Source organism: Alistipes sp. An31A (assembly GCF_002159425.1).
GTDB classification, from domain to species: domain Bacteria; phylum Bacteroidota; class Bacteroidia; order Bacteroidales; family Rikenellaceae; genus Alistipes; species Alistipes excrementigallinarum.
Map to the genome: position 1 here is coordinate 115,068 of NZ_NFIO01000004.1, position 56,605 is coordinate 171,672.

The 56,605-nt window shown below is 61.3% G+C and carries 52 protein-coding genes and 1 pseudogene (2 of these 53 only partly in view); 28 read left to right on the top strand and 25 right to left on the bottom strand.

Translation table 11 applies throughout. From position 1 onward, the window contains the following. Positions 1-350: the 3' portion of an outer membrane beta-barrel protein gene (locus B5F90_RS05535; RefSeq protein WP_087361809.1), read on the top strand. It extends 2,596 nt beyond the left edge of the window; only the last 350 of its 2,946 coding nucleotides appear in the window; its start codon lies beyond the left edge, outside the window; its stop codon occupies positions 348-350. A gap of 82 nt (positions 351-432) precedes the next feature. Here B5F90_RS05535 and B5F90_RS05540 read toward each other — a convergent pair whose 3' ends face one another. From B5F90_RS05540 to B5F90_RS05555, 4 genes are all read right to left on the bottom strand, one after another. Next, entirely contained in the window at positions 433-1,530 is a 1,098-nt protein-coding gene (locus tag B5F90_RS05540) for a CapA family protein (RefSeq protein ID WP_204229530.1), read from the bottom strand. 141 nt (positions 1,531-1,671) lie between these two features. Then, the gene (locus tag B5F90_RS05545; RefSeq protein ID WP_143256110.1) at positions 1,672-3,018 is read right to left on the bottom strand and encodes a DcaP family trimeric outer membrane transporter; all 1,347 of its coding nucleotides are present in this window, start codon (positions 3,016-3,018) and stop codon (positions 1,672-1,674) included. After that, a complete protein-coding gene (locus B5F90_RS05550; RefSeq protein WP_087361811.1) occupies positions 3,015-3,323 on the bottom strand; it encodes a DUF4491 family protein in 309 nt (102 codons plus the stop codon). The genes B5F90_RS05545 and B5F90_RS05550 overlap by 4 nt, the downstream gene beginning before the upstream one ends. Before the next feature lie 130 nt (positions 3,324-3,453). Continuing rightward, the gene (locus B5F90_RS05555; protein ID WP_087361812.1) at positions 3,454-4,788 is read right to left on the bottom strand and encodes a DcaP family trimeric outer membrane transporter; all 1,335 of its coding nucleotides are present in this window, start codon (positions 4,786-4,788) and stop codon (positions 3,454-3,456) included. Between the two features lie 324 nt (positions 4,789-5,112). Here B5F90_RS05555 and B5F90_RS05560 point away from each other — a divergent pair, with 324 nt between their 5' ends. The 11 genes from B5F90_RS05560 (at position 5,113) to B5F90_RS05610 (ending at position 18,768) form a co-directional block, all read left to right on the top strand. Next, positions 5,113-6,276: a metallophosphoesterase gene (locus B5F90_RS05560; RefSeq protein WP_087361813.1), complete on the top strand. Its 1,164-nt coding sequence runs from the start codon at positions 5,113-5,115 to the stop codon at positions 6,274-6,276. Continuing rightward, on the top strand, positions 6,273-7,358 hold the full coding sequence (locus B5F90_RS05565; RefSeq protein ID WP_087361814.1) for a dihydrofolate reductase family protein: 1,086 nt from the start codon (positions 6,273-6,275) through the stop codon (positions 7,356-7,358). Before B5F90_RS05560 ends, B5F90_RS05565 begins: the two co-directional genes overlap by 4 nt. Before the next feature lie 137 nt (positions 7,359-7,495). After that, positions 7,496-8,950 carry a TolC family protein gene (locus B5F90_RS05570; protein ID WP_087361815.1) on the top strand — a complete coding sequence of 485 codons (1,455 nt, stop codon included), beginning with the start codon at positions 7,496-7,498 and terminating at the stop codon, positions 8,948-8,950. Positions 8,951-8,962: 12 nt separating this feature from the next. Continuing rightward, positions 8,963-9,949: an efflux RND transporter periplasmic adaptor subunit gene (locus tag B5F90_RS05575; RefSeq protein WP_087361816.1), complete on the top strand. Its 987-nt coding sequence runs from the start codon at positions 8,963-8,965 to the stop codon at positions 9,947-9,949. Positions 9,950-9,951: 2 nt separating this feature from the next. Beyond that, positions 9,952-11,130, top strand: coding sequence for an ABC transporter permease (locus tag B5F90_RS05580; RefSeq protein ID WP_087361817.1), 1,179 nt, complete (start codon positions 9,952-9,954; stop codon positions 11,128-11,130). A gap of 1 nt (position 11,131) precedes the next feature. Beyond that, complete coding sequence (locus B5F90_RS05585; RefSeq protein WP_087361818.1) at positions 11,132-12,388, top strand: ABC transporter permease; 1,257 nt, start codon at positions 11,132-11,134, stop codon at positions 12,386-12,388. A 260-nt stretch (positions 12,389-12,648) separates the two neighbouring features. After that, positions 12,649-13,224, top strand: a complete 576-nt coding sequence (rbr, locus tag B5F90_RS05590; protein ID WP_087361819.1) for a rubrerythrin — start codon at positions 12,649-12,651, stop codon at positions 13,222-13,224. 425 nt (positions 13,225-13,649) lie between these two features. After that, on the top strand, positions 13,650-15,326 hold the full coding sequence (gene ettA / locus B5F90_RS05595) for an energy-dependent translational throttle protein EttA (RefSeq protein WP_087361820.1): 1,677 nt from the start codon (positions 13,650-13,652) through the stop codon (positions 15,324-15,326). 69 nt (positions 15,327-15,395) lie between these two features. Further along, positions 15,396-16,736, top strand: a complete 1,341-nt coding sequence (gene hisS, locus B5F90_RS05600) for a histidine--tRNA ligase (protein WP_087361821.1) — start codon at positions 15,396-15,398, stop codon at positions 16,734-16,736. Positions 16,737-16,750: 14 nt separating this feature from the next. After that, positions 16,751-18,355: a S41 family peptidase gene (locus B5F90_RS05605; RefSeq protein WP_239307749.1), complete on the top strand. Its 1,605-nt coding sequence runs from the start codon at positions 16,751-16,753 to the stop codon at positions 18,353-18,355. A gap of 80 nt (positions 18,356-18,435) precedes the next feature. After that, positions 18,436-18,768 (top strand): DUF3276 family protein, encoded by a 333-nt coding sequence (locus tag B5F90_RS05610; RefSeq protein WP_087361822.1) that lies wholly within the window; start codon positions 18,436-18,438, stop codon positions 18,766-18,768. A 918-nt stretch (positions 18,769-19,686) separates the two neighbouring features. Here the strand turns inward: B5F90_RS05610 and B5F90_RS05615 are convergent. Together B5F90_RS05615 and B5F90_RS05620 are read right to left on the bottom strand one after the other, a co-directional pair. Further along, entirely contained in the window at positions 19,687-20,868 is a 1,182-nt protein-coding gene (locus B5F90_RS05615) for an MFS transporter (RefSeq protein WP_087361876.1), read from the bottom strand. Between the two features lie 15 nt (positions 20,869-20,883). After that, the gene (locus B5F90_RS05620; protein ID WP_021928755.1) at positions 20,884-21,210 is read right to left on the bottom strand and encodes a multidrug efflux SMR transporter; all 327 of its coding nucleotides are present in this window, start codon (positions 21,208-21,210) and stop codon (positions 20,884-20,886) included. 160 nt (positions 21,211-21,370) lie between these two features. Here B5F90_RS05620 and B5F90_RS05625 point away from each other — a divergent pair, with 160 nt between their 5' ends. Further along, positions 21,371-21,934 (top strand): Crp/Fnr family transcriptional regulator, encoded by a 564-nt coding sequence (locus B5F90_RS05625; RefSeq protein ID WP_087361823.1) that lies wholly within the window; start codon positions 21,371-21,373, stop codon positions 21,932-21,934. Here B5F90_RS05625 and B5F90_RS11125 read toward each other — a convergent pair. Continuing rightward, the gene (locus B5F90_RS11125; protein WP_087361824.1) at positions 21,884-22,288 is read right to left on the bottom strand and encodes a hypothetical protein; all 405 of its coding nucleotides are present in this window, start codon (positions 22,286-22,288) and stop codon (positions 21,884-21,886) included. The two genes, B5F90_RS05625 and B5F90_RS11125, sit on opposite strands and share 51 nt — an antisense overlap. Continuing rightward, a pseudogene (locus tag B5F90_RS05635) lies at positions 22,285-23,513 on the bottom strand (tyrosine-type recombinase/integrase). Before B5F90_RS05635 ends, B5F90_RS11125 begins: the two are co-directional and overlap by 4 nt. Positions 23,514-23,804: 291 nt before the next feature. Between B5F90_RS05635 and B5F90_RS05640 the strand changes: the two are divergent. The 3 genes from B5F90_RS05640 (at position 23,805) to B5F90_RS05650 (ending at position 26,380) form a co-directional block, all read left to right on the top strand. Next, positions 23,805-24,752, top strand: coding sequence for a DUF368 domain-containing protein (locus B5F90_RS05640; protein WP_087361877.1), 948 nt, complete (start codon positions 23,805-23,807; stop codon positions 24,750-24,752). Between the two features lie 4 nt (positions 24,753-24,756). Next, the gene (locus B5F90_RS05645) at positions 24,757-25,494 is read left to right on the top strand and encodes a shikimate dehydrogenase (protein ID WP_087361825.1); all 738 of its coding nucleotides are present in this window, start codon (positions 24,757-24,759) and stop codon (positions 25,492-25,494) included. Between the two features lie 124 nt (positions 25,495-25,618). Beyond that, positions 25,619-26,380 (top strand): energy transducer TonB, encoded by a 762-nt coding sequence (locus tag B5F90_RS05650; protein ID WP_087361826.1) that lies wholly within the window; start codon positions 25,619-25,621, stop codon positions 26,378-26,380. A gap of 198 nt (positions 26,381-26,578) precedes the next feature. On the opposite strand, the gene B5F90_RS05655 is transcribed toward B5F90_RS05650, so the two are convergent. Beyond that, positions 26,579-26,788, bottom strand: a complete 210-nt coding sequence (locus tag B5F90_RS05655) for a DUF2007 domain-containing protein (RefSeq protein WP_087361827.1) — start codon at positions 26,786-26,788, stop codon at positions 26,579-26,581. 131 nt (positions 26,789-26,919) lie between these two features. On the opposite strand from B5F90_RS05655, the gene dnaE reads away from it, so the two are divergent. From dnaE to B5F90_RS05675, 4 genes are all read left to right on the top strand, one after another. Continuing rightward, positions 26,920-30,741, top strand: a complete 3,822-nt coding sequence (dnaE, locus tag B5F90_RS05660) for a DNA polymerase III subunit alpha (RefSeq protein ID WP_087361828.1) — start codon at positions 26,920-26,922, stop codon at positions 30,739-30,741. Between the two features lie 31 nt (positions 30,742-30,772). Continuing rightward, entirely contained in the window at positions 30,773-31,087 is a 315-nt protein-coding gene (gene trxA, locus B5F90_RS05665; RefSeq protein ID WP_087361829.1) for a thioredoxin, read from the top strand. Between the two features lie 3 nt (positions 31,088-31,090). Beyond that, positions 31,091-32,092 (top strand): aldose 1-epimerase, encoded by a 1,002-nt coding sequence (locus B5F90_RS05670; RefSeq protein WP_087361830.1) that lies wholly within the window; start codon positions 31,091-31,093, stop codon positions 32,090-32,092. Between the two features lie 205 nt (positions 32,093-32,297). Continuing rightward, complete coding sequence (locus B5F90_RS05675; RefSeq protein WP_087361878.1) at positions 32,298-33,272, top strand: DMT family transporter; 975 nt, start codon at positions 32,298-32,300, stop codon at positions 33,270-33,272. Positions 33,273-33,369: 97 nt separating this feature from the next. Here the strand turns inward: B5F90_RS05675 and B5F90_RS05680 are convergent, their stop codons facing one another. Continuing rightward, positions 33,370-33,897 (bottom strand): nitroreductase family protein, encoded by a 528-nt coding sequence (locus B5F90_RS05680; RefSeq protein ID WP_087361831.1) that lies wholly within the window; start codon positions 33,895-33,897, stop codon positions 33,370-33,372. A gap of 171 nt (positions 33,898-34,068) precedes the next feature. On the opposite strand from B5F90_RS05680, the gene htpG reads away from it, so the two are divergent. Beyond that, complete coding sequence (gene htpG, locus B5F90_RS05685; RefSeq protein WP_087361832.1) at positions 34,069-36,129, top strand: molecular chaperone HtpG; 2,061 nt, start codon at positions 34,069-34,071, stop codon at positions 36,127-36,129. A gap of 89 nt (positions 36,130-36,218) precedes the next feature. Here the strand turns inward: htpG and B5F90_RS05690 are convergent, their stop codons facing one another. The 7 genes from B5F90_RS05690 to B5F90_RS05720 form a co-directional block, all read right to left on the bottom strand. Then, a complete protein-coding gene (locus B5F90_RS05690) occupies positions 36,219-36,632 on the bottom strand; it encodes a thioesterase family protein (RefSeq protein ID WP_087361833.1) in 414 nt (137 codons plus the stop codon). 57 nt (positions 36,633-36,689) lie between these two features. Beyond that, positions 36,690-37,268, bottom strand: a complete 579-nt coding sequence (locus B5F90_RS05695; RefSeq protein WP_087361834.1) for an FAD synthetase family protein — start codon at positions 37,266-37,268, stop codon at positions 36,690-36,692. Between the two features lie 8 nt (positions 37,269-37,276). Continuing rightward, entirely contained in the window at positions 37,277-37,930 is a 654-nt protein-coding gene (locus B5F90_RS05700) for a redox-sensing transcriptional repressor Rex (protein WP_087361835.1), read from the bottom strand. Positions 37,931-37,934: 4 nt separating this feature from the next. Then, on the bottom strand, positions 37,935-39,755 hold the full coding sequence (locus B5F90_RS05705; protein ID WP_087361879.1) for a LysM peptidoglycan-binding domain-containing protein: 1,821 nt from the start codon (positions 39,753-39,755) through the stop codon (positions 37,935-37,937). An 8-nt stretch (positions 39,756-39,763) separates the two neighbouring features. After that, on the bottom strand, positions 39,764-40,531 hold the full coding sequence (locus B5F90_RS05710) for a 3'-5' exonuclease (protein ID WP_087361836.1): 768 nt from the start codon (positions 40,529-40,531) through the stop codon (positions 39,764-39,766). Positions 40,532-40,542: 11 nt separating this feature from the next. Beyond that, positions 40,543-41,667 carry a DNA polymerase III subunit beta gene (gene dnaN / locus B5F90_RS05715; protein WP_087361837.1) on the bottom strand — a complete coding sequence of 375 codons (1,125 nt, stop codon included), beginning with the start codon at positions 41,665-41,667 and terminating at the stop codon, positions 40,543-40,545. Positions 41,668-41,758: 91 nt separating this feature from the next. Further along, on the bottom strand, positions 41,759-42,637 hold the full coding sequence (locus B5F90_RS05720; protein WP_087361838.1) for a nucleoside phosphorylase: 879 nt from the start codon (positions 42,635-42,637) through the stop codon (positions 41,759-41,761). A gap of 125 nt (positions 42,638-42,762) precedes the next feature. Between B5F90_RS05720 and glmM the strand changes: the two genes are divergently transcribed. The 4 genes from glmM to B5F90_RS05740 are packed head-to-tail and all read left to right on the top strand — an operon-like array spanning position 42,763 to position 46,779. Further along, positions 42,763-44,151: a phosphoglucosamine mutase gene (gene glmM, locus B5F90_RS05725; protein WP_087361839.1), complete on the top strand. Its 1,389-nt coding sequence runs from the start codon at positions 42,763-42,765 to the stop codon at positions 44,149-44,151. A 15-nt stretch (positions 44,152-44,166) separates the two neighbouring features. Further along, positions 44,167-44,613, top strand: a complete 447-nt coding sequence (locus tag B5F90_RS05730; protein WP_087361840.1) for a copper resistance protein NlpE — start codon at positions 44,167-44,169, stop codon at positions 44,611-44,613. Positions 44,614-44,622: 9 nt separating this feature from the next. Next, entirely contained in the window at positions 44,623-45,990 is a 1,368-nt protein-coding gene (locus tag B5F90_RS05735) for a dipeptidase (RefSeq protein WP_087361841.1), read from the top strand. Between the two features lie 6 nt (positions 45,991-45,996). Continuing rightward, positions 45,997-46,779 carry an inositol monophosphatase family protein gene (locus B5F90_RS05740; protein WP_087361842.1) on the top strand — a complete coding sequence of 261 codons (783 nt, stop codon included), beginning with the start codon at positions 45,997-45,999 and terminating at the stop codon, positions 46,777-46,779. 121 nt (positions 46,780-46,900) lie between these two features. Here B5F90_RS05740 and B5F90_RS05745 read toward each other — a convergent pair whose 3' ends face one another. Both B5F90_RS05745 and glyA read right to left on the bottom strand, forming a co-directional pair. After that, positions 46,901-47,584: a DUF2461 domain-containing protein gene (locus B5F90_RS05745; RefSeq protein ID WP_087361843.1), complete on the bottom strand. Its 684-nt coding sequence runs from the start codon at positions 47,582-47,584 to the stop codon at positions 46,901-46,903. A gap of 1 nt (position 47,585) precedes the next feature. Further along, positions 47,586-48,866: a serine hydroxymethyltransferase gene (gene glyA / locus B5F90_RS05750; protein ID WP_087361844.1), complete on the bottom strand. Its 1,281-nt coding sequence runs from the start codon at positions 48,864-48,866 to the stop codon at positions 47,586-47,588. A 327-nt stretch (positions 48,867-49,193) separates the two neighbouring features. Between glyA and fabG the strand changes: the two genes are divergently transcribed. Together fabG and B5F90_RS05760 are read left to right on the top strand one after the other, a co-directional pair. Further along, positions 49,194-49,940: a 3-oxoacyl-[acyl-carrier-protein] reductase gene (fabG, locus tag B5F90_RS05755; RefSeq protein ID WP_087361845.1), complete on the top strand. Its 747-nt coding sequence runs from the start codon at positions 49,194-49,196 to the stop codon at positions 49,938-49,940. 282 nt (positions 49,941-50,222) lie between these two features. Beyond that, complete coding sequence (locus B5F90_RS05760; RefSeq protein ID WP_087361846.1) at positions 50,223-50,399, top strand: histone H1; 177 nt, start codon at positions 50,223-50,225, stop codon at positions 50,397-50,399. Between the two features lie 127 nt (positions 50,400-50,526). On the opposite strand, the gene B5F90_RS05765 is transcribed toward B5F90_RS05760, so the two are convergent. The 3 genes from B5F90_RS05765 to B5F90_RS05775 all read right to left on the bottom strand — a co-directional run bounded on the left by B5F90_RS05765 (position 50,527) and on the right by B5F90_RS05775 (position 54,097). After that, entirely contained in the window at positions 50,527-52,254 is a 1,728-nt protein-coding gene (locus tag B5F90_RS05765; RefSeq protein WP_087361847.1) for a lipid A phosphoethanolamine transferase, read from the bottom strand. Between the two features lie 12 nt (positions 52,255-52,266). Then, positions 52,267-53,481 carry a hypothetical protein gene (locus tag B5F90_RS05770; RefSeq protein WP_087361880.1) on the bottom strand — a complete coding sequence of 405 codons (1,215 nt, stop codon included), beginning with the start codon at positions 53,479-53,481 and terminating at the stop codon, positions 52,267-52,269. Between the two features lie 97 nt (positions 53,482-53,578). Further along, entirely contained in the window at positions 53,579-54,097 is a 519-nt protein-coding gene (locus B5F90_RS05775) for a hypothetical protein (RefSeq protein ID WP_087361848.1), read from the bottom strand. A gap of 234 nt (positions 54,098-54,331) precedes the next feature. Here B5F90_RS05775 and B5F90_RS05780 point away from each other — a divergent pair, with 234 nt between their 5' ends. Beyond that, the gene (locus B5F90_RS05780; RefSeq protein ID WP_087361849.1) at positions 54,332-54,835 is read left to right on the top strand and encodes a low molecular weight protein-tyrosine-phosphatase; all 504 of its coding nucleotides are present in this window, start codon (positions 54,332-54,334) and stop codon (positions 54,833-54,835) included. On the opposite strand, the gene B5F90_RS05785 is transcribed toward B5F90_RS05780, so the two are convergent. From B5F90_RS05785 to B5F90_RS05795, 3 genes are all read right to left on the bottom strand, one after another. Next, the gene (locus B5F90_RS05785) at positions 54,805-55,689 is read right to left on the bottom strand and encodes a PorV/PorQ family protein (RefSeq protein ID WP_239307750.1); all 885 of its coding nucleotides are present in this window, start codon (positions 55,687-55,689) and stop codon (positions 54,805-54,807) included. The genes B5F90_RS05780 and B5F90_RS05785 overlap by 31 nt on opposite strands. Before the next feature lie 193 nt (positions 55,690-55,882). Further along, positions 55,883-56,323, bottom strand: coding sequence for a peptidylprolyl isomerase (locus B5F90_RS05790; RefSeq protein ID WP_087361851.1), 441 nt, complete (start codon positions 56,321-56,323; stop codon positions 55,883-55,885). A 90-nt stretch (positions 56,324-56,413) separates the two neighbouring features. Next, on the bottom strand, positions 56,414-56,605 hold the end of the coding sequence (locus B5F90_RS05795; protein ID WP_087361852.1) for an LrgB family protein. The gene runs 504 nt beyond the window's last position; the window shows 192 of its 696 coding nt (coding positions 505-696); its start codon lies off the right edge, out of view — the gene reads right to left on this strand; its stop codon occupies positions 56,414-56,416.

Below are 56,605 nucleotides of genomic sequence, written 5' to 3' on the forward strand. Positions count from 1 at the left end.
CGGTCTCCTATACGCAGTACCTCGGTTTCACGAACGACTACAACGACTCGTTCCTGCTCTGCAACGCCTACATCGGCAAGAAGGTCTTCCGCAACCAGCGCGGCGAGATAAGCTTCGGTGTGAACGACATCTTCAACCAGAACAAGGCCTTCGTCCGTACGGTGGGCTCGGGCTGGACGCAGAACGCCACCAACAGCGTCATCGGGCGCTACTTCATGGTGCAGTTCACCTACAACCTGCGTCGCTTCGGCAAGAAGGGCTCGCGCAACATCCAGGATTACGAGGGTGTCGAGCAGCCGCGCCGCCGCGGTCCGGGCATGATGCCCCCTTCCCCGCCGGGATTCCATTGACGGCCGGGGCGCGCACCTGAAAAGAACGGGCGGGAAAGGTTTGTGAACCTTTCCCGCCCGTCGTTTGTTGTCCGTGGGGCGGTTACTCGCCGAGCGTGCGGCGCGTGTCCTCCATGAACCGCTCGTATTGCGCCCGGACGGCGGGTGCCATCGGGAGCGTGTCGCCCACCTCGGGCGGCACAATCCGGTAGCCGGGGTGCAGCACCCAGACGGGAACGGGCCTTGCCGTGTAGCTCATGCGGCCCGAGGGGCGGCGCGTTGCCGTCACCTCGGCCATCAGCCCGCCGTCGGAGTAGCGCCAGCGCTGGTTCGAGACGAAGTTGCCCAGCGAGTAGAAGACGGCGTGGAGCGAATCGGCCCGGAAGGGCTGCACCACGTGGGGGTGGCTCCCGATGATGATGTTGGCGCCGTGGCGGCGCAGCAGGTCGGCCAGGTGGCGCTGCGAGCCGTTCTCGCGCCGTTCGTACTCCACGCCCCAGTGGATGCAGACAATCGTGCAGTCGACCGAGTCGCGGCGCACGCGTTCGAGGTCGCGCACCATGAGGACCGAGTCGATGCGGTTGACGATAACCCCCTTGGGAACGGGATTCCCGTTGGTCGAATAGGTGTAGTTGAGCAGGGCGAAGCGGATGCCGCGCCGCTCGAAGAGGAGCGGGTTGCGCGCCACGAAGTCGATGCTGTCGGCGAAGACCCCCGTATGGCGGATGCCGCAGCGCTCCAGCTCGCGGGCCGTACGGCGGATGCCCCTTTCACCGGCGTCGCAGCAGTGGTTGTTGGCCAGCACGGCCATGTCGACCCCCGCGTCGCGCAGCGCATCGGCCATCGAGGCCGGCGTGCGGAAGCAGGGATAGCCCGAGAAGGGGGGGTCGGGAGAGAGCGTCGTCTCGAGGTTGACAATCACGGCGTCGGCCTCGGCGAAGCGGGGCTTGAGGTAGGAGAAGACGGGACGGAAGTCGTATTGTCCGTCGGCCGTGCGGGCGGCGGTGAGCTGCGGCGTGTGGGCCATCACGTCGCCGGCAAAGAGCAGACGCACGCGGACGGGACGGGCCTCGGACAATGCCGCCGCGTCGGCCTCCGCTCCGTTCTGAGTCGGCGTTGCGCATCCGGCCAGCACCGCCGTGCAGCAGAGTGCGGCTGTCCAGTGGCGGAGCCCCGCAAGGCGCCGCACGCGGGGATGCATCCGGATGTCGGTCGCAGTCCGGGTGCTGTTGTCCCGGGCCGGGTGCGGCGCTTCGGTATGGCGCGTCCCGGTCTGTTGCCGTGCAGCGAGGCGCGGCCTTGCGGTCGGAAAAATATGCAGCGGGTGTTTCATGGATGAGGGTCAGAAGTTGTATTGGACCTGCAGGCTTACCCGGTTGGCCGCCCCTGCGGCTCCGTCCATGTTCCGGCGTGTGCCGTGGAGGTATTCGGCGGCAACGCGGCAGAGCGGCGTCAGCGTGCAGAAGATGTTGCAGAAGATGTACTGCCCCTGCCGGTATCGGTCGGCCGGGAGGGGGCCGTTCTCATGCTCGACGCGGACGGTCGAGTAGCCGCCCGTGACGGCGAGGCGCTTCGAAAGGTCGGCCTGCAGGGCTGCCTGTCCGCCCCACATGGGGATGGTCCGCATGCGGTCGGGATTTGAGGGGGCGGGGGCGAAGTCGAGCCCCGAACCAATCAGGTCGAGGATGTAGGGGGTGATGCCGCGGCCGTAGACGCCGTTGAAGAAGAGGCGCAGGGGGCGTCCCATGCGGATGGTGCCGCTCAGCTGGGCGCCCCACCCCGGCAGCGAGGTGTTGCGGCCCGTGCGCAGGTTGTGCAGGTAGAGGTTGCGGACGATGCCCGTGGCGCGGATGTGGCTGCTGCGGTCCGGGCCCCAGGCATAGAGCAGGTAGAACGGGAAGTCGGGCATGCGCTGTGGAATCGGGGCGAAGATGTCGTTGTAGGTGCCGCTCACCCGCGGAAGTTCGCACGCCAGGCCGAAGCGCATGTGGTTGCGGGCGAAGTCGACCTCGTAGCGGAGCACCGTCGCGAAGTCGAAGTTGTAGGCGTTGGGGCACTGGAAGTCGATGGTCGTCGGGGCGGCCTGCAGGTCGCAGAAGGTCGTCACGTCGCGTCCCAGCGTGAAGCCCAGTGCCGAGACGTGGGCCGTGCGGATGCGGGGCGTGTAGCTGCCCGGCGCGCCGCCGCGGAAGTCGGCGTCGATGGTAATCGTCACGGGGCCCAGCTTCGGGGAGCGTGCCACGGCCTTCATGATGATGTGCGACGTGGAGGCATCCATCGAGATTTTCTGGCGGGTGGCGTAGTTGCCCGGAACGGGGATTTCATAGGGAATGAAGTCGATACTGTTGACCACGCCCTTGAAGTCGTAGCTGCCGCGCACGATGAGCGAACCGCCGAACGAAAAGGTGAAGCGTTGGTTGGGCGACGTATAGCTCACGAGGGCCTTTTCGGCCTGCTGGAATCCGGCATGCTGCGTCTCCGTATAGTCGGCAAGGGGCTCCTCGGCCGGCGGAGCTGTCCAGTGTAGCTGTGTTGTATCCGTTCGGCCGGGCGGCATATCCCGTACGGCGGAAGTCTCCTCCGCATGCGGCATTTCACCCATGGAGGGCCGCTCCGGCGACGGAGGAGCTCCGTAGCCGGTCAGCACCGCTGCACAGCAGAGTGCCGAGGTCCACATGCGGAGTCTCATGAGCGTCGGCGTTTCGGGTTTTCGGGAAACCAGCCGCGGGCAACCCGCTTGCGCTGCTCGAACAGCTCGCCGATGCTCCAGAGCGAGGAGGCGCCCCAGACGGCCAGCAGCGTCGACCAGAGGATGTGGCGGATGGCGATGGAGGCGGCAATGGCGGCGAGGCCCATCACGAGGAAGACCCACCAGCAGCGCGTGCCGAAGTGGTATTCGCCCTTGATGACCAGCGGATGGAAGAGTCCGATGATGAGGAAGGTCGCGATGCCGATGACGAGCCCCGTGAGGTTGTAGTGCGAAAGAAATTCCATAGGCTGAAACGGACGCACCGTATGGGGCGCGCTGTGTCAAAGATACGATAAAACCCCGAACCGAACAAGCAAAGCGGCGGAGAACTCCCGCAGGAGTCTCCGCCGCACGGTTCCGCAGTCGGACGGAACCTTAGAAGTTGTACTGTACCAGCAGGTTCATCCGGTTGGCCGTTCCTTCGATGCCGTCCATGTTCTCGCGCGAACCGCGGAGGTATTCGGCAGCGATGCGGCAGCGCGGCGTCAGTGCGTAGAAGATGTTGCCGAAGATGTACTGTCCCTGACGGTACTCGTTGGCCGAGATGTAGCCGTTCTCCTTCTCGACGTGGACGGTCGAGTAGCCGCCCGTGACGAAGAGTCGCTTCGAGAGGTTAATCTGCAGCGCGGCCTGCCAGCCCCACATGGGCATTGTCTGCATCTTGGCGGGGTTCTCGGGGTCGGGTGCAAAGTCGAGGCCCGAGCCGGTCAGGTCCTGTATGTAGGGGGTGATGCCCTCGCCGTAGACGCCGTTGAAGAAGAGGCGGAACGGACGGCCCATGCGGATGGTACCGCTCAGCTGGGCGCCCCAGCCCAGACGCGAGGTGTTGTTGCCCGTGCGCAGGTTGTGCATGTAGAGGTTGCGGATGACGCCCGTGGCACGGATGTGGCTGCTGCGGTCGGCGCCCCAGGCGTACTGCAGGTACATCGGGAAGTCGGGCATGCGCTGCGGAATCGGGGCGAAGTAGTCGTTGTAGGTGCCGCTCACGTTCGGAAGCTCGCACGCCACGCCGAAGCGCATGTGGTCGCGGGCGAAGTCAACCTCGTAGCGGGCCACCGTGGCGAAGTTGAAGTTGTAGGCGTTGGGACCCTGAAAGTCGATGGTCGTCGGGGCGGCCTGCAGGTCGCAGAAGGTCGTCACGTCGCGGCCCAGCGTGAAGCCCAGCGCCGAAACGTAGGCCGAACGCAGACGGGGCGTGTAGCTGCCCGGCGCGCCGCCGCGGAAGTCGGCGTCGATGAAGATGACCACGCGTCCGAGGGCTCCCGAATGGGCGATGGCCTTCATGAAGAGGCGCGACGTGGAGGCGTCCATCGAGATTTTCTGGCGGGTGTCGTAGTTGCCCGGAACGGGGATGTCGTAGGGTACGAAGTCGGTGTTGTCGACCACACCCTTGAAGTCATAGCTGCCGCGTAGGGCAATCGAGCCGCCGAGCGAGAAGGAGAAGCGGTTGTTGCGCGTCGTGAAGACGAACTGCGGCTTCTCGGCCTGCTGGAATCCGGTGCGGTGGGTCTCCATGTAGTCGTTGATGGCGTTGTCGACGGCCGCCTGGTTCATGGCCGCGAGCCTCTGCGCCGCGCCGCAGCACTCGTAGACGGTGTCCACCTCGCGTGCCGAGACCAGATAGACCGTCGGTGCGTACTTCTCGCTGCGGGCATTGCCGCGGTAGCGTTGCGCCGTCGCAGAGGTTGCGAGCAGCAAGGTTGCAATCAAAAGTTGGAAAGTTTTTTTCATAAGCCGAATAGATTAAAAAAGATGTTTACTTGTTCAACATGGCTGTTTCGGAGTGCAATCCGTTCATTTACCGCGGAATCAAGCAAGGAGTATGCCAAAAGCCGCCGAAAGACGCTGCGATGGCCCCTGTCCGGGTGCTGGCCGACGCAGGGGGCGTTGGAGCGTAATCGGAGTATAATCGGAACGGAATCGGGAGCGGGGCGGAAAACCGGGCCGCGCATTTGTGCCGGCCCGCTCCTTTTCGTATCTTTGCAGCGTATCGTCCTCCGAACCCGACGGAGGCTGCAATCTTTATAAATAGGTATGCTGATAACCGTAACCTTTCTGCTGACGCTCGGCACGATTGCCGCCGATATCTTCGTGTGGCTCCGGCGTGTGCGGCGCAGCGGCTCCGCCCTGCGCCGGCGGCTCTTTGCCGCGTGGTGCATCCTTTCAGACCTGCTTCCCTTTGCCATTGCCGTCGTCAACTGGACGAGCAGCGACAATACCACCCCGGTGATGTCCTTTTCGATGTGGTGCTTCTGGCTCTACCTGCTGCTGGTGCTGCCGCGTCTGCTCTACTACGTATTCCGCCTCTGCCGGCTGCCCCGCGTGGGTGCGGTTGCGGGCGTGGCGCTTGCGGCAGCACTCGTATGGGGCGCCACCTACGGACGCACCAAGCTGGTCGTCAACCGGGTGACGGTGCGGTCGGAGCGGCTGCCGGCATCGTTCGACGGCTTCCGCGTGGCGCAGTTCTCCGACGTGCATGTGGGGTCGATGGTGCATCCCGAACGGGAACTACGCCGATTGGTGGCGGCACTCAACGCCCTGCAGCCCGATGTGGTGCTCTTCTGCGGCGATTTGGTCAACATCCGCTTCTCGGAGCTGACCGACAGCGTGCGGAGAATCCTCTCCGGGCTGAAGGCCCCCTGCGGCGTCTACTCCGTCACGGGCAACCACGACGTGGGGGTCTACATCCGCGACACGCTCTCGCTGCCGGCGGCCGAGAATCTGCGCCGTCTGGTGGCGGCCCAGCGCTCCATGGGCTGGCACGTGCTCGAGGATACGACGGCCTACCTCGTCCGCGGAGGGGACAGCATCGCCCTGACGGGCATCTCGTTCGACAGGGAGTTGCAGGAGTTCCGCCACTCGTTCCACCTCCCGACGCTCGACCTCTCGGATGCCTACCGCGGCGTTCCCGATTCGCTCTTCGACATCACGCTGAGCCATCTGCCCCAGCTCTGGCCCAACATCACGGCGCTCGGCCGCGGCGATTTGACCCTCTCGGGCCATGTCCACAGCATGCAGCTCCAGCTGCACCTCTTCGGCCGCCGCTATTCGCCCGCGCAGTGGCTCTACGACCGCTGGAGCGGCCGCTACGACTGCCCGGGCAGCACGCTCTACATCAACGACGGCATCGGCTATGTCGGGTACCCGATGCGTCTGGGTGCCTATCCCGAAATCACCCTCTTCACCCTCACGCGATGAACATCTACGCATCTGCTGCCGTCACGGCCGACGGCTATATGGACGACGCCTCGCCAGAGCGTCTCATCATCTCGACGCCGGAGGACTTCATGGAGGTGCAGCGCCTCCGTGCCGCCTGCGACGCCATTCTGGTCGGCGCCGAGACCCTGCGCCGCGACAACCCGTCGCTGCTCGTGCGCGACGAGTCGCTGCGCGCCCGGCGCCGCGCCGAGGGCCGTCCGGAGGATATCGACAAGGTGACCTTCACCGCCTCGGGGCGGTTAGACCCCTCGATGAACTTCTTCACGCAGGGCGCCGGCCGCAAGTTCGTCTTCTCCACGCGGCCGCTGCCCCAACTGGCCGGGGTGGCCGAGGTCGTCGTCCCGGAGGAGCCGCTCACGGCGCAGCTGCTCGTCACCGAGCTTGAGAAGCGCGGCATCGAGCGGCTCCTTGTCGAGGGCGGTCCCCGCACGCTGCGCCTCTTCGCCCGTGCGGGGCTGATTGACACGCTGCGGCTGGCTGTCAACCGCAGCATGCGGCTCGGCGTGGAGGCCGACGCGCCCCGTCTCTGCTTCGACGAGGGGTATCTCGACGTGCCGCACACCGATGCGATGCTGGACGACCGGATGGAAATCCGGACGTGGCGGTTCCATCCCAACACGCGCGAGGAGGACCTCTGCCTGCTGCGCCGGGCCATCGAGCTGAGCCTCCAGTCGCCCCCCAGTCCCACCTCGTACCGGGTCGGGGCCGTGGTCCGCACCGCGCGGGGCGAACTCTTCACGGGTTATACCCACGAAACATCGCCGACGCACCACGCCGAGCAGGAGGCTGTCGCCAAGGCGCTGGCGGCGGGCGCCGAACTGCGCGGGGCGGCCATGTACTCTTCGATGGAGCCCTGCTCGCGCCGCAGCAGCGAGCCCGAGAGCTGCTCGGCCATGATGCTGCGGCTGGGCTTTGCGCGGGCGGTCTTCGCCCTCTACGAGCCCGACCGCTTCGTCTGCTGCCGCGGCGCGCTCAATCTGCGCGAAGGGGGTGTCGACGTGCGCGCCTACCCTTCGCTTGGCGGCGAGGTGCTTGCTGTCAATGCCCATCTTTTCCATTGAATGTCGCGGCCGGTCCCCGAGGGTTGGAAAAACGGGCCTCTTTATGCACCCTTTATACCTAATATTGGTCTAAATAACCTCTTTGGCGGACAACTTTGCGGAAATACGTTTATATTTGCCGCAAAAGTTGTTTCGTCATGAAAATCGCACCCCGGATTTTAGCTGCCGCTCTGCTCCTGTCGGGCCTTTCGGCCTACGGGCAGCAGGCCAAGCAGACGCTTTCGTTCGACGAGGCGCTCGCTGCGGCTCTTCAGAATAACCCGGCGCTCGAGGCGGCCGTCTACGAGGAGAAGGCCGCCATGCAGGAGCGCCGCGCGGCCATCGGTCTGCGCATGCCCCAAATCAACCTCTCGGGCGCCTATGCCTATCTGGGCAAGGACATCGGACTGGACCTCAACGACAAGAAGGGAGCCCTGAAGGGGGCTGCAGAGACCATCCTCGGCAGTGGCGTGGTGCCGCCCGAGATGATACCCACCATCAGCGGACTCATCAACCCCCTGTTCAGTGCCGACTGGAAGCTGACGCTGCAGGACCGCAGCCTGGGATTCATCGGCGGCGAGGTGACCCTCCCGCTCTATCTGGGTGGCAAAATCAATACGGCCAACCGCGCGGCCCGCATCAACGAACAGACGGCCGTCGAGCAGAGCAACCAGACGCGCAACGCGCTGGTTTCGGAGCTCGTCGAGCGCTACTTCGGTCTGACGCTGGCGCGGCAGGTGGTCGAGGTGCGGCAGCAGGTGGTCGACGGCGTAAGGCGCCATCTGGAGGATGCCGAGGCGCTCGAGAAGAGCGGCATGATTGCCCACAGCGAGCTGCTCTACGTGCAGTTCAAGATGACCGAAGCGGAACGCGAATTGCAGAATGCGCGGCTGCAGGCCGAGACGGTTGCCTCGGCGCTCAACAACACGCTGGGCGAGGAGACCGCATGCCAGCCCGTGACCTCGATGTTTATCCTCGACGAACTGGAGGGGGTCGCCTACTACCAGGACCTGGCCCGGAAGTACAGCCCGCTGCTCAACCAGGTGTCGCTCAAGCGGAAGCTGGCCGAGGAGGGGGTGAAGCTCCAGCGTTCGGCCTTCCTGCCGCAGGTGGCGGCCATGGGCGGCGCCATGTTCTACAACTACCAGGTCTCGGGGCTCGTGCCGCGCTGGGCCGTGGGCGTGGGGGTCAACTTCAAGCTCTTCGACGGTCTGAACCGCGAATACAAGTACTCCGCCGCGCGCCATACGGCCCGCCGCGTCGGGGCGCTCGAGCAGAAGGCCGGGCAGGATATCGCCGTGCTGGTCGAGAAGCTCTACAACCAGATGGAGAACTACCGCAACCAGATGGCCTCCATCGACGCCTCGCTGGACTTCGCCTCGGAGTACCTCAAGGTGCAGAACGCCGCCTTCCTGGCCGGAATGGCCTCCTCGTCGGAGCTCATCGACGCCGAACTCAACCTCGCGAAGGTGCGCACCGAGCGGCTGCAGGCTGCCTACAACTACGACCTGATGCTGGCCCGGCTGCTTGAGGCGGCGGGCGTCAGCGACGAGTTCGCGAGCTACATCCGCCGTCCGGATGCCCGTCAGGTGCTCTTCGTCCGTGAAAAATAAAAGCCATACGATATGAAGAAGAATTACGTCATCGGAATCATTGCCGCCGCCGTGGTCATCATCGCCTCGGTGCTGCTCATCAGCTGGTACATCACCCGCAAGACCCCCACGCTGATTCAGGGTACGGTCGAGTGCACCACCTACAAGGCCTCGTCGAAGGTCCCGGGAAGGATTGTCGACATGCTGGTCGAGGAGGGTGACTCGGTGGCCCTCGGACAGCTGCTCTATACCCTCTCGACGCCCGAACTCGACGCCAAGCTGCGTCAGGCCGAGGCGGTCCGCAGTGCCGCTTCGGCAATGGACCAGGCGGCCATTGCCGGTGCGCGCGTGCAGCAGATTGAGGCCGCGATGAACATGTGGCAGAAGGCTCAGGCCGGGCTGGAACTGGCCCGCAAGACCTACGAGCGGGTGAAGGGCCTCTACGAGCAGGGCGTCCTCCCGGCCCAGAAGCTCGACGAGGCGACGGCCAACTTCCACGCCATGGAGGCGACGGCACAGGCCGCCAAGGCGCAGTACGACATGGCGGCCGACGGTGCCCGCAAGGAGGAGAAGGAGGCTGCGGCGGCCCGCGTCCGTCAGGCCGAGGGGGCCGTGAGCGAGGTGGAGTCCTACATCAGCGACGCGATGGTCTATTCGCCCGTTGCGGGCGAGGTCTCGACGATTGTCGCCGAGCAGGGCGAGCTGGTCGGAAGCGGCTACCCCGTGGTGGCGATTCTCGACATGAGCGACATGTGGGTCACCTTCAACATCCGCGAAACGCTGCTGCCCCGCATCCGGATGGGGACGCGCATGCAGGGCTACGTTCCGGCGCTCGACCGCACGCTGACCTTCCGCGTGAGCTACATCGCCCCGCAGGCCGACTTCGCGACCTGGGCAGCAACGCGTACGCAGGGCGGCTTCGACATCCGCACCTTCGCCATCGAGGCCCGTCCCGAGGGGGAGACCTCAGGGCTGCGTCCCGGCATGAGCGTTCTGGTCGACTGGGATAAAATCGAGTAGTCATGCCGTCGCTGCTGCACCATACGGCCGCCGTGCTGCGGCGCGAGCTGGGAAGAATCGCCCGTCAGCCCATGTATGTGGTGCTGATGCTGCTTCTGCCCGTGCTCTCCTTCTCGTTCTTTGCGCTGCTCTTCGAAAAGGGGGTGGCGCACGACATCCCCATCGCCGTATTCGACGAGGACGGAACGACGCTCTCGCGCAAAATCGTCGACATGATTGACGCGACGCCGACGGCGCTGGTGGCCTACGAGGTGCAGGACATGCCGCAGGCCGAGCGGCTCATGCGCGAGGGGCGCATCATGGCCATCGTGCAAGTGCCCGACTTCTTCGAGAAGAACATCCTGAGCAACCGCCAGACCCACGTCGAGGCCTACATCACGGGTACGAACATCACGGTCAACGGCCTGCTCGCACGCGACATCCAGACCGCCGTGACCACCTTCTCGGCCGGCATCCAGCTCCAGCTGCTCACCAAGCAGGGGCTGACCGACCGCCAGGCCATGGCGCAGCTGATGCCCGTACGCTTCAGCAAGCACGTGCTCTTCAACCCCTACACGAACTACGGCTACTACCTCTCGCCGAGCTTCATGCCGATGATGCTGCTCATCTTCGTCATCATGACGACCATCTTCGCCGTGGGCACGGAGCTCAAGCGCGGCACGGCCGGCGAGTGGTTCGTGACGGGCGGAGACTCCGTTGCGGCGTCGGTGGCGGGCAAACTGCTTCCCATCACGGTGGTCATGTTCCTGGTGGCGTTGGCCATGCTGTGCATCATCTTCAAGGTGGTGGGCGTGCCGCTCAACGGCTCGCTGTGGGTCATCCTGCTCGCCACGCTGCTCTTCATCGTCAGCTATCAGGCTATCGGGCTCTTCATCGTCGCGCTGCTGAGCAACCTGCGCCTCTCGCTCTCCATCGGCGGCGGATACTCGGTGCTGGCCTTCACCTTCTCGGGACTGACCTTCCCCGTGATGGCCATGTGGCCGGCGATGCAGTACCTCAGCCGCCTGTTCCCGTTCACCTACTATACCGACATCTTCGTCGACCAGATGCTGCGGGGCGCCCCCGTCGTCTGCTCGCTGCCCGACCTGGGCTACATGTCGCTCTTTATTCTGTTACCGTTCCTCTGCCGCCGGCGTCTGCGCCGCATCTGCACGGAGGAGAAATTCTGGGGGAGACTCTGACATGACGCGCCTTTCACGACAAATACGCTCCTATTGGCACCAGTTGCTCATCGTCATGCGCAACGAGTACCGCACCATCTTTACCGATGCGGGCGTGCTGCTCATTCTGGTGCTGGCCATCTTCATCTATGCGACGCTCTACTCGAGCGCCTATGGTGCGCAGGTGCTGCGCAACGTCCCGATTGGCGTGGTTGACGAGTGCCGCACGCCGACGAGCCGCAGCCTGATTGACCTCTTCAACGCGGGTCCGAACACCTATGTGGCCTACGAACCCACCGACATGGAGGCTGCGCGGCGCCTCTTCTTCGACCGCAAAATTTACGGCATCGTCTACATCCCCTCCGACTACGAGCGGCATCTGCTCGGGGGCGAGCAGGCCAACGTGGCGATATACGTCGATGCCAGCTACTTCCTGATGTACCGCCAGGTCTTCCAGGAGGTGGTCACCTCCATCGGCGCCACGGGGGCGATGGTCGAGTTCCAGCGGCTGGTGGCCAAGGGGGCTAACATCCCGCAGGCGCAGGCCACCACGCAGCCCGTGATTTACGAGTCGCACAACCTCTTCAACCCCTATCTGGGCTACGGCACCTTCGTCATGCCGGCCATCATCATGGTGATTATCCAGCAGACGCTGCTCATCGGCATCGGCATGATTGGCGGCACGTGGCGCGAGTTCGGCCTCTACACGAAGCTCTGCCCCGAGGGGCGCTGCCGGCTCTCGACCCTGCCGGTCGTCATGGGCAAGGGGCTGGTCTACGCCAGCATCTACGCCGTGACGTCGCTCTACATCCTCGGACTGCACTATCGGCTGTTCCACTACCCGATGAACGGTGCGACGGGAACCCTCGTGCTCTTCATGGCAGCCTACCTGGCGGCCTGCATCGCCATGGGCATCGCCGTCTCGACCCTCTTCCGCTACCGCGAAAATTCGCTGCTGCTGTTGCTCTGGACCTCAATCCCCTTCCTCATGCTGAGCGGCGTTTCGTACCCCGCCGAGGCGATTCCCGGGTGGCTGCTCGACTTCGGGCGGATTCTCCCCTCGACGCACGGCGTCAATGGCTTCATCCGCATCCAGAGCATGGGGGCTTCGCTTGCGGAGGTGCTGCCCGAAATCAAGATGCTCTGCATCCTCACGCTGCTCTACGGCGGTCTGGCCTGCATCAGCACCCATCTGGTCATCGGACGCGAATGGCGCATGCAGCAGAAGCGGCGGAGCGATGCCGAAGAGCCCTGTTCGTGCGACGGCAGCGGTAGGTGATGCGGTCCGGCGGAGGGAGGCTGCTTCCGTTCGGAAGGCCGGGACGGGCGCGACGGTCGACTCTCTCCTCTTCGGCTGGCTGGGACGGACGAGGCTGCCTGGCGGTTTAGTTAGATGGTTTAGATGGCTTCCGATAGCTTCGGACCGCACTATAAGTCCGACAAATAACGCTATCGGAAAAAACGATGGAATTTTTGTTGGAAGGATGCGGAATTTGCATACCTTTGCCTCAGACGAAAACCTCATTAAACAATACAACCATGAAAAGCATCAAGGGAACCAAGACCGAGCAGAATCTGCTCAAGGCATTTGCCGGCGAAAGCCAGGCCCGCAACCGCTACGTATTCTTTGCAAGCGTGGCCAAGAAGGAGGGCTACGAACAGATTGCAGGCGTCTTCACTGAGACGGCCGAGCAGGAGAAGGAGCATGCAAAGCGTTTCTTCAAATTCCTCGAGGGCGGCGAGGTGACCATCACCGCCTCCTACCCTGCCGGAAAAATCGGCACCACGCAGGAGAATCTGCTGGCTGCGGCCAAGGGCGAGAACGAGGAGTGGGACGTGCTCTACCCCGAGTTTGCCCGCGTGGCCGACGAGGAGGGCTTCCCCGAAATCGCCACGGCGTTCCGCATGATTGCAACTGTCGAGGCCGAGCATGAGAAGCGCTACCTGAAGCTGCTGAGCCGCCTGACCGACGGCAACTTCTTCAAGCGTGACGGCGAAATCTGGTGGCAGTGCCGCAACTGCGGTTATGTCTGCAAGGCTTCGGAGGCTCCGCAAATCTGCCCCTCCTGCAAGCATCCGCAGGCCTACTTCGAGCCCAAGAAGGAGAACTATTAGTCGGTTTGCCGCCGCGGCCGGGCCGTGACGGATAACCTGCAAACCATTGCCCCGATGCCTCGAGCATCGGGGCGATTTCGTTGTGTTGGACGCGCGGGCGGAGGCGAGCGTGAGCTGTGGCCGGATGGATGGGCAGGAAGGACCGACAGAGAGCGGGCGGCGGACAGAAATTGCAGACGATTTCTACTGCCCGTGCGGCGGTGCGCGGGCGGAGGCATTCGGCGGTGAGAATATGCCGGCGGAAGGGGTTTGCCCGGTGGATTCAGGGCCCCGTCTGGGCGCTCCCATGGCCCGTTTCGTGGGCGGAGCAGAGCGGGCAGGCGCCTCCGAGTGTTAAAATTATCGGCTTCGGCGCGGCGGAGGCGGATTCTCGGCGAAAAATTCGTATCTTTGTCGAATCATGCGAAACAAGTAAAACCCCAAATATGGCAGACGAAAAAATCATCTTCTCGATGGTGGGTGTGAGTAAGACCTTCACCAACCAGAAAAAAGTGCTGAACAACATCTACCTCTCCTTCTTCTACGGAGCCAAAATCGGCATCATCGGTCTGAACGGCGCCGGAAAGTCGACCCTCATGAAGATTATTGCCGGCATCGACAAGAACTTCCAGGGCGAGGTGGTCTTTTCGCCCGGCTATACGGTGGGCTATTTGGAGCAGGAGCCCAAGCTCGACGATACGAAGACCGTCCGCGAGGTGGTCGAAGAGGGGTGCGCCGCCACGGTAGCCCTGCTCAAGGAGTACGAGGATATTAACATGAAGCTCTGCGAGCCGATGGACGACGACGCGATGGCGCGCCTCATCGAGCGCCAGGGCGAGCTCTACGAGCAGATTGACCACGTGAACGGCTGGGAGTTGGACAGCGTGCTCGAGCGTGCGATGGACGCCCTGCGCTGCCCCGACCCCGACCAGTCGGTCAAGGTGCTTTCGGGCGGTGAGCGGCGCCGCGTGGCGCTGTGCCGTCTGCTGCTGCAGCAGCCCGACGTGCTGCTGCTTGACGAGCCGACGAACCACCTCGACGCCGAGTCGATTGACTGGCTCGAGCAGCACCTCCAGCAGTACAAGGGTACGGTCATCGCCGTGACGCACGACCGTTACTTCCTGGACAACGTGGCCGGTTGGATTCTGGAGCTCGACCGCGGCGAGGGCATCCCCTGGAAGGGCAACTACTCGGGCTGGCTTGAGCAGAAGACCAAGCGTCTGGAGATGGAGGAGAAGCAGGAGTCGAAGCGCCGCAAGACGCTCGAACGCGAGCTGGAGTGGGTGCGCATGTCGCCCGCCGGCCGCCACGCCAAGTCGAAGGCCCGACTGTCGGCCTACGACAAGATGCTCAACGAGGATGCCAAGCAGAAGGAGGAGAAGCTCGAAATCTTCATCCCCAACGGTCCGCGTCTGGGCGACGTGGTCATCGAGGCGCACGATGTCTCGAAGGCCTTCGGCGACCGCGTGCTCTACGAGCATCTGAACTTCTCGCTGCCGCCCGCCGGCATCGTCGGCGTCATCGGCCCCAACGGTACGGGCAAGACGACCCTCTTCCGGATGATTATGGGGCTCGAGCAGCCCACGTCGGGAACCTTCCGCGTCGGGCCGACGGTCAAGCTGGCCTACGTAGACCAGCAGCACAAGTCGATTGACCCCGAGAAGACGGTCTACGAGGTCATCTCGCAGAACAGCGACCTCATCACGCTGGGCAACCGCCAGGTCAACGCCCGCGCCTACGTGGCCCGCTTCAACTTCACGGGTGCCGACCAGGAGAAGAAGTGCGGCATGCTCTCGGGCGGTGAGCGCAACCGGCTCCATCTGGCCATCGCCCTCAAGGAGCAGGGCAACGTGCTGCTGCTCGACGAGCCGACGAACGACATCGACGTCAACACGCTCCGCGCGCTGGAGGAGGGCCTCGAGAACTTCGCCGGCTGCGCCGTGGTCATCTCGCACGACCGCTGGTTCCTCGACCGCATCGCTACCCACATCCTCTCGTTCGAGGGCGACTCGAAGGTGGTCTTCTACGAGGGCTCCTACAGCGAGTACGAGGCGTGGAAGCGTGCCCAGGGCGGCGATACGACGCCCCACCGCGTGAAGTACAAGAAACTGATTGAAAACTGACGGAGCGCCTCGCGTTGCCGCGAGCGCCTCTCCGTTTGAACCAGAGACAGAATTCAACAAGATACGGTTATGCAGAAACCTTCGATTCCCAAGGGTACGCGCGACTTCTCCCCCGCGGAGATGATGCGCCGCCAGTATATTTTCGACACCATCCGGGGCGTCTTCCGCCTCTTCGGCTTTGCGCCACTCGAGACGCCCGCCATGGAGAACCTCTCCACGCTGCTGGGCAAGTACGGCGACGAGGGAGACAAGCTCCTCTTCAAGATTCTCAATTCGGGCGACTACGCCGCCGGACTTTCCGACGACGAGGTGCGCCAGGCCTCGCGCATCTGCGAGAAGGGGCTGCGCTACGACCTCACGGTCCCCTTCGCCCGCTACGTCGTGCAGCACCGCGACGAGCTGTCGTTCCCCTTCCGCCGCTACCAGATGCAGCCCGTATGGCGGGCCGACCGTCCGCAGAAGGGTCGCTACCGCGAGTTTTACCAGTGCGACGTCGACGTCATCGGCACCCGCTCGCTGCTGTGCGAGGTGGAGCTGGTCGAGATTGTCGAGCGGGTCTTCCGCGCACTGGGCATCCGTGTGGTGCTCAAGATGAACAACCGCAAGATTCTCTACGGCATTGCCGAGGCCATCGGCCATGCCGACAAGATGATGGACATCACGGTGGCCATCGACAAGCTGGAGAAAATCGGGCTGGAGCAGGTCAAGGCCGAGCTGCTCGAGCGCGGTCTTACGGAGGAGGCCGTGGCACGGCTTCAACCGATTCTCGAGCTGAGCGGAGATAATGCTCAGAAGCTCGCATCGTTGCGCGAGGTGCTCTCGGCATCTGAGACCGGTCTCAAGGGCATCGAGGAGATGGAGACCATCTTCGGCCATGTGGCCAGCCTGGGGCTGGAGCTGCCCGTTGAGCTGGACCTCTCGCTGGCGCGCGGTCTGAACTACTATACGGGGGCCATCTTCGAGGTCAAGGCGCTCGATTTCGCCATCGGCTCGATTTGCGGAGGCGGCCGCTACGACGACCTGACGGGCATCTTCGGCATGCCCAACACCTCGGGTGTCGGCATCTCGTTCGGTGCCGACCGCATCTACGACGTCATGACGGGGCTCAACCTCTTTCCCGAAGGGGTCGGCTGCTCGACGCGCGTGCTCTTCGTCAATCTGGGCGAGGCCGAGCAGGCCGCGTCGCTCGGTCTGCTCCGCACGCTGCGCGATGCGGGCATCGCCGCCGAGATTTACCCCGAGGCTGCCAAGATGAAGAAGCAGATGGAGCATGCCAACCGCCGTGCGATTCCCTACGTGGCGATTGTCGGCAGCGATGAGCTTGCACGCCGCGAGGTGACGCTCAAGGATATGCGCTCGGGCGAGCAGAGCTCGGTGCCCTTCGGTGAACTGGTTTCGCACATCCACTGAAACGCAGGGAACGGATGATGAGCCGCGCGGTCGCATGTCGCTTTGTGCTGCTGTTGCTTGCAGCCTTGTGGGGGCTTGTGTCGTCGGCGCAGGCCCAGGCCCAGGGGGATGCCGTTGTGCAGCAGCAGAAGCTCAACCGGGTCTACCAGCTGCTCGAGCGGCTCTACGTCGATGACGTGGAGATGGCTCCGCTGGTCGAGAGCGCCATTACGGCCATGCTCGAGGAGCTTGACCCCCACTCTGCCTACCTCGGCGCCGAGGAGATGAAGGGGGTGCAGGCGAGCTTCGATGGCGAGTTCAGCGGCATCGGCGTGGAGTTTTCGCTGTTGCGCGATACGATTGTCGTGGCCAACACCATTGCGGGCGGTCCGGCCGAACAGGTCGGCGTGCTGCCCAACGACCGCATCGTCCGCATTGATACGCTCGATGCCGTGGGGATGCGCATGGGCGATGTCCCCCGCTACCTGCGCGGTGAGCGTGGTACGAAGGTCGGAATCGACGTGATGCGCCACGGCGTGGCCGGGCAGCTGCACTTCGTCATCACGCGCGACCGCATTCCGCTCAACACGGTCGATGCCGCCTACATGCCGGCCGAAGGCATCGGCTACATCAAAATCAACCGCTTCGGGCGGACGACCATGACGGAGTTTCTGGAGGCCTTCCACGGCTTCGACCGCTGCGAGGGGCTGATTGTCGACCTGCGCGGCAACGGCGGCGGCCTGCTCGAGCAGGCCATCCTGCTGGCGGAGTTTCTGCTCCCCCGCGGTTCGACGATTGTCTCGACCGAGGGGCGCGCCGTCACTCCGACGAGCTTCGAGGCGCGCGGCGGCGAGAAGTTCCGCGGGAATCTGGTGGTGCTCATCGACGAGTCGTCGGCCTCGGCCAGCGAGATTGTCTCGGGTGCGGTGCAGGACTGGGACCGCGGCGTGATTGTCGGCCGGCCGAGCTTCGGCAAGGGGCTCGTGCAGCGGCAGATTCCGTTGGGTGACGGCTCGACGGTCCGTATCACCATCGCGCGCTACCACACCCCCTCGGGTCGCGTCATCCAGCGCCCCTATGAGAACGGCAAGCGGCGCGAGTACTACCTCGACCATCTGCGGCGCTACGACGACCGGGTGCGCGACTCGCTCGACGCCGGGGCTCCGCTCTATGAGACGCTCCGGAGCCATCGCACGGTGCGGGGCGGCGGAGGCATCACTCCCGACGTGATTGTTGCCGAGGATACGACGGGCGTGACGAACTACTATGCCGAGCTGGTGCGCCGCGGTGTGGTGAACGAATTCGTGCTCTCCAGTCTGGATGCCCGCCGGGCGGAACTTGAACGCCTCTACCCCGATTTCGAGACCTTTGCGGCGCAGTTCGAGCCCGACGAGGCGATGCTCGACGAGCTGGTGACGCTCGGCTGCGGGCGCGGTGTACCCTACGACGATGCTCAATACATTGAATCGAAGTCGTTTATCCGGCTCCACCTCAAGGCGCTCCTCGGACAGCGTCTCTACGGCGTGGGGGCTTTCTACCGCGTGATGAACGAGGGACGGCCTGGAAGTTACTCGCGGGCGCTCGAGATTTTGAGCGATTGGGAGACGCAGGGCCGCTTGTTGCTCGATATCAGAAATTAAGCACTCTTTTTTTTTGCATAGTTGTCGTTTTTGTATACCTTTGTGGGCGAAATCAATCCCTCGTATAAGGTATATAGGTTATGACATCTCAAACCTCGTTTCGCAAAGAGAATGAAGACTTTGGCGAACAAATCATGACGAAGGCCGTGAAGGCGGGTCGTCGTACTTATTTTTTTGATGTGCGTGCCACACGCGGTGACGATTATTTCCTGACCATCACCGAGAGCCGCAAGAAGAGCAATCCCGACGGGACGGTGGTCTTCGACCGCCACAAGATTTTCCTCTACAAGGAGGATTTTGTCAAATTCAGCGACGGTCTTGCCGAAGTGATTGCCTTTATCCGCAAGGCCAAGCCCGAGTTCTTCGAACAGCAGGAGCGCGCCGAAGAAGAGCGGGTAGCGGCAGAGTTGTAACGCGGCGGCGGTTTGTAAATCCTTTGGGACGGGGTGCGTGGCGTACCCGGGAAACGCAGCAGAGAACAGGAGAGCGAGCGTGGAGTGGATGGAGAACGGACGATGAGAGGGAGAAAGAGGATGAAGGGATGATGGAGGAAGAGATGATGAGAGGTGCGAGGTGAAGAAGGAGCGATGAATGGCAGAGAGATGAAGGAGAGAGGGGACGGATGAAGGATGAAGACGGGAGCGTGAGGCGTGAGATGGAGGATAAGCGAGGATGCAGAGAGAGAATGCAGAGAAGAGTGAGGAAAAGCGAGAAGGTGCAGCGAGGAAGAGAGAGTGAGAGGAAGAGGAGGTGAGAAGTGGAAGTGAGAAGAGGAAGTGAGTGAGGATGCTGTTCCCAAATAAGGATTTGTCAAATCGTATGCGGTTGCCCATGGGCAGCCGTTTGTCGTATATGGCCGGTCCGGTTGTGCGGTGAGTGGTAGCCGGCCCGGTCTGTCTGCTGTATTAAGGCCCGGTCTGTCTGCTGTATTAAGGCCCGGTCTGTATGCTGTATTACGGTCCGGTCTGTCTGCTGTATTAAGGCCCGGACTGCCTGCTGCGGTACGGGCCGGACGGGCAGCCGGTGGCGGATAACAGGGCGGGTGCGGTCTCGGAAGGCGGCAACTCGCTCGATTATATTGCGCAGACAGCTCCTCCACAAGGGGCATAATCCCGAATTTTGATTAAATCTGTATAAGGAATATACCTCTTTGAAATCAAGAGAGTTAGAAGAATTACCTCGTTTTCGGGTAATGAGTTGGTAACCGTTCTAATTGCCGTGGTCTGCATCGCTTTGCTTGTTCAAGTAACTCTTCGGATGCAAAGGTACAAAAAATATTCAGGCTGAAAGAATCATCCCAAATATTCTTTCAGCCTGTTTTGTATCCACCATTATGTTGTTTGAGGCTTGAAATAATTAATAAGCAAGGAAGCCACAGTAAAAGCGATTCCCGTCCAAGCCACGCCTGCCCATCCATAATGTTGCCAGGACAGACCGGAAACGAAAGTGCCCGCAGAACCGCCCAGAAAGTAGATGGTCATATAAACGGTATTGACACGATTGATGGCAGATGCGTCAAGGGCGACTACGCTGGTCTGATTCGACAAATGGATGCATTGCATACCGGCATCAATCAACAGGATGGCAACTATCATCCACAGGTAGCTGTCATTCCCTAAAAATGCCAGCAGCCATGCAGCCAATACCACACATCCTCCGGCAATAGAAAAGAACCTTGCACCGTACTTTTGGATATAGCCGCTGATGAATACGACCGTGGATGCACCTGCCAGTCCGCACAAACCGAGTGCCCCGATAATGTCGTCACTTGCAAAGAAAGGTTCCTGTTTCATCCGGAAAGCAAGGCAACTCCACAGGGCGAAGAACGAGCCATAAGCCAATGCCGCCCTCAGCGACGCGATACGCAAGTACGGGTATTTGGCAAGCAGACGCAACAAGGATTTCATCAGCCCTGCATAACTTTCTTGAGAGCGGGCAGACAGCACGGGCAGCATCTTGTAAATCATCAGAAAACATCCGAGCATAAACACGCAAGCCACGAAATAGACGGAACGCCATCCCCACATATCAGCCAGGAAACCACTTAACACCCGTGAGCCAAGAATGCCTATGAGCAGACAGGACTGTATAATCCCCACGTTGCGTACCTTGTGTGCTGGTGCTGAATGGAAAGACACCAACGGGATGAAGAACTGCGGCATAACCGAAGATGCTCCGGCAAGCAAGGATGCGCCCCACACCCAGTAGATGTTCGGGGCAAGGGATATGGCAAGCAAGGCGCACGCAGAAACGATATAATTGGTCAATATCAGCTGCTTTCGTGAAACCAAATCACCCAGTGGGATGACAAATACAAGTCCGGTCACATAGCCTATCTGGGTCAATGTCGCTACCATGCTGGCAGAAAAGTCATTTACCGCGAAGTCTTTTGCCATGCTGCCCAACAAAGGCTGGTTGTAGTAACAGTTGGCGACGGAAAGTCCGGTAGCGGCTGCCATCAAAGCCAGCAGAGGTGCCGGAATGCCGTGGTTTTCTCTCAATTCATATTTCATCATTTATTCCTCCTTTCAGTATGACACAACTTTCAATCCAATCAAGGAGGCAATGAGCGTGAACAGGAAGAAAAGCCGTATGGGAGTGGCCGGCTCTTTGAAAACGAATATCCCAATCAAGACCGTGCCGACCGCTCCGATACCCGTCCAAATGGCGTATGCCGTGCCCAAAGGCAACGTCTGAACCGCTTTGGCAAGTAATGCCATACTCAATACCGTGGAAGCCAAGAAACCGCTTCCCCACAGATAAAAACCAATACCTGATGCCTCTCTCGTTTTTCCCAAGCAGAATGTAAGGCTTACCTCAAACAATCCTGCCAAAAATAAAATTATCCAATTCATACCTATGATTTATTAAATTCGGACGCAAAAGTAAGCAAGTAATCCCTAACAGCTTTTTACATTTGGCAAAAACCGATTTTGCATTTGACAAAAAGCAACCGCTCATTCTCGTTTCTATGTGCTATTTTATAATTTTGCACACCGAATACAACAATGCGCTATGGATATAAAGGAAATCATCAATCAAAGATATGCTATGCCGGACACGTCTTTGGACAAGTTGCGGCAATGTTTGACGGAAGTTTCGTATACCAAAGGATTCCGCGTGCTGGAAAGCGGCAAGGTGGAGAAGAACATCTTTTTCATCAAGGAAGGCATTGTCCGCGCCTATACCTCGGTGGACGGGAAGGAAATTACCTTTTGGTTTGGCAAGGAAGGGGCGACCCTTGTTTCCATGAAAGGCTATGTGAATGACGAACCGGGATATGAAACAATGGAGCTGATGGAAGACTCGATATTATATGTATTGGAAAGGAAAGAACTGAAAGAGTTATTCTTGAAGGATTTGCACATAGCCAATTGGGGACGGCGTTATGCGGAAATGGAACTGCTTGCTGCCGAGGAACGGCTGATTTCCATGTTGTCAGCCGTCGCCTCGGAACGGTATCACGAGTTGTTGGAGAAAGAGCCTGATTTGTTACAGCGGTTGCCGTTAGGAAGTATCGCCACCTATTTAGGCATCACACAGGCAAGTTTGAGTAGGATTCGGGCACAAATAAAATGACGTTTCACCTAACGAAAGCCAAAGCATTTGTCTGTCTTTTCGCAAGCACAGCCTTTCCAGCAAGACATTACGCACTCTTGCGGCATTGGATGTGTTGATACGGAAAGCCAGTGCCATTACCATTGGCAGCGCATACACTTCCAAATAATAACCGTTTGGCAGCCTGATGCGCCTTTCCACTTCGCAAGATTGCAACACTCCGCTCCTATACACGGCTCGGACAGCGGCACGGAGTGTCGGGGCGATTACATCAAACAGCGTTACCAACTCCATTTCGCTCATCCACACATTGGCTATATCGGACGGTACGGCAACCCTGCCGCTTCCGTCCATCGTGATTGTTGCCCGTTTCATATCCCTGCCACCTTGATGTTACCGAATGACTTGCTCAACTTGTCGCCCAGCATCGTGAGGTCGTTATCCAGCTTCTCCACGGTTATCTTCGCATAGATTTGGGTCGTTTCGATGTTCGTATGTCCCAAAATGCGGCTTACGCTCTCTATCGGCATACCCTTGCAGAGAGCCAGGGTTGCGAATCCATGACGTGAGCAATGGAAGCTGATGTCCTTATTCACGCCGCATTCCCGTATCATCTTCTTCAACGGTTTGCAGATTGACCAATAGTTCAGATTGGGGAATACCAAGTCGTTTTCTTGGAACGGTCGGTAACGCTCGATTATCTGCAAGGGGATGTCCAGCAGCTTTACTTGGAAAGATACGCCCGTCTTGTGACGCTTGGAGATAATCCATTTCTCGCCGTTCACCTCCACGATTCGGTCGTTGGTCAGTTCCTTGATGTCCACGAAAGAGAGGGCGGTGAAACTCGCAAACACGAACAGGTCACGGATATATGCCAGTTTCGGGTCTGAGAACTCGTGCGTCATCACCGCCTTCAACTCATCCTCCGTCAGAAACTCACGCTCCTTGACATTCGGGCTGATGTGGAATTGCGCAAACGGGTTTCTCGGTATCAGTCCGTTGAAGTGCGCACGCATCACCACGCCTTTCAGCCACATGCACTTCTCCCATATCGTGCCGTTGCGTAATCCCGCTTCCGTGGCGAGATAGACCGCAAACTCCTTGATGAAGTCGGGCGTAAGTTCCAGCATCGACATGTCGCTGCGCTTGTAGAACGACTTGATGAATGCCGCCACATAGTTCCTGCCACTACCCTTGACTGATAGGTCGCCAACTTCCTGTCCTTGCCGACACGCTTCTTGAACACCTCGTTCTCACGGTCGAAGGCTTTGAGCAGCGTTTCATACTCGCCGCCTATGCCCTGATAGGCGTTGCGTACCATCTCTGCCGTCACAAACGCCTCACGGTCGGAAATGCGCTGGTAGTGCTTGATGATTTGCGCCTTGATGTTGTCGAGCGCAAGGTTCGTCTCTCTCGCTTCCACGCTCTTGCCTTTGGCACGGTTGCCCTTTGCATCCCAAAGCTCCTTTGCGATGCTCCGCTTGCAACTGAACTGCGCCACCGTCCCGTTGATTGTAACCCGTCCCATGATGGGGACAATTCCGTTCTTCTCCTTGCTGCCGTTCGCATAGAACAGCACGCGAAATGTACTCCTTGTCATACTCGTTCTTTTTTGAGTGCAAAACTATAAATCAACGAGTTAAACCTTGACAAGCAAACCTATGCAGAACGGCACAAACGGGACGGAGAGTGTTAAATCTGCATTTCTGACGGGTAACGATTAGGAAACCGTTCTCTTTCTCCAATCCGCTTTGAAACGCTATTCAGCCCTCTATCCAACTTCCGCGATTTTCTCCTAACTACTTAATTCACAGATTACATTGCGTTAATCTGCCGAATTTTGGAGGTTTTTCCATAGATTTTGATTAACTTTGCGCAAATTCTGCTGACGATGAAATTTCATCAATACCTTATTCTGACCCTCAAGGGGTGTGCCATGGGAATGGCCGATGTCGTTCCCGGTGTCTCGGGCGGAACCATCGCCTTCATCTCGGGCATCTACGAGGAGCTCATCGACTCCATCAAGAGCATCAACATGCAGGCGCTCAAGCTGCTCTTCACCTTCCGCCTGGCCGAATTCTGGCGCCACATCAACGGCCGCTTCCTCTGCGCCGTGCTGCTGGGCATCGCCATCTCCATCTTCTCGCTCGCGCGGCTGATGACCTATCTGCTCACGCACCACACCATCGCCATCTGGTCCTTCTTCTTCGGACTGATTGTCGCCTCGGCGCTGCTGGTCGCCCAGCAGGTGGGCAAGTGGAACGTGCAGAACGTGCTGTCGATGCTCGTCGGCGTCGTCGTGGCGTGGTGGATTACGATTGCTTCGCCCACGGAGACGCCCGATACGTGGTGGTTCATCCTCCTCTCGGGTGCGATTGCCATCTGCGCGATGATTCTGCCCGGCATCTCGGGCGCCTTCATCCTGCTGCTGCTCGGCAAGTACCAGTTCATCATGCAGGCGGTCGGCGACCTGAACATCCCCGTGCTGCTGACCTTCGCCGTCGGCGCCGTTGCGGGCATCATCAGCTTCTCGCACCTGCTCTCGTGGCTGCTCAAGCACTGGCACGACATCACGGTGACGCTGCTCATGGGCTTCATGCTCGGGTCGCTCAACAAGGTGTGGCCCTGGAAGGAGGTGACCGAGATGTATGTCGACAGCCACGGCGAGCTGCAGCCGCTCGTCGAGCGCAACGTCCTGCCGGGCCGCTTCGAGGCGCTCACGCAGCTCGATGCCCAGGTGGCAGAGGCCGTCGTGCTCTGCATCGTGGGATTTCTGCTTATCTATGCCATCGAACTGGCGGGCCGCATCATCATGAAGCGGCAGGGAAAGGAGGAGTAGCCCCATGCGACGCTTCGGACTGGTCGGGCGTACCCTCGCCCACTCCTTTTCGGCAGCCTATTTCGCGGAAAAGTTCCGCCGCGAGGGGCTCGACGACTGCTCCTATGCGCTTTACGAACTTCCGTCGGTCGACGGGGTGCGCGATTTGCTGGAGCGCGAGCCGGAGCTTTGCGGCTTCAACGTGACGATTCCCTACAAACGGTCTATCCTCCCGCTGCTCGACGAGCTCAGCTTCGAGGCGCAGTGCATCGGAGCGGTCAACTGCGTGAAGCGCACGGCCGGGGGTCGGCTCTGCGGCTACAACACCGACGTGGAGGGGATATATGCCTCGCTGACGCAGCTGCTTGACGGCGAGCTGCCCGACGAGGCGCTCGTGCTGGGTACGGGCGGGGCGTCGCAGGCCGTACAGTATGCGCTTGCGCAGTGGGGAATACCCTACCGTCTGGTGTCGCGCGATGCGGCGCGGGGTGATTATACGTATGATAATCTTCCGTGTGAGGTGGTCGAGCGTTCGCACTTGATAATCAATGCAACGCCTGTAGGCACCTACCCTGCCGTCAACGAGGCTCCGCGCATCCCCTACGGCTATGTAACGCCGGCGCACCGCCTCTTCGACCTGGTCTACAATCCCCCGCTCACGCAGTTTCTCGATTACGGCCGCCAGCGCGGGGCACGGACGCTCAACGGCGAGCTGATGCTCCACGTGCAGGCCGAAGCCTCGTGGCGCATCTGGAACGAGTAGACGTGGTCGGGCCCGGCCCGCGGCCGGGGTGAACGATAATAATGATGTAGCGGGTGCAAACGATGACGCCGGTGCGGCCCGAGACCGGGCAAATGCGGAGAACGAATCAAACCATCACAGGTATATGAACCTGAAAATTCGGATTTCGATTCTGGCGGCGCTGCTCCTTTCGGGCGGTGTCGCGACGGCGCAGCAGACTGAAGCGTCTGCTCCCGAACAGACGCCTCCCCTCTTCCAGGGGACGGCTCCCCAGCGCTTCATCGTCCGTCTGGTGAGCGAGGCCGAGCAGATTGCGCTGGCCGAGGAGGTCAAGGCGGCCGACCTCTCGCCGGTGGTCTACGTGCGGACGGTCATCGATACGACGGGACGTCCGACGGCGTGGCGCTACATGGACCGGACGTGTCAGGGGCGCGATTTCCGCGACGTGGAGCCGGCTACGGAGACTACGCGCCGCGTGCTGGAGCAGGCGCTCGACAGCCTCGAGGCCTGGACCCCCGCAACGCGCGGCGGCCGTCCGTGTGAGGCGGAGCTGGGGCTGCAGCTGCGCCTGCCCGTCGAGAAGATTGCCCGCAAGCAGGATGGCGACCCGCTGCTCTTCATGGGAGAGACGCCCGACAAGAGCTTCCATCAGTGGGCGCGCACGCACATGCATTACTTCGCCAATGCGGGTTCGTCCAAGGCCGAAGGGCAGCTCGTGGTTCGCTTCCGCGTCGAGTCCGACGGCCGCATCACCATCCTCGAGGCGTCGGATTTCCCCGACCAGAAGCTGGTGCGCGACGTGGTGCGCGTCATCCGCAAGAGCGAGGGCAAATGGACGCCGCGGCGCATCGACGGCAAGCCGGTGGCCAGCGAGTACTCCTATCGGGTCTATTATACGGGCAGCTGATGGAACGAACATCGAGGGCGGAGGGCCCTCGACGCGATATCCCGCCGGCGGAGGCGGGCTGAAACGACGGCGGGACGGGGGCAAACAGCGAACCTTCGCCCCGCCGTGCGCAATACGGGGCGTGTCGGAGAGTGCCGGTCGCGCCGTGAAGTGTGAAGGGAGCCGTTCACTGCAGAACGGCTCCCTTGGTCTGTGCGGCTAACGGTGGCGCAGCAGGTCCTGCGCCCGCTCGAAATCCTCCTTGCGGACGACGAGCTGGGCGGGCATCGTGCCGATGGGATAGATGGTCGACATGTATTCGTTGCGGATTGTCGACTCGATGCCGGCGCTGTCGAGCATCGACTTGGCTATTTCGGCCTCCATGAGCGTGTTGTACTCCGCCAATACAATCTGCGATTCCTCTTTCATGGCTGTTCGGTTTTAGGTTTGCTGCCTTTTCGGCTACTTAAAGATAAGCAATTTGTTGATAAAATGCAACAGCGGCTCCCGATTTTGTCGGGAAAATGAGTTATCTTTGTTCACGAAAAATCTGAAGTGAAATGCCCCAGTTCGTCCATCTGCACGTACACTCCCAATATTCGATTCTCGACGGTCAGGCGAGCATCCAGCGCCTCGTTGACAAGGCCATGGCCGACGGTCAGCCCGGAATCGCCATCACGGACCATGGCGACATGTTCGGTATCAAGGAGTTCTACAACTACGTCAAGAAGGTCAAGGGCAAACTCAAGGACAAGGCTGCCGAGTGCGAGAAACACCTGGCGGAGCTTCGCGAAGGGACGGCGGAGGCGGCCGGCGGCGACGCTTCGGCCGAAATCGCCGCGTGCGAGCGGCAGCTCGAGGAGCTGCACCGCAAGATGGCCTTCAAGCCCATCATCGGCTGCGAGGTCTACGTCGCGCGCCGCCGGCTGAGCGACAAGGAGGGCAAGCCCGACCAGAGCGGCTACCACCTCATCCTGCTGGCCAAGAATCTGAAGGGCTACCACAACCTGATAAAAATCGTCTCGAAGGCGTGGACCGAGGGTTTCTACATGCGCCCGCGTACCGACCGCGCCGAAATCGAGAAGTACCATGAGGGGCTTATCTGCTGCTCGGCCTGTCTGGCGGGCGAGGTGCCGCGCGCCATTACGGCCGACGATTTCGATAAGGCCGAGGAGTCGATTCGCTGGCACAAGGGTGTCTTCGGCGAGGACTATTACCTCGAGCTGCAGCTGCACAAGGCCACCGTCGAGCGCGCCAACCACGAGGCCTATCCCATGCAGCTGAAGGTGAACGAGCATCTGCGCCGCCTGGCGGCCAAGTACGGCGTGAGGATGGTCTGCACGAACGACGTGCACTTCGTCGACGAGGACAATGCCGAGGCGCACGATCGCCTCATCTGCCTCTCGACGGGCAAGGACCTCGACGACCCCAAGCGCATGCTCTACTCGAAGCAGGAGTGGCTGAAGACGACGGCCGAGATGGCCTCCATCTTCGGCGAGAGCGACCCCGAGGCGATGGCCACGACGGTCGATATCTGCAATCAGGTGGAGTGCTACTCGATTGACCACGCCCCCATCATGCCGACCTTCGAGATTCCGGCCGAATTCGGCACCGAGGAGGAGTACCGCGCCCGCTATACGGAGCAGGACCTCTACGACGAGTTCACGCGCGACGAGCACGGCAACGTGGTGATGTCGGAGGAGGAGGGCCGCAAGAAAATCGAGAAGCTGGGCGGCTATGACAAGCTCTACCGCATCAAGCTCGAGGCCGACTATCTGGGCCATCTGACGATGATTGGCGCCCACAAGCGCTACGGCGAGCAGCTGACCGACGAACAGTCCGAGCGGCTGAAGTTCGAGCTGCACATCATGAAGACGATGGGTTTCCCGGGCTACTTCCTCATCGTGCAGGACTTCATCCGCGCGGCGCGCGAGGAGCTCGACGTATCGGTGGGTCCGGGCCGTGGTTCGGCGGCCGGTTCGGCCGTAGCCTACTGCCTCGGCATCACGCAGATTGACCCGATTGCCTACGACCTGCTGTTCGAGCGTTTCCTCAATCCCGACCGTATCTCGCTGCCCGATATCGACGTCGACTTCGACGATGACGGCCGCGGCCGCGTGCTCAACTGGGTGACCCAGAAGTACGGCAAGGAGAAGGTGGCACACATCATCACCTACGGTACGATGGCCACCAAGCTGGCCATCAAGGATGTGGCGCGCGTCGAGAAGCTCATGCTCGCCGAATCGGACCGTCTGTGCAAGCTGGTGCCCGACAAGACGCCCGACGGCAAGGCGGTCAAGAACCTCTCGCAGGCCATCGAGCTGGTGCCCGAGCTGAAGGCGGCCGAGCAGTCGGACAACCCCGTGCTGCGCGATACGATTCGCTATGCCAAGATGCTCGAGGGCAACGTCCGCAATACGGGCGTGCATGCCTGCGGCACCATCATCTGCCGTGACGACATCACCGACTGGGTTCCCGTCTCGACGGCCGACGACAAGGTGACGGGCGAGAAGATGCTCGTCACGCAGTACGAGGGTTCGGTCATCGAGGATACGGGCCTTATCAAGATGGACTTCCTCGGTCTGAAGACCCTCTCCATCATCAAGGATGCGCTGGAGAACATCCGCCAGACGAAGGGCATCAAGGTCGACATCGACGACTTCTCGATTATCACCGACCCGGCCACCTACAAGCTCTACAGCGAGGGCCGCACCGTCGGCACGTTCCAGTTCGAGTCGGCCGGCATGCAGAAATACCTGCGCGAGTTGCAGCCCTCGACCTTCGAGGACCTCATCGCCATGAATGCCCTCTACCGTCCGGGCCCGATGGACTACATTCCCGACTTCATCGCCCGCAAGCACGGACGCAGCCCGATTGTCTACGACATCCCCGTCATGGAGAAGTATCTAAAGGATACGTACGGCGTGACGGTCTACCAGGAGCAGGTCATGCTGCTGTCGCGTCTTCTGGCCAACTTCACCCGCGGCGAGTCGGACACGCTGCGCAAGGCGATGGGTAAGAAGCTCAAGGACAAGCTCGACGCGCTGAAGCCCAAGTTCATTGCCGGCGGTACGAAGAACGGCCACGACCCCAAGGTGCTCGAGAAAATCTGGGCCGACTGGGAGAAGTTCGCCTCCTACGCCTTCAACAAGTCGCACGCGACGTGCTACTCGTGGGTCGCCTTCCAGACGGCCTACCTCAAGGCCAACTACCCGTCGGAGTACATGGCGGCGGTGCTGAGCCGAAACCTGGCGAACGTCGACCAGCTGACCATCTACATGAACGAGTGCAAGCGGATGGACATCCCCGTGCTCGGGCCCGACATCAACGAGTCGATGCGTACCTTCTCGGCCAATGCGGCGGGCGACGTGCGCTTCGGCATGGCGGCCGTGAAGGGTGTCGGCGAGGCGGCCGTCGACAGCATCATCGCCGAGCGCGAGGCGAACGGCCGCTTCAAGGATATCTACGACTTTGTCGAGCGGGTCAACTTCAGCCTGGTCAACCGAAAATGCCTCGAGAATCTGGCCTATGCCGGAGCCTTCGACTCGATTTCGGGCTTCCCGCGCTGCAAGTTCTTCGGTGCGGATGCCCGCGAGAGCAGCGGCATGACCTTCCTCGAGCAGCTGATGCGCTACGGACAGCGCTTCCAGGTCGAGAAGAACAACGCCCAGCAGAGTCTCTTCGGCGGGGACGACCATGTCGACATACAGCATCCGCTCGTGCCGGCCTGCGCCGATTGGAGCCAGCTCGAGACGCTCAACAAGGAGCGCGAGGTCATCGGCCTCTACCTCTCGGCCCATCCGCTCGACGACTACGCCATCATCATGCGCAACATGTGCAAGACGCAGCTCTCGGAACTGCAGAACCTCGAGGCGCTCAAGGGGCAGGAGATTGCGGTGGCTGGCATGGTCATCAGCGTGCAGAACCTGCTGACGAAGAACGGCAAGCCGTGGGGCAAGTTCACGCTCGAGGACTACAACGGAACGCACGAGTTCGCCCTCTTCGGCAAGGATTACGAGAATTTCCGCAAGTACCTCTATACGGATTACTTCCTCTTCATACGAGGCAAGGTGCAGCCGCGCCCCTACAACGACAAGGAGCTGGAGTTCAAGATTGTCTCGATGATGCAGCTCTCGGAACTGAGCGAGTCCATCAAGGAGATGCACGTCCAGCTGCCCGTCGAGGAGGTGACGCGCACGCTCATCGACGAGCTGGCGGCGCGTGTGCGGGAGTCGAAGGGGCAGACCGTCCTGCGGCTGAACCTCTACGACCGCGAATCGCAGGTGTCGCTCAACCTCTTCTCGAAGAGCTACAAGGTGGGCATCACCCGCGAACTGGTCTCCTATCTGGATGACCACAGCATCAGGTATTCCATTATGTAAACAAACCGATAAAACTAAAATTCATACAGTTATGGCATTAGCAATCAACAAGGAGAATGTTCAGGAAGTTCTCTCTTCGGAACTTCCGGTAGTAATCGATTTCTGGGCCGAGTGGTGCGGTCCCTGCCGCATGATGTCGCCCATCGTCGACGAACTGGCCGCCGCATACGAGGGCCGCGTGCTCGTCGGCAAGTGCGACGTCGAGGAGAACGACGAGCTGACGATGAAGTACGGCGTGCGCAACATCCCGACCATCATCTTCCTCAAGAAGGGCGAACTGGTCGACAAGCAGGTGGGCGCCTGCTCGAAGGAGGCGCTGGCCGCCAAAATCGAAAAGCTGCTCTAGGCGATGCTGCGCTGTATCGACTGGCACGGGCTGCAGGCCGTGGAGTTCGGCAAGGGCGACTACGAGGCGCTGCTCATTCCGGGCTTCGGGGCCAACCTTGTGCGGCTGGCCAACGTGCGGCTCGGCGTGGAGATTCTGCGTACCCCTGCGGCCGATGAAATCGAGACCTTCAAGGGGCGTCCCCACGTCTTCGGCCTGCCGGTGCTCTTTCCGCCCAACCGCATTGCGGACGGCACCTTCACCTTCGGCGGACGCACCTACCACCTGCCCATCACGCAGGTCAAGGAGCACCATTACCACCACGGAATCCTCAAGAGTCAGCCCTTCGCCGTCTCGAAGGCGTGGGAGACGGACGAGGAGGTATTCCTCGAGTGCCGCTACTACTCCAATGCGGGCAACGACGCGATTTTCCGCGACTTCCCGCACGAGTTCAAGTGCAAGATATCCTTCCGCCTGACGGCCGATGGCCTCGAGCAGGAGGTCTTCTTCGCCAACCGGAGCCGGGAGGCGATGCCCATAGGTGTGGGGTTCCATACGCCGATGCGGATTCCCTTCGCCGACGGCGGAGCCGAGGATTACGTACTCCGCATGGCCGTCGGCGAGCAGGTCGAGCTCAACGGGCGCAACATCCCGACGGGGCGCACCTTTGCCCTTCCCGAGAACTTTGCCCGGCTGCGCAGCGAAGGGCTGCGCGTGACGGAGTGCGACCCCATCGAGGCTGCATTCACCGTGCGTGAAATCGACGTCGACGGGCGCCCCTTCCGCGGAGCGCTGGTCGAGAACCTCCGGACGGGGGTACGGACCTTCTACGAAGCCGACGAACAGACCATCTACTGGACGCTCTGGAACAACGGCGGGCATGTACCCTACTGCTGCCCCGAGCCGCAGTCGTGGTGGACCGATGCCCCCAACGCCGCCAATCCGGCCGAACATGGCTTCCGGGCCATCGAACCCGGCGGCAAGTGGCGGATGCGCTTCCGTCTGTGGGCCCGGAAGTCGGTGTGAGCCCGTATGGTAATTGACCAACCGCACGTTTTATTATTATAATGTGGCCGGTTGAACGAAGAAGCCCTCTCCGCACATCGGAGAGGGTTTCTTCGTGGTCGGAATGGAGGCCGGCGAGGCCTTTTTGAATAATTTATTTCGGCTTCGGGAGAACACCCGGTTTCCAAAATGCATAATTTTATGGGTCTTTTTGAAAATGGAGGGTATGAATACCGAGAAAAGTTGGAAAGGTCACGGCGCCATGCTGGGCGCCAATGTCATGTGGGGCCTCATGTCGCCGCTTGCCAAGCTGGTCATGGCCGGAGGCATCATGGTGCCGCTGCTGGTCACCGATTTGCGCATCTGCGGAGCGATGGTGCTGTTTTGGCTCTTTTCGTTCTTCCAGCGTCGCGAGCGTGTGCCGCTGCGCGACCATGCGAAGCTCTTCGCCGCCTCGCTGCTGGCCATTGTCTTCAATCAGGGCAGCTTCATCTTCGGCGTGGGGTTGACCTCGCCGGTCGATGCCTCGATTATCACCACCAGCATGCCGCTGCTGGCCATGATTCTGGCCGCCATCTTCCTGGGCGAGCCCATCACCAGCCGGAAGGTGCTGGGCATCATTGCCGGTGCTGCGGGCGCCCTGCTGCTGATTTTCGGCGGCAGCCATCCCGTCGAGGCGGCGCCCCGCGGCAGCAACTTCATTCTGGGCGACCTGCTGGTGCTCTTCGCCCAGCTCTGCTACGCGCTCTACATCGTCCTCTTCAAGAACTTCGTCAACCGCTACTCACCCGTCACCATCATGAAGTGGATGTTCACCTATTCGTTCATCTGCGTGCTCCCCTTCTCGCTGCACAACGTGGTAGAGACCGAGTGGTCGGCCCTGCCGCTGCGTGACATCGGCGCCCTCTTCTTCATCGTCGTGGGCAGCACCTTCCTCAGCTATATTCTGGTCATCGTCGGACAGCGCCTGTTGCGGCCGACCGTCGCCGGCATGTACAACTACGTGCAGCCGCTCGTGGCCAGCATCGTGGCCGTATGCTGGGGCATGGATACCTTCAACCTGACGAAAATCCTCTCGGTCGTGCTGATTTTCGGCGGCGTCTATCTCGTGACGAGCAGCCGCAGCCGTGCCGACGTCGAGGCCGCCGCAGCCGCCGCGGCCGGGGCGCAGGCGGAGACTCCGGCTGCCCGGCAGGAGTAACGGCCTGCATCGGGTCGGACCCCGGCAATCAAACGCAAACCCCGCCTTTCTGGAAAGAAGGCGGGGTTTGTTGCGTTCTGATGCTGCGGCGTGCGGCTTATTTCGCGCCGTAGGTCTCGTGGAAGACCGTTTCGCAGAGCGGCTTGCGCGTCTGGTCGTGCCGTTCAGAAGAGGCCGGCTCGCCGGCTCCGTAGCCGATGAAGAGGATGTTGACCGGCTCGACGTGGGGCGGCAGCGCAAACTCCTCGCGCACGGCGTCGGGCTTGAACATGCAGACCCAGAGCGTGTCGAGGCCGAGGCTCGCCGCCATGAGCATCATGTGGTCGGTGACGATGGAGGCGTCGATGTCGCCGATTTTCTTGCCGTCGTATTTGCGGCACCACACCTCGTCGGTGTCGGCGCAGACGATGATGGCGCAGGGGGCCTTGAAATCGCGCGTGCAGCGCGCCAGGCGCTCCATGCCCTCGGCCGATTCGACGACGATGAGCCGCTGCGGCTGCCGGTTGGCCCCCGTGGGGGCGACGCGGCCCGCCTCGAGAATCGCCTCGAGCTTCTCGGGTTCGACCTTCCGGTCCTGATATTGGCGGCATGCGTACCGCCGTTTGGCAATTTGCAGAAAATCCATGGTCGTATCGTTTGATTGGGTTGTCATGCAAAGATACTCGTTTGTTCGCATCCGGTCAATATGCGGTGCGCTTTTGGCAGTCGCGGCTGACATTCTGTCATGGAAAGGCTGCTGGCATACAGTTTGAAGCATGTCGGGTCGACGAAAAAAATATAATTCAACGATAAAGCTATGAAAAACGGAAAAATCGGAGTTACGACGGAAAACATATTCCCCGTAATCAAGAAGTTCCTCTATTCGGACCATGAAATCTTCCTGCGCGAGCTGATTTCCAATGCGGTGGATGCCACGCAGAAGCTCAAGACCCTCTCGTCGATTGGCGAGGTGAAGGGTGAACTAGGCGATTTGACGATTCGTGTGGCGGCCGACAAGGCGGCCAAGACCCTCACGGTGACCGACCGCGGCGTGGGCATGACGGCCGACGAGGTCGAGCGCTACATCAACCAGATTGCCTTCTCGGGTGCCGAGGAGTTCATGGAGAAGTACAAGAATCAGGCGATTATCGGTCACTTCGGACTGGGCTTCTACTCGTCGTTCATGGTGGCCGACAAGGTCGAAATCTTCACCCGCTCCTACCGCGAGGGTGCCAAGACCGTGCACTGGAGCTGCGAGGGCTCGCCCGAGTTCGAGATGGAAGAGACCGACGAGCAGCGTGACCGCGGTACGACCATCGTGCTCCATCTGGCCGACGATACGCTCGAGTATGCCGAGGATTCGAAGGTCGAGGAGCTGCTGCGCAAGTATTGCCGCTTCCTGCCCGTGCCCATCGCCTTCGGCAAGGTCAAGGAGTGGAAGGACGGCAAGTACGTCGACACGGAGAAGGACAACATCATCAACGATACCGACCCGCTGTGGACGCGCAAGCCTTCGGACATCACGCCCGAGCAGTACAAGGAGTTCTACCACGAGCTCTACCCCACGGGCGAAGACCCGCTCTTCTACATCCATCTGAACATCGACTACCCGTTCCACCTGACCGGTATCCTCTACTTCCCGAAGATTCGCAACAACTTCGAGATTCAGAAGAACAAGATTCAGCTCTACTCGAATCAGGTCTACGTGACGGACCAGGTCGAGGGTATCGTTCCCGAGTACCTGACGCTGCTGCACGGTGTCATCGACTCGCCCGACATCCCGCTGAACGTATCGCGCAGCTACCTGCAGAGCGATGCCAACGTGAAAAAGATTTCGAGCTACATCACCCGCAAGGTGGCCGACCGTCTGAAGGAGCTCTTCACCACGATGCGTGCCGACTACGAGTCGAAGTGGGACGACCTGAAGATTTTCATCGAGTATGGAATCCTCACGGACGAGAAGTTCGCCGAGAAGGCGCAGGAGTTCATGCTCTGGAAGAATGTCGACGGCAAGTACTTCACCGCAACGGAGTATACCGACCTGGTCAAGGAGAACCAGACCGACAAGAACAAGACGCTCATCTTCCTCTATGTGGATGACCCCGAGGAGAAGCACGCCTTCCTCGAGTCGGCCAAGAGCAAGGGCTACGACGTGCTGGTGCTCGACGGACAGCTCGACAGCCACTACATCAACTGGTACGAGTCGAAGCACACCGACTGCCGCTTCGAGCGTGTGGACAGCGACGTTGTGGAGAAGCTGATTCAGAAGGAGGATGCCCTCAAGATGTCGCTCACCGAGGCGCAGCAGGAGCTGATGCGTCCCGTCTTCGAGAGCCAGATGCCCAAGGACGAGAAAATTCACTACAACATCTCCTTCGAGGCGATGTCGCCCGACGAGGCGCCTGTGGTCATCACCCAGAACGAGTTCATGCGTCGTATGAAGGAGATGGCCCGCGTGAGCGGCGGTGGCATGAGCCAGTTCTACGGCCAGATGCCCGACTCGTTCACCATTGCCGTGAATGCCAACCACCCGATTGTCATCGACATCCTGGCCGATGTCGAGAAGGCCTACGGCGACAAGCTCAAGACGACGACCAAGAAAATCGACGCCGCCGTTGCCGAGGAGAAGCGCTTCGAGGAGGTCATCAAGGAGAAGAAGGAGGCCGACCTCACGGCCGAGGAGAAGTCGATGCGCGAGGAGCTCTCGAAGAAGGTCGTCACGCTGCGTGACGAGCGCGACGAGCGGCTGCGCGAAATCGGTGCTGGCAACAAGCTCGTAAAGCAGATTATCGACCTGGCGCTGCTGACCAACGGCATGCTGAAGGGCAAGAACCTGACGGACTTCATCCAGCGTTCGATTTCGCTCATTGAGAAGTAGTTCCCGGTCGGGACATATGTAAAGGAGACGTTCACCTGCGGGTGAACGTCTCCTTTTTTTGTGCGGTTACGGCCGGCTGCCCTCCCGGGTTACTCTTCGACCCAGCGGCTGCGCAGCAGGTCGAGGTACCACTCCGGACAGCGGCACGGACGGCGCGTGTCGCTGTGGATGAAGCCCAGCTGCGTCATGCCCGTGTTGATGAGTTCGCCCCGCTCGTTGTAGATTTCGTAGAAGAAGTTGACGCGCGTCGAGGGGAGCTCGCGGAGGATAATCCGCACGGTGAGCAGCTCGTCGTAGTAGGCCGGCTTGCGGTACTTCGACTGCACCTCGAGAATCGGCATCATGATGCCGCGCCGCTCCACCTCGGCAAAGGACATGCCCAGCGCCCGCATCAGTTCGCTGCGTGCCGCCTCGTAGTAGCAGATGTAGTTCGAATGGTGGCAGATGGCCATCTGGTCGGTATGCTTGTACCAGACCCGGATTTGACAATCGTGTGAAAGCATTGATTTATCGTGTGTTGTTCGTCTTGCGTAGGAATGTATCGCCCGCCGGCTCTGTGCCTACGGCTTTTGTGCGGGGCGCGGCGTAACCTGTACCGGATGTCCGAGCAGCCGCTCCGCCTCGGCCGTATCGCCCGCGTCGAGCAGCCGCCGGATGACCGTCGAGCTGACGTGGTGTCCCTCCACTTCGCGCTCGTCCACCTGGACAATCCTCAGTCCGCAGTCCGCTGCCGTACGGCAGTCGTAGCGGTCGTGGCCGAAGCGGTGGTTGTAGCCGACGACGAGCGTCCGCGTGCCGATGCGCCCCTTGAGGTAGCGCTCGATGAACTCCCGGCCCGAGAGGGCGCTGAAGGCGCGGTCGAAGGGAATGACAATCACGTCGTCAATGCCCAGACTCTCGAGCAGCGCGAGCTTTTCGTCGAGCGTCGTCAGCTGGCGGAACCCGTTGGTGCGCCCCAGCGTGATGCGCGGATGGGGGTCGAACGTCAGCACGATGCTCTCGCCGCCCGTGGCGCGGGCCTCCTCGCACAGCCGTGCAAGCAGCGCCTGATGACCCAGATGAACACCGTCGAACGAACCCACCGTCACGGCCGGCTCGCTGAACCGCGGCAGTGCATCGAAACCGTAGAATACCCTCATCGTGCCGTTCAGCTGTTGTTGCTGTTCTCCTCGGACTCCTTGACGAAGTAGGCGACCTTTTCGAGCAGTGTGGTGATGTCGTAGTTCTCGACGATGATGCCCTGTGGAAAGTTGAGCGGCGTGGAGGTGAAGTTCAGCACGCCGCGGATGCCCGCATTGATGATGGGCAGGACGAGCTGCGGGGCCACCTTCGTCGGCGAGGAGACAATCACGATGCTGATGTCGCGCTCCTCGGCAATCTCCTCGAACGAATCCATGTGGTAGCAGGGAATGCCGTCGATGGTTTTGCCCACCTTCTCGGGGTCGACGTCGAAGGCGGCCGTGATTTTCAGATTGAGCCCCTTGCCGTTGAAGTATTTGGTGATGGCCTGGCCCAGATGGCCCATACCCAGCACGGCGATGTTCATCGGCGACGGGCTGTCGAGAATCTTGCCGATGTATTCGATGAGCACCTGCACGTCGTAGCCCTTCTTCGTGTCGCTCGAGAAGCCGATGAGCATCAGGTCGCGGCGCACCTGCACGGCCGTGATGCCGTGGATGCCCGCAAGCACGTGGGAGAAGATGTGCGTGATGCCCTGCTTGTGGCACGAGAGCAGCGTGCGGCGGTATTCGCTCAACCGCTCGATGGTCTTTTCGGGAATGCCGTTCGTCAGTGAGGCCATGGCGTTATTCGATGGTGATGGTATAGTCGCTGTTGTAGTTGACCCGGGTCCAGTTGCGGTTCACGTGGCTGCCCCCCTCCTCGCGCTGGAAGCGGTAGGTCGTCTGCAGCGGCGTGTAGGTGGTATTCTCCAGGTCGTTTTCGATGTCGCCGTACATGGCGGGGCAGAAAATCATCGCCGCGTCGTATCCACGATAGGAGTAGAGCGTCGGCAGCGCCCCGAAGGCACGGATGTAGTCGCTGTCGAACGAGGCGATGACCTCGGCGTCGCGCTTGGCGTGGTAGGTCGAGACGAAGACCAGGCGGTCCTTGAAGAACATCGTGCGGTCGATGTTGCCGAAGCGGTGCCAGCGGGCGTTGCCCAGCACGACGAACGATGGCGCCGTCAGGCCGCGGCTTGTGATGCTCGTATCGGCCGAGGCGATAGCCGCCAGGATGCGGTCGACGTCGACCTCGTTCTCGGCCATGATGACGAAGACGTTCTTCTCCTTGTTCTGCAGCAGCGGCGTGAGGTCGCTCGGACTGTTGGCCCGGCGGACGGAGGGGTGTTCGTAGCGGTAGTTGTAGCGCGTGAAGGGTCGGTCGCCCAGCAGCGCGAGCACCTCCTGCTCGAACTCCTTGTCGGTGCTGCCCGCGTAAATGAGCGTCACGCGGCGGTTGCCGTTGAGCAGTTCGGCCACCTTGTCGTACTTGAGCGCCGGGTCGGCCGCCATCTGGAAGAGGGCGTCGCTGTGGAGCGCCTCGATGTTGGCCAGCGGCGTGACCACCGGGACGTCGTGCTCCTCGGCGTAGCGGACCACGGGATAGAGCTCATCCTCGTAGACCGGGCCCACGATGAGCCGGTTGCGGGCGAAGTCGGGCGAGGAGACGATGCGGTCGATGGCGGCCGAGTCGCGGCCCGTATTATAGAAGGTGAGCTCGACCGAGTATCCGTAACGCTGCTTCACCTGCTCGAGCCCCAGCAGGAAGCCCTGGTAGAATTCGAGGTAGTTGCTGTTGGCGCGACCCTTGACCGAGATGGGGAGCATCAGGGCGACATCGAGCGGCTCGGAGCGGCGCAGGGCGCGGAACGTGACCTCGGGAAGCTGCCGTGCGGCGGCCGAGTCGGGGTGCGCAACGCTCAGCGAATCGACGGCCGGGGCCGGGGCTGCCGGCTCGTCGCTCGGAATCTTGAGCATCGCTCCGGCCTTCAGGTCGGCGGGCTGCAGTCCGTTGTTGAGCCGCGAGAGCTCCTCTTCGGTCGTGCCGAAGCGGCGCGAGAGCGAGTAGAAGGTTTCGCCCGGGCGCACGATGTGGTAGGCATAGCCCTTTTCGGCGACGCTGTTCAGCGCCGTGCGGTAGGCTTCCCACTCGGCCTGCCGTTGTGCTTCACTCCCCTTGCCGCTCTCCTTGCGGCGAATCAGAATCCGCTCGTCGGGGCGCAGATGGGTGGGGTCGAGGTTGGGGTTGTCCTCGAGGATGGTCTGGATGGAGATGGCGTAGCGGCGCGAGATGGCGTAGAGCGTCTCGCCCTTGCGGACGTAGTGCATGTCGAAGGTCTTCTTCAGCTTGCGCTCCGAGGGTTTGGCCTCCGGGGCCTCGGCCATGAACGGTATCTTGAGCCGCGCGTCGGCCTTCAGCCCCTGGGCAACCGAGGGGTTGTTCTCGACAATCACCTGCTCCCCCACTCCGTATTCACGGGCGAGCGAGTAGAGCGTCTCGCCCGCCTGCACGGTGTGGATGTAGTACTTCGAGCCGTTGATATAGACGATTGTCGGCGATTTCTCGGCCGCGTGGGCGCAGCAGAGGGTGCCTAACAGCAGCAGGGTCGCACAAAGTCGCTTCATCTTCCTGTTCATTTCGTTTTTTCGCGGCAGCGGATTTCGGTGATGACCCGCTTGGTATAGAGCGGAAAGTCGCCGTTCATCATCCAGGCGTAGTAGCTCGGTTCGTGGGCGAAGACCTCCGCCACCGAACGCCCCTTGTACTTGCCGAACCCGAAGACCTCCTCGCCCTTCTCGTTGTAGAGAATGCGGCCCGCATAGTCGGCCGATTCACCCCGCGAGGAGTATTCGGCCAGAGCATCGACGTCGTTCTCCAGGTCGGGATAGCGGTCCAGCTGCGCCTGCAGCACCTCGTAGGTCGCCCGCGTGTCGGCTTCGGCCGAGTGGGCGTCTGTAAGGTCCTTGTCGCAGTAGAACTTGTAGGCGGCCACCAGCGTGCGCTGCTCCTTCTTGTGGAAGATGTTCTGCACGTCGATGAAGCGGCGGCGCTTGAAGTCCACCTCGACGCCCGCACGCATGAACTCCTCGACGAGCAGCGGCAGGTCGAAGCGGTTGGAGTTGAAGCCGCCGAAGTCGCACCCCTGTAGGAACTGCGCGAGCGACTTGGCCACCTGGGCAAAGGTCGGGCAATCCTTCACATCCTCGTCCGTGATGCCGTGGATGGCCGTCGCCTCCTCGGGGATGTGCATCCCCGGGTTGAGCTTGCGCGTCTTGCAGATTTCCTCGCCGTCGGGCATAATCTTAATCATCGACACCTCGACGATGCGGTCCTTCGAGGCGTCGACCCCCGTGGTTTCGAGGTCGAAGAAGACGATGGGCCGTTTGAGCTTGAGTTTCATCGGCGCCCTCCCTATGCGTTAATCATCATCGGCATGAGCAGCATGAGCGACGTGTTGCTCTGCTTCTCGTCGTATACGGGCTTGAAGACGCCGGCGCGCGTCGAGTCGGCCAGTTCGATGACCACCGTCGGAGTCTCGATGTTGGAGAGAATCTCGACCAGGAAGGTCGACTTGAAGCCGATGGTGATGGGCTGTCCGTCGTAGCTGCACGAAATCGTCTCGTTGGCCGACACCGAGAAGTCGATGTCCTGTGCCGTGAGGTTGATGCGGTTCTCCTCGATGTCCATGCGGATGAGGTTGGTCGTCGGGTTCGAGCAGACGGCCACGCGCTTGATGCCGTTGACCAGTTCGATGCGGTCGACGAGCACCTTGTTGGGGTTGTTGGCCGGGATGACGGCGTTGTAGTTCGGGTAGTTGCCCTCGATGAGCCGGCAGACGAGCGTGTGGTTCTTGAGCGTGAAGAGGGCGTTCTTCGAATCGAAGGCCACCTTGATGGCATCCTCCTCCTTGAGCAGCACCGACTTGAGCAGGTTGGCCGGCTTCTTGGGCAGGATGAACGAGGCGTTGATGTCGGTCTCGCGCTCCGATTCATACTTCACCAGCTTGTGGGCGTCGGTTCCGACGAAGGTGAGCGCCGTGGGGCTGAAGTTGATGAAGATGCCGTTCATGACGGGACGCAGCTCGTCGTCGGCCGTGGCGAAAATCGTCTTGTTGATGCCGTTGACCAGCACGTCGACGTCGAGCTCGAGCTCCTTCTTCTCGGCGCTGAGCGTCGGAACGGCGGGATAGCTCACGGCGCTGGCGCCGGGAATCGACAGGGAGCCGCTCTTCCAGTTGATTTTGATTTCCCAGCTCTTGTCGTTCACGTCGATGGTCAGCGGCAGCTCGGGGAACTCCTTCAGCGAGTCGAGCATCAGTTTGCCCGGGGCGGCGATGGTGCCCTCGCTCTCGACGCTGTCGACCGTGATGGACCCGATGAGCGTGGTTTCGAGGTCCGAGGTGGTGACTTTCAGTTCGTTGCCGTTGAGCTCCATGAGGAAGTAGTCGAGAATCGGCAGCGTATTCTTGTTGCTGATGACCTTGCCCGTGGTTGCGAGCAGCGAGAGCAGGGCCGAACTTGATACGGTGAATTTCATGTCTTGCGTGTTTTTACTTATTTCTTTTTCTACTTGCTTCTTGTCTTTTGGGGCGGGGCCCCGGCGGCTGCGCGGACGGCGCGCATCGGGGCTATTCCAGCTCGGCGAGCTTGTCGAGCGCCATGGCGACCATCTTCCGTACGAAGGGCTTGTAGTCCGTGCAGGCGTCGAGCGCCACGCGCTGGGCGATAATCGTGCAGATGGTGGCGGCGCGGTGGCCCATCAGGGCGGCGAGTCCGGCCAGCGCCGAGCCCTCCATCTCGAAGTTGGTGATGCGGCGCCCCTCATACTCGAACGACTCGATTTTCTCGTTCAGGTGGATGTCCTGTGGTTCGAGCCGTACCCAGCGCCCCTGCGGTGCATAGAAGCCCGGGGCGGCGATGGTGATGCCCTCGCGCGTCGTGTCGCGGAAGTGCTCGAAGAGCGTCCGGTCGGCATCGATGAAGTAGGGCTTCGGCAGCAGTTCGTTCCAGCCGGTGTGGCGCATGAAGGCCTGCTCGATGGCCAGGTCGCAGACGTCGTTGCGTCCCTTGTAGTAGTTGAGCAGTCCGTCGAAGCCGACCGACGTGCGCGAGAAGACGAACTCCCCTACGCGAATGTCGGGCTGCAGCGCCCCCGAGGTGCCCAGACGCACGAGCGTCAGCCGCTGCTTTTCGCTCTTCTCCTGGCGGGTGGCGAAGTCGACGTTGACCAGCGCGTCGAGCTCCGTGACCGAGATGTCGATGTTGCCGATGCCGATACCCGTCGAGAGGACAGTCATGCGCTTGCCGCGGTAGGTGCCCGTCACGGTGTGGAATTCGCGGTTGGTTACTTCGCACTCGCGCGAGTCGAAGAACTCGGCCACCATGGCCACGCGGCCCGGGTCGCCGACCAGGATAACGGTGGGCGCAACCTGTCCGGGATGCAGATGAAGGTGGAAAATCGAGCCGTCGTCGTTGATAATCAATTCGGAAGGTGGGATTGTTCTCATGGTAGCCTCTTTTTTTATTTTTATAATTGGCATAAAAGTAATAATTTTACCTCGAATAACAAAACAATCAACCGGCAAATTCTTGCAAATACGTATAACATATTTTAATAAACTCTCAGAGAATCATGACTTTGATTAAATCCATCTCCGGCATTCGGGGAACCATCGGAGGACATGCGGGCGACAACCTCACGCCGCTCGACGTGGTGAAGTTCACGACGGCCTACGCCCGTCTGATTGCCGAGCGCAACCCCGGTCGGAAGCTGACCATCGTCATCGGCCGCGACGCCCGCATATCGGGTGAAATGGTGGCCAATCTGGTCGAGGGAACGCTGCTCGGCTGCGGCGTCGACGTGGTGAACGTCGGGCTCTGCACCACGCCCGGAACGGAGCTGGCCGTCACGGCGCACAAGGCCGACGGCGGCATCATCATCACCGCATCGCACAACCCGCGCCAGTGGAACGCCCTGAAGCTGCTCAACGGCGAGGGTGAGTTTCTGAGCGACGCCGAGGGCAAGCGTGTGCTTGCGATGGCCGAGGAGGAGGATTTCGCCTATCCCGAAATCGACGGCATCGGTCACGTCGTTTCGCGCGAGTCGTACAACGAGCGCCACATCGAGCAGGTGCTGGCGCTGCCGCTGGTCGACGTGGAGGCGGTCCGCGCCCGGAAGTTCAAGGTGGTCGTCGACGCCGTCAACTCGGTGGGCGGCATCGTGATGCCCGAGCTGCTGCGCCGTCTGGGGTGCGAGGTGGTCGAGCTCAACTGCGAGCCGACGGGCGAATTTGCCCACAACCCGGAGCCGCTGCCGCAGAACCTGACCCAAATCGCGCAGGTCATCGTCCGCGAGAAGGCCGACCTGGGCATCGTGGTCGACCCCGACGTCGACCGTCTGGCTTTCGTCAACGAGGACGGCACGATGTTCGTCGAGGAGTATACGCTGGTGGCCGTGGCCGACTACGTGCTGTCGCACAAGGTGGGCAATACGGTCTCGAATCTCAGCTCGTCGCGTGCGCTGCGCGACGTGACGGAGCGTCACGGTGGTCGTTACTACGCTTCGGCCGTCGGCGAGGTGAACGTCGTGGCGAAGATGAAGGAGGTCGGCGCCGTCATCGGCGGCGAGGGCAACGGCGGTGTCATCTACCCCGAGCTGCACTACGGCCGTGACGCACTGGTGGGTACGGCCCTCTTCCTGACCCATCTGGCCAAGTGCGGCATGACCATGACGCAGCTGCGCGCCACCTATCCGGCCTACTACGCCTCGAAGAACAAAATCGAGCTGACGCCGGCCATCGACGTGGATAAAGTGCTGCGTGAGATAAAGGCCCGCTATGCCGGCGAGAAGGTGAACGATATTGATGGCGTAAAGATTGATTTCGCGGAGAACTGGGTGCACCTGCGCAAGTCGAATACCGAGCCCATCATCCGCGTCTATACCGAGGCGAAGTCGATGGAGGAGGCCGATGCGCTGGCGCAGCGTTTTATCGGCGAAATCAAGCAAATCTGCAACCTGTAAAACTCAAATCAACGAATGACGACCATGAATCGGAGACAAATCTGGATGTGGAGCGCTGCGGCGCTCCTGCTGGTCGCCTGCGGAGGCAATGCGACCAAAAAGAGTGCGGCGACCAAGGCTGCTCCCGCTGCGGAGACCTCGGCTGCGGAGGCGCCCGCCTACTGCGGCACCTACCGGGGAACGGTACCTGCGGCCGACTGCCCGGGCATCGAACTGACGCTCACGCTCTCCCCCGACGGCCGCTACGAGCAGACGTGGAACTACATCGAGCGCGAAGGCATCTTCACGGACCGTGGCCCCTATATGGTCGAGGGCGATGTGCTGACGCTCCAGCCCGAGGACGACGGCGTGGCCCTCTATTACAAGTTGGACGGGGAGCGTCTGCTCAAGCTCGATGCCGACCGCAAGCCGCTCGACGGGGAGCAGGCACCCTACTACGAACTCCGTAAAATCGCAAAATAACACACGAGTATGGATAAAGCAAAGAAGTATATCGAGGAGCACAAGGAACAGTTCCTCAACGAGTTGTTCGAGCTGCTGAGAATTCCCTCCATCAGCGCCCAGTCGGAGCACAAGCCCGACATGCGCCGTTGCGCCGAGTGGCTGGCCGCATCGCTCAAGCGCTCGGGCGCCGACCGTGCCGAGGTGATGGAGACGGCGGGCAATCCGGTGGTCTATGCCGAGAAGCGGGTGTCGGATGCGGCGCCCACCGTGCTGGTTTACGGCCACTACGACGTCATGCCGGTCGACCCGCGCGAGGAGTGGAACACCGAGCCTTTCGAACCGGTGATTCGCGACGGCCGCATCTGGGGCCGCGGTGCCGACGACGACAAGGGGCAGCTCTTCATGCACGCCAAGGCCTTCGAGGCGATGTGCGCCACGGGAACGCTCCCCTGCAACGTGAAGTTCATGCTCGAAGGCGAGGAGGAGATTGGTTCGGCAAGCCTCTACGGCTTCTGCGAGCAGCACCGCGAGCTGCTCAAGGCCGACATCATTCTGGTCTCGGACACCTCGATGCTCTCGATGGATACGCCGTCGATTACCTGCGGTCTGCGCGGTCTGGCCTACATGGAGGTCGAGGTGACGGGGCCCAATCACGATCTGCACTCGGGCCTCTACGGCGGTGCGGTGGCCAATCCGGCCAACGTGCTGGCGCGGCTCGTAGCCGACCTTATCGACGACCAGGGCCGGGTGACGATTCCGGGATTCTACGACGACGTGCGCGAGCTGACCCCCGCCGAGCGAGAGGCCTTCAACCGCGCACCGTTCGACGCCGAGGCCTACAAGCGTGCGCTCGATGTCGAGGAGCTGGCGGGTGAGGCCGGCTATACGACTCTGGAGCGTACGGGCGTGCGCCCCTCGCTCGACGTCAACGGCATCTGGGGCGGATACATCGAGGAGGGAACCAAGACGATTATCCCCTCGAAGGCTTCGGCCAAGATTTCGATGCGTCTGGTGCCCCACCAGGATTACCACAAAATCGGCGAGCTGTTCCAGCGTCACTTCGAGGCCGTGGCCCCCAAGTGCGTGAAGGTGCGCGTCAAGGCGCTGCACGGCGGCATGCCCTATGTGGCTCCCACCGACATGCCCGCCTACAAGGCGGCCGAGCGGGCCGTCGAGGAGACCTTCGGCAAGAAGCCGCTCCCCTTCTACTCGGGCGGTTCGATTCCCGTCATCAGCGGCTTCGAGTCGATTCTGGGCATCAAGTCGCTGCTCATGGGCTTCGGTCTGGGCCAGGATGCGATTCATTCGCCCAACGAGAGCTACGGCCTCGACCAGTTCTTCCGCGGCATGGAGACCATTCCGCTGTTCTACAAGTATTTCGCCGAGTTGCGGTAGCGCGCCATGTTCGAGGAGTATCTGGATTTTGCCGTAGGGATGGCCCGCGAGGCGGGACGCATCCAGCTCACCTACTTCCGCGGCGACGACCTGGCCATGAAGACCAAGTCGAACGTCTCGGATGTGGTGACGCGTGCCGACCGCGAAAGTGAGGAGCTCATCGTCCGGAGCATTCTGGAGCGCTACCCTACGCATGCGATTCTGGGCGAAGAGGGCGGCGCGCGCGGCGATGCCGCAAGCGAGTGGCGCTGGGTGGTCGACCCGTTGGACGGCACGACCAACTACAGCCAGGGGCTGCCCGTCTTCTGCGTCTCAATTGCGCTGCAATACCGGGGCGAGACGGTCGTCGGGGTGGTCTATGCCCCCTATCTGCGCGAGCTCTTCACTGCCGTGCGCGGCGGAGGGGCCTGGTGCCGGCGCGGCGACGGAGAGCCCGTACGGCTGCACGTCTCGACGAAGCAGCGCCTTGACTGCTCGGTCGTTGCAACGGGATTCCCTTACGACAAGAGCGAGAATCCCGACAACAACAGCGACAACGTCGCCCGAATCCTCCCCCATGTGCGCGACGTGCGCCGGATGGGGGCTGCGGCTTACGACCTGTCGTGCGTGGCGGCGGCGATGCTCGACGGTTTCTGGGAGCTGAACCTCCACGAGTGGGATGTCTGCGCGGCGTCGCTGCTCGTCATCGAGGCAGGCGGCGTTGTCGAGTCGCTGCGCGCCGACCGCGGCGTCTCGCCCGTGGCGGGCAGTGCGGCACTGGTTGAGCAGATGAAGCGCTACGTGCGCTGACCGTGCCTTGCGGGACGGCGGGCGGAGGTCCTGTCGGGTCGCGCATCGGATGTGGATATATGCAACGAGGGCGGGGTCGAAACCCCGCCCTCGTTCTCTTTGTGGTGACCTGTTTGCCGCGTCAGCGCATCTCCTCGAAGGCGTAGCGCACCGCCCGGTTGAGCAGCGCCACGAAGGGCTGCGTCTGGCGCATCCGCTCGAGCGTGAACTCCAGCAGCCGCCCGTCGAGCAGCTCGCGCTCCGTCATGCGCCGTTCGAGCAGGAACTCCTTGAGGCGCAGCAGCTCGTCGTAGGGGCTGCCCGACGGGAAGCCCCTCGGCGTGCGGCGCAGCGCGTTGTCGCGGCAGAGCGTGAATGCGTCGGCCTGGCGGATGGTCCGCTCGACCTCGGCGCCGTTGTCGAAAATCTCGTCGCGCACCGAGCGCAGCACCACCGGCTCGGGGCAGTAGAGCCCCACGGCCAGCATGTGTCCGTAGGTAGAGCCTTCGCCGGTGTCGGGCTCCACATGGAAGTAGTAGCCGGCATAGCCCGACTTCTTGCCGCCCGGGGCGATGTAGGCGCCGATGTGCTCCTTGTAGGGCCTCTTGTCGGGGCTGAAGCGCGTGTCGCGCGCAATGCGGTAGGTGCAGTCCTGCACGCGCAGCCCGCGAACGGAGGGGTCGAACGACGAAATGCCGTCGATTAGCTGCTCCGTAAAACCGGCGAAGCGCGTTTTCACGCGCTTCCACTCGGCCCGGTGAGCGTCGAACCACTCCCGGTTGTTGTTGTCGTGCAGCTCCCTGAGGAACGCAATGACCTCCTTCATGCTACCACGCGAAGAGCGGATAGTTGGCCATCAGTGCGTTGACGTCGCGGCGCACGGCTGCGATGTTCTCCTCGTTCTCGGGGTCGTTGAGCACGCGGTCAATCAGCCCGACGATGTAGTCCATCTCGTTCTCCTTCAGTCCGCGGGTGGTGATGGCCGGCGTACCGAAGCGCAGACCCGAGGTCTGGAACGGCGAACGGGTGTCGAACGGAACCATGTTCTTGTTGGTCGTGATGTCGGCCGCCACGAGGCACTTCTCGGCCAGCTTGCCGGTCAGCTCGGGGAACTTGGTGCGCAGGTCGACCAGCATCAGGTGGTTGTCCGTGCCGCCCGATACAATCTTGTAGCCGCGCTTGATGAAGGCCTCGGCCATTGCGCGGGCGTTCTTCTGCACCTGCGTCTGGTACTCCTTGTAGCTGGGTTCCAGCGCCTCGCCGAAGGCTACGGCCTTGGCGGCGATGACATGCTCGAGCGGACCGCCCTGGATGCCCGGGAATACGGCCGCGTTGATAATCTGCGACATCTTCTTGATGACACCCTTCGGCGTGGTGAGGCCCCACGGATTGTCGAAGTCCTTGCCCATGAGGATGATGCCGCCGCGCGGACCGCGCAGCGTCTTGTGGGTGGTCGAGGTGACGATGTGGGCATACTTCACGGGGTTGTCGAGCAGCCCGGCGGCGATGAGACCGGCCGTGTGGGCCATGTCAATCATCAGCAGCGCACCCACCTTGTCGGCGATTTCGCGCATGCGCTTGTAGTCCCATTCGCGCGAATAGGCCGAAGCGCCGCCGACGATGAGCTTGGGCTTGCACTCCAGCGCCTTGCGCTCCATGGCGTCGTAGTCGATGCGGCCCGTGGCCTCGTCGAGCTGGTAGCCCACGGCCTTGAAGTACTTGCCCGACATGTTGACCGGCGAACCGTGCGAGAGGTGGCCTCCGTGTGCGAGGTCGAGTCCCATGAAGGTGTCGCCCGGATGCATCACGGCGAAGAATACCGCCATGTTGGCCTGCGCTCCCGAGTGGGGCTGGACGTTGGCGTATTCGGCGCCGTAGAGCCGGCAGATGCGCTCGATGGCCAGCGACTCGACCTTGTCGACCACTTCGCAGCCGCCGTAGTAGCGGGCGGCGGGATAGCCTTCGGCATACTTGTTCGTGAGGACCGAGCCCATGGCCTCCATGACCTGGTCGCTGACGAAGTTCTCCGATGCGATGAGTTCGATGCCGCGCATCTGACGACTGCGCTCGGCGGCAATCAGGTCGAAAATCTGGGTGTCTCTTTTCATGTCTGTTTTTATTTGAAAGGATTTCAATGCGTTCCGTTTCGTCGCTCGCTCCGGCGGCCTGCCTCCTGTCGTCCGGTTCCAGCCATCCGGCCTCTGTTTTCTGCCGTCCGGTCTCCGCCGTCCGGCTTTACGGTCCTGCCGTCCAGCCCTCGCCTTTCGGCCCTCCGGCCCTCCCCGTCCGGCCCTCCGGTGTTCGGCCCGAAGAGGTTGCCGAGCGATTGTACAAAGATAGTAATATTCGGCAATTTCCCGCTCGGAGAAAGCGCATTAAAATATTTTTCTTATCTTTGTCGTGCAAAATCGGATTTTACCAAAAACAAAATAACTATGAAATTACTCGAAGGCAAGGTCGCCGTCATCACGGGTGCAGCCCGCGGTATTGGCAAGGCCATCGCTCTGCAGTTCGCCAAGGAGGGTGCGAACATCGCGTTTACGGACCTGGTAATCGACGAGAACGGCAAGGCTACCGAAGCCGAAATCGCCGCCCTGGGTGTCAAGGCCAAGGGCTATGCGTCGAACGCCGCCAACTTCGAAGAGACCCACAAGGTCATCGACGAAATCGTGAAGGAGTTCGGCCGCATCGACATTCTGGTCAACAACGCCGGCATTACGAAGGACGGTCTGATGATGCGCATGTCGGAGGCTCAGTGGGACGCCGTGCTGACGGTGAACCTCAAGTCGGCATTCAACTTTATCCACGCCGTTGTGCCCGTCATGGCACGTCAGCGCAGCGGTTCGATTATCAACATGTCGTCGGTTGTGGGCGTGAGCGGCAATGCCGGTCAGTGCAACTACTCGGCCTCGAAGGCCGGTATGATTGGCCTGGCCAAGTCGATTGCCAAGGAGATGGGTCCCCGCGGCATCCGTGCCAACTGCATCGCCCCGGGCTTCATCATCACCGACATGACCAACCAGCTTTCGGACGAGGTGAAGGAGAACTGGTGCAAGCAGATTCCGCTGCGTCGCGGCGGTACGCCGGAGGATGTCGCCAAGGTGGCGCTCTTCCTCGCATCGGACCTCTCGTCCTACGTGAGCGGCCAGGTCATCCACTGCTGCGGTGCGATGAACTGCTAAACGCACGGCGGGCTCCCGACTCTTCGGAGGTCGGCTCAGGAGCAACGGGACATCCTCGGCGGATGCCCCGTTTTTCGTCGGCGGGAGGCTTTCGGCAGTCATTTGCTGCATGCAGTATGGCTTTCATCGCATTTTTTCAGCCTTTTGGAGCTATTGTGACCGGATTGGACTAAATTGATGCATGAATTGAGCTGTTTTTGTGTGGGAGGAATGACGTAACACCGAATATTTTTATATATTTGCAAAGAAAATAATCTAACTCTCAATTTAATTAACGTAGTTATGGAAGCTTTAGTAGCAAAAATCAACGAAGAGTTCAAGGCATTCCAGGAGAATGCAACGGCTCAGCTGGAGAAGGGCAACAAGGCCGCCGGTACGCGTGCGCGCAAGGCCGCTCTGGAACTGTCGAAGCTGATGAAGGAGTTCCGCAAGGCATCTCTGGAGGCTGCTGCAAAATAGTTGCAGGCTCGTGCCAAAAAAGAGGCTTTCCTCCGCAGGGGAAAGCCTCTTTTGTTTTGCGGCCGGTGCATGCAGGTATTTTGCCGCCGGTACATGCAGGCGTTTTGCGGCCGGTGCATGCAGGCGTTCAGAAGTGCACGCCGTGGCGGGCGAGCACCCGCAGGTCCTCCTCCGTCAGACCCGTCCGCGGGAAGGGGCGCGCCTCGTTGTGGTCGTTCAGATAGAAGCGCGGCGCATCCCAGTCGTAGGCGTCGTTGACGAGCGAGACCGACGGGTCGAGGTACTCCGTCCGGATGGAGGCCATGTCGGCCATCGTATGGAACAGGGCGTGCGTCGTGGCGGGCGCCTTGCCGTTCCGTTCGGCGGCAGCCACCTTCTCGGGGAAGTTCTTCCGGTACTTGTCGGAGAACCAGCCCAGCGAGGCGACGTAAATCTGATAGGCGGTCGTCGTCGGCGAGGCGTGCAGGAAGCGGCCCCGGCGGTCGTCGAGGATATCCTCGCCGTGGTCGGCGCAGTAGAGCAGCGCCACGCTGGCGTCGAGCGAATTGAGGTAGCCTACGGTGCGGGCCAGGAAGTAGTCCGTATAGCGGATTGAGTTGTCGTAGGCGTTGCGCAGCATCGTCACGTGCTCGGGGTTGATGGCCACGTCGTCATCGGGCCGGAAGTGGGCGAATTCGCGCGGATAGCGCTGGTGGTAGCTGAAGTGCGACCCGTAGCAGTGGAGGACGATGAAGAGCTTCTGTGCCTTGCTGTTGGCAACGATGCGCTGGATTTCGTCGAGCAGCTGCATGTCATGCCGCGGCGAGTGGATGTAGACCAGATGCTCCGACTGGCGGGCCAGCTTGTCAATCATGGCCCCCTGGGGCGCCTGGTTGGAGATGAACCACGTCTCGAAACCCGCTTCGCGGAAGAGTGCCGCGATGCCCTTGCGGCGGTAGAGCTCCTCGTGCTGGTCGGTGGCGATGGAGGAGAGAATCAGCGGAACGCTCTTGTGGGTCGTATTGCTCTGGGTGAGCATGTTGCGGAACGGGATGATGCCGTGGGTCCGCAGCAGCATGGGGTTCGTTTCGCGGTCGTAGCCCCACAGCTGCCAGTTCATGGCGCGTGACGCCTCGCCGACGATATAGACGTAGATTTCGCGTCCCGGAGCCTCGGCCGTACGCGTGGCGTGGAACGTGAAGCCGTCCGACGTCTGTTCGTAGTTGTGCATCTTGCGGAACTCGACGGCGCTCAGCCGCATGTTGTAGAGCACGTTGAGCGGGAAAATCTCGTCGCGCAGCACGTGGCGCTCCTCGCTCACACGGTAGGCCGGCCAGAGGGCCAGCAGTCCCAGACAGAAGAGCGCCGCGCCGGTCAGACCGACGCTCATGCGGGTCGTGCGCGAGATGATGCGGCGGTGGGCGATTTCACGGGCGCCGAGCCACAGCAGCGGAATGTAGATGAGGCAGACGGTGATGACCGCGGGATAGATGTTGCTGAGCAGTTCGGAGGCCTCGCCGGGGTTGGTCGTCAGCAGGTTGGTGAACATGTCCGTGGCAATAATCGAATTGCCGAACAGGTAGAGCAACACCAGCTGAAAGGCGCAGAAGAAGATGAAGGCGAATCCCAGCCAAATCATGATGCCCGAGCGTTTGAGCAGCACGCTCCACATCATGTAGAAGCCCAGCGGCAGCAGGATGAGCGCCTCGACCGTCCAGCCCGAGTAGGGCTCCGTAATGGCCAGCACGCAGTTCGGGATAATCAGCGCAACGAAGAAGTAGACCGTGACCAGAATGGTGAACCGGCTTCTGGTCAGCGGCTTTTTCGGTTTGAGTCGCTTTTTCTTCTTGGTGTTATCGTCTGTCGTTGTGGCCATGGTTCGTTTCGTTTAGAACGCCTCGTTGATGTTGAGCATGAAGCCGCTCGTCTTGCGGCCGAAGCCGTAGTCGAGGCGTACGTTCGTACGTTTTTTAAGTTCCCAGCGCAGGCCGATGCCGTAGTTGGGCAGCGTCTCCGACCAGTTGAAGGTCGAGAGGCGGTGGAAGACGTTGCCGGCACCGCCCCACACCGTGCAGCCGATGCGGCGCCAGATGCGCTGGCGCAGTTCGACCTGGAACGTAATCAAGCCGTTATCGGTATACTGACCCTCATAGTAGCCGCGCATGCGCTGACTGCCGCCCATGCGGGCAAGCATCGGCCACGGCGTACCGTCGGAGTTGAATTCACCGTAGAGGTCGATGGCCAGGATGCCGTCGCGCCACACCCGCTGGTAGAAGTCGGCCGTGAAGTTGGTGCGCCAGAGCGACTGCCCGCAGTTGCCCATCGGTTTGGGATAGAAGGTCTCCACGAGGCTGATGTAGATACCCCGGAAGGGGTTCGGGATGAAGTCGCGCGAGTCATACTCGATGATGGCGCCGATGCCCGTGGCCGTGTAGCCGGTCTTCTGCTGCACGCCGTCGAAGGTGATGTAGCTCAGGTCCGAGAACTTCTTGCCCTTGGTATAGTCGAAGCCGAGCATGCCGCCGATGAAGGTGTTGGGCAGCACGCGATAGAGGTAGCGCACGTCGACGTTGTAGCGCTTCTCGACGAAGTTGCCCTTTTCACCGTAGGCTCCGGCCCGATACCCTACTCCCCAGATGTCGCGCGGCTGCGACTTGAAGTCCACCGAGTAGTCGATGCGGCTGCGGTTCTGCGCGAAGATGTTGTTGCCCGTGACGCCCACGGCGTAGAAGCCCGTGATGGAGACGCTGGCGAAGATGGAGACGTTCGAGGGCGAGGTGACCGAGTCGCTCCGGTCGAGCCGGTAGAGTCCGGCGGCCAATACGCCGATGCCCAGGCTGGTGTTTTTCGAGTAGCTGGGACCGCCGGCGAAGGTGAAGTCGATTTTCTTCTCGAAGGTCTTGTCGGTGGTCGACTCGCCGAAGTAGTTGACAATCCGGCGCAGGAACGACGGCCGTCGTCGGGGCAGGGAATCGGATGCGACCGGTACGGACGCTGTGGCTGCTGCCGGCGCCGGGGTATAGGTATAGTGCAACGTATCGGTGCCGCGTACATAGATGCTGTCCACCGGGACCGCCTCTGCCGCACCGTTCATGCCGTTCATGCCGTTCGTGTTGTTCGTGCTGTCCTGCTGCGCCAGCGCCGGAAGCAAACCTCCGGAGAGCAGGCAGACGAGTAGGGCCGTACGCAACATGCGGTTGTTATTTGTAGTTTTCGAGTACCTTGTAGAATTCGTTGATGTCCGCCTGCGAGAGCTCGCCCTTGCGCATGAAGACCAGCTCGCCCTCCTTGGAGACCAGCAGCAGCACGAACTTGTTGTTGCAGTCGCCCAGCCCCCAGGCCGTGCTCAGCGTACGGCTTTCGTCGGCGAGAACAATCGCTCCGTTGCTTTCGGTGCGCTTGCGGGCCATCATGCGGGCCATGTTGTTGGGAATCAGCGGTGCATCCATGAGGTTCATGACGCCGAATCCAACGAGGTTGTCGCCTTCGGCGCGGTGGTTCTTCTCCATGTCGGTGGTGAACGCCTCGTTCTGCTTGTGACGGTCGGGGTCCACGTAGAATATCATGAGGTTCTTCTCGCCCCAGTACGGCAGTTTCGCGGGTTTGCCATTGAGGTCAACCAATCGTACATTTTCCACTTTGCGGGGCAGCTCCTGAGCCTGGACAACCGAAAGGGTCAGGGCGCATGCCGCGAGAGTCATCAATGCTTTCAACTTCATTGTCACACAAATTAAAGAACTGCGCAAAGGTATAATTTTTTTGCCGGATATGCACCATCGAATGGCCGCATTTATGTCCTGAAAGTTCAATATGAGGCTCTTGACTCCGCCTAAAGCGCATCCGGAACGGGTTGGGTTCCGTTTCAGTGTTCGATTGTTCCGCATGTGCGGTGCATGCAAAACGGGGCGCGGCGTGCCCTATCCAAAACGGTTTTTCGCTATCTTTGTCCCGCTATGAAACAGAGGATACTTTTCGTTTGCCTCGGCAACATCTGCCGCTCGCCGGCCGCCGAGGGTATTTTGCGCAGCCTGGCCGAGCGGAGCGGCATGGCCGGGGAGATTGAGGTCGATTCGGCCGGAACCTACGGTGGTCATGCGGGCGATTTGCCCGATGCGCGCATGCGCCGGGCCGCCGCGCGGCGCGGTTACGAGCTTACGCACCGTGCACGCCGCCTCCGCGAGTCTGATTTCGAGGCGTTTGACATGATTGTGGTGATGGACGACATGAACTACGAGGCGGCCCACCGCATGGCTCCGTCGCGGAGCGAGGCCGCAAAGATTTTCCGCATGGTGGAGTTCTGCCCGTCGTTCCCCGACCGGAGCTACGTGCCCGACCCCTACTACGAGGGGCATGAGGGGTTCGAGCTGGTGCTCGACATGCTCGAGGAGGGGTGTCGCAACATCCTGGAGCGCTGCCGGGATGAGGCTCAGAAGTCGAGTCCGAAGCTGATGCAGTAGGTGTCGCGCAGCGGCGAAGAGTCGGCGGCGAAGAGGTAGGCGAAGTCCAGCCGCAGGTGCATGAAGCGGACGCCGGCGCCGACCGAGGCGAAGTTGGGCGAGTAGATGCGGTCCTCGCCGTAGTGGTAGCCGGCCCGCAGCTGGAAGAGCTGCATGAGGTTGTATTCGGCACCGACCGAGAGCTCGAAGCCCCGGGTCTGCTGCGGCGTGAAGCAGTATCCGAGGTCGGTTCCGACAGTCACCTCGTGGGCGTCGGTGATGTAGGTGTCGAGTGCCACGCCGGCCGTGGCGCTCATCGGCAGGCGGAGCCCCGAGTGGTCGAGATAGCCGCCCAGATTGGCCAGCTTGCCGCCCACGCGTAGCGTCGAGTAGCTGCCGAGGTTTTCGAGCGGCAGCGCATAGAGCATGCTCAGGTCGACGGCAAGGGCGTCGAACGTCACTCCGGCCGGACGCCGCAGATGGAGGTAGCGCCCCGCGAGGCCGACGGCCCACCGCTCGTTGATGCGGTAGGCGTAGCCCAGGTCGAGCGCCATGTCGCTGTTGCTCTTTTCACGCAGGTACTGCCGCCAGCCGGCCTGGATGGCGTGCACCTGACCGAGGCGCCAGAAACCCGAGACGGAGTAGAAGTCATCGCCTTCGGGTGCGAGGTAGGTCGAGGAGAGCTGGCCGGGGGTGGTGGCGAAGACGGCCGCCGCCGCATTGGTATAGATGGTGTGGGAGCCTGCGAGGAGCGTGGTCGAGAGTCCGCCCATGGCCATCGCCTTGGCGTCGGAGAGCGGGAGCGAAGCCTCCTGGGCGCGGAGCGTCCCGCCGAGGATCAGAAGCACGATGAGCGCCGAAATCCGTTTCATCATAAAGCGTTGTGTTCGTGGCGGGTGGTGAGCTCCGCCGGGTTCAGGACAAATATACGACATATCCGCCAGACTCCCAAATGCCTCGGGGTGAAAGTGCGGCAAGGCGCGTCGCACGACCGCCGTTACTCCCCTGCGGGGGAGGATGCGGCAGCATGCGACGCGCCTTTGTGCGTGCGGCGGCTTCACCGGGGGGCTACTCCTCGACGATGCGGATGGAGAGAATCCGGTCGCCGCGGCGGATTTCGTCGATGACGTCGAGCCCCTCGACCACCCGGCCGAAGCAGGTGTGGATGCCGTCGAGGTGCTTCGTATTTTCGCGATTGAGGCAGATGAAGAACTGCGAGCCGCCCGTATCGCGGCCGGCGTGGGCCATCGAGAGCACGCCCCGGTCGTGGTACTGGAGCGGGGCCGAGGTCTCGCACTTGATGCAGTAGCCCGGGCCGCCCGTTCCGTCGCCGCGGGGGCATCCGCCCTGGATGACGAAGTCGGGGATGACGCGGTGGAAGGTCAGCCCGTCGTAGAAGTTGTGGTTGGCCAGGTCGATGAAGTTGGCCACCGTGCCGGGTGTCGCCTCGGTGTAGAGTTCGGCCTTCATCACCCCTTTCTCGGTCGAAATGACTGCGTATTGTTTCATGTGTGTCGGGTGTATTGGTGCGGGACGTGCGTCCCGGCTGTTTTTCCGTTTCGGGGGCGGGATGGATGCCGCTACCCCGCTCTTCCCTATTTAATAGAGGTAGTGCTCCATGAGCGGCGTGAGCAGTGCCGTGGCCAGCCCCATCAGCGCCATGGCCAGACCGCTGAGGGCCCCCTCGACGGCTCCGATTTCGATGGCGCGCGCCGTGCCGATGCCGTGGGCCGCCGAGCCCAGCGCAAAGCCGCGGGCCTGGGGGTCGGTAACGCCGCACCGGCGGAGAAT

Excerpts from the sequence above, each read along its gene's own strand:
- B5F90_RS05540 (WP_204229530.1), bottom strand. The coding sequence starts at position 1,530 with ATGCATCCCCGCGTGCGGCGCCTTGCGGGGCTCCGCCACTGGACAGCC.
- B5F90_RS05545 (WP_143256110.1), bottom strand. The coding sequence starts at position 3,018 with ATGAGACTCCGCATGTGGACCTCGGCACTCTGCTGTGCAGCGGTGCTG.
- B5F90_RS05550 (WP_087361811.1), bottom strand. The coding sequence starts at position 3,323 with ATGGAATTTCTTTCGCACTACAACCTCACGGGGCTCGTCATCGGCATC.
- B5F90_RS05560 (WP_087361813.1), top strand. The coding sequence starts at position 5,113 with ATGCTGATAACCGTAACCTTTCTGCTGACGCTCGGCACGATTGCCGCC.
- B5F90_RS05565 (WP_087361814.1), top strand. The coding sequence starts at position 6,273 with ATGAACATCTACGCATCTGCTGCCGTCACGGCCGACGGCTATATGGAC.
- B5F90_RS05570 (WP_087361815.1), top strand. The coding sequence starts at position 7,496 with ATGAAAATCGCACCCCGGATTTTAGCTGCCGCTCTGCTCCTGTCGGGC.
- B5F90_RS05575 (WP_087361816.1), top strand. The coding sequence starts at position 8,963 with ATGAAGAAGAATTACGTCATCGGAATCATTGCCGCCGCCGTGGTCATC.
- B5F90_RS05580 (WP_087361817.1), top strand. The coding sequence starts at position 9,952 with ATGCCGTCGCTGCTGCACCATACGGCCGCCGTGCTGCGGCGCGAGCTG.
- B5F90_RS05585 (WP_087361818.1), top strand. The coding sequence starts at position 11,132 with ATGACGCGCCTTTCACGACAAATACGCTCCTATTGGCACCAGTTGCTC.
- rbr (WP_087361819.1), top strand. The coding sequence starts at position 12,649 with ATGAAAAGCATCAAGGGAACCAAGACCGAGCAGAATCTGCTCAAGGCA.
- ettA (WP_087361820.1), top strand. The coding sequence starts at position 13,650 with ATGGCAGACGAAAAAATCATCTTCTCGATGGTGGGTGTGAGTAAGACC.
- hisS (WP_087361821.1), top strand. The coding sequence starts at position 15,396 with ATGCAGAAACCTTCGATTCCCAAGGGTACGCGCGACTTCTCCCCCGCG.
- B5F90_RS05605 (WP_239307749.1), top strand. The coding sequence starts at position 16,751 with ATGATGAGCCGCGCGGTCGCATGTCGCTTTGTGCTGCTGTTGCTTGCA.
- B5F90_RS05610 (WP_087361822.1), top strand. The coding sequence starts at position 18,436 with ATGACATCTCAAACCTCGTTTCGCAAAGAGAATGAAGACTTTGGCGAA.
- B5F90_RS05615 (WP_087361876.1), bottom strand. The coding sequence starts at position 20,868 with ATGAAATATGAATTGAGAGAAAACCACGGCATTCCGGCACCTCTGCTG.
- B5F90_RS05620 (WP_021928755.1), bottom strand. The coding sequence starts at position 21,210 with ATGAATTGGATAATTTTATTTTTGGCAGGATTGTTTGAGGTAAGCCTT.
- B5F90_RS05625 (WP_087361823.1), top strand. The coding sequence starts at position 21,371 with ATGGATATAAAGGAAATCATCAATCAAAGATATGCTATGCCGGACACG.
- B5F90_RS11125 (WP_087361824.1), bottom strand. The coding sequence starts at position 22,288 with ATGAAACGGGCAACAATCACGATGGACGGAAGCGGCAGGGTTGCCGTA.
- B5F90_RS05640 (WP_087361877.1), top strand. The coding sequence starts at position 23,805 with ATGAAATTTCATCAATACCTTATTCTGACCCTCAAGGGGTGTGCCATG.
- B5F90_RS05645 (WP_087361825.1), top strand. The coding sequence starts at position 24,757 with ATGCGACGCTTCGGACTGGTCGGGCGTACCCTCGCCCACTCCTTTTCG.
- B5F90_RS05650 (WP_087361826.1), top strand. The coding sequence starts at position 25,619 with ATGAACCTGAAAATTCGGATTTCGATTCTGGCGGCGCTGCTCCTTTCG.
- B5F90_RS05655 (WP_087361827.1), bottom strand. The coding sequence starts at position 26,788 with ATGAAAGAGGAATCGCAGATTGTATTGGCGGAGTACAACACGCTCATG.
- dnaE (WP_087361828.1), top strand. The coding sequence starts at position 26,920 with ATGCCCCAGTTCGTCCATCTGCACGTACACTCCCAATATTCGATTCTC.
- trxA (WP_087361829.1), top strand. The coding sequence starts at position 30,773 with ATGGCATTAGCAATCAACAAGGAGAATGTTCAGGAAGTTCTCTCTTCG.
- B5F90_RS05670 (WP_087361830.1), top strand. The coding sequence starts at position 31,091 with ATGCTGCGCTGTATCGACTGGCACGGGCTGCAGGCCGTGGAGTTCGGC.
- B5F90_RS05675 (WP_087361878.1), top strand. The coding sequence starts at position 32,298 with ATGAATACCGAGAAAAGTTGGAAAGGTCACGGCGCCATGCTGGGCGCC.
- B5F90_RS05680 (WP_087361831.1), bottom strand. The coding sequence starts at position 33,897 with ATGGATTTTCTGCAAATTGCCAAACGGCGGTACGCATGCCGCCAATAT.
- htpG (WP_087361832.1), top strand. The coding sequence starts at position 34,069 with ATGAAAAACGGAAAAATCGGAGTTACGACGGAAAACATATTCCCCGTA.
- B5F90_RS05690 (WP_087361833.1), bottom strand. The coding sequence starts at position 36,632 with ATGCTTTCACACGATTGTCAAATCCGGGTCTGGTACAAGCATACCGAC.
- B5F90_RS05695 (WP_087361834.1), bottom strand. The coding sequence starts at position 37,268 with ATGAGGGTATTCTACGGTTTCGATGCACTGCCGCGGTTCAGCGAGCCG.
- B5F90_RS05700 (WP_087361835.1), bottom strand. The coding sequence starts at position 37,930 with ATGGCCTCACTGACGAACGGCATTCCCGAAAAGACCATCGAGCGGTTG.
- B5F90_RS05705 (WP_087361879.1), bottom strand. The coding sequence starts at position 39,755 with ATGAAGCGACTTTGTGCGACCCTGCTGCTGTTAGGCACCCTCTGCTGC.
- B5F90_RS05710 (WP_087361836.1), bottom strand. The coding sequence starts at position 40,531 with ATGAAACTCAAGCTCAAACGGCCCATCGTCTTCTTCGACCTCGAAACC.
- dnaN (WP_087361837.1), bottom strand. The coding sequence starts at position 41,667 with ATGAAATTCACCGTATCAAGTTCGGCCCTGCTCTCGCTGCTCGCAACC.
- B5F90_RS05720 (WP_087361838.1), bottom strand. The coding sequence starts at position 42,637 with ATGAGAACAATCCCACCTTCCGAATTGATTATCAACGACGACGGCTCG.
- glmM (WP_087361839.1), top strand. The coding sequence starts at position 42,763 with ATGACTTTGATTAAATCCATCTCCGGCATTCGGGGAACCATCGGAGGA.
- B5F90_RS05730 (WP_087361840.1), top strand. The coding sequence starts at position 44,167 with ATGACGACCATGAATCGGAGACAAATCTGGATGTGGAGCGCTGCGGCG.
- B5F90_RS05735 (WP_087361841.1), top strand. The coding sequence starts at position 44,623 with ATGGATAAAGCAAAGAAGTATATCGAGGAGCACAAGGAACAGTTCCTC.
- B5F90_RS05740 (WP_087361842.1), top strand. The coding sequence starts at position 45,997 with ATGTTCGAGGAGTATCTGGATTTTGCCGTAGGGATGGCCCGCGAGGCG.
- B5F90_RS05745 (WP_087361843.1), bottom strand. The coding sequence starts at position 47,584 with ATGAAGGAGGTCATTGCGTTCCTCAGGGAGCTGCACGACAACAACAAC.
- glyA (WP_087361844.1), bottom strand. The coding sequence starts at position 48,866 with ATGAAAAGAGACACCCAGATTTTCGACCTGATTGCCGCCGAGCGCAGT.
- fabG (WP_087361845.1), top strand. The coding sequence starts at position 49,194 with ATGAAATTACTCGAAGGCAAGGTCGCCGTCATCACGGGTGCAGCCCGC.
- B5F90_RS05760 (WP_087361846.1), top strand. The coding sequence starts at position 50,223 with ATGGAAGCTTTAGTAGCAAAAATCAACGAAGAGTTCAAGGCATTCCAG.
- B5F90_RS05765 (WP_087361847.1), bottom strand. The coding sequence starts at position 52,254 with ATGGCCACAACGACAGACGATAACACCAAGAAGAAAAAGCGACTCAAA.
- B5F90_RS05770 (WP_087361880.1), bottom strand. The coding sequence starts at position 53,481 with ATGAACGGCATGAACGGTGCGGCAGAGGCGGTCCCGGTGGACAGCATC.
- B5F90_RS05775 (WP_087361848.1), bottom strand. The coding sequence starts at position 54,097 with ATGAAGTTGAAAGCATTGATGACTCTCGCGGCATGCGCCCTGACCCTT.
- B5F90_RS05780 (WP_087361849.1), top strand. The coding sequence starts at position 54,332 with ATGAAACAGAGGATACTTTTCGTTTGCCTCGGCAACATCTGCCGCTCG.
- B5F90_RS05785 (WP_239307750.1), bottom strand. The coding sequence starts at position 55,689 with ATGATGAAACGGATTTCGGCGCTCATCGTGCTTCTGATCCTCGGCGGG.
- B5F90_RS05790 (WP_087361851.1), bottom strand. The coding sequence starts at position 56,323 with ATGAAACAATACGCAGTCATTTCGACCGAGAAAGGGGTGATGAAGGCC.